The 56,586-nt window shown below is 69.6% G+C and carries 51 protein-coding genes, 5 tRNA genes and 1 pseudogene (2 of these 57 running past the window's edge); 37 read left to right on the top strand and 20 right to left on the bottom strand.

Features of this window, described 5'->3' with window-relative positions; genetic code table 11:
• Window positions 1-914, top strand: the 3' portion of a protein-coding gene (pruA, locus tag OG729_RS11640; protein ID WP_405805871.1) for an L-glutamate gamma-semialdehyde dehydrogenase. Its footprint begins 718 nt before the window's first position; only the last 914 of its 1,632 coding nucleotides appear in the window; the start codon falls outside the window, past its left edge; it ends in the stop codon at window positions 912-914.
• Window positions 915-1,022: 108 nt separating this feature from the next.
• Entirely contained in the window at window positions 1,023-1,262 is a 240-nt protein-coding gene (locus OG729_RS11635) for a hypothetical protein (protein WP_405805870.1), read from the top strand.
• A gap of 28 nt (window positions 1,263-1,290) precedes the next feature.
• Here the strand turns inward: OG729_RS11635 and OG729_RS11630 are convergent, their stop codons facing one another.
• From OG729_RS11630 to OG729_RS11610, 5 genes are all read right to left on the bottom strand, one after another.
• Window positions 1,291-1,641 (bottom strand): ArsR/SmtB family transcription factor, encoded by a 351-nt coding sequence (locus OG729_RS11630; protein ID WP_405805868.1) that lies wholly within the window; start codon window positions 1,639-1,641, stop codon window positions 1,291-1,293.
• Entirely contained in the window at window positions 1,638-2,093 is a 456-nt protein-coding gene (locus tag OG729_RS11625; RefSeq protein WP_360877687.1) for an SRPBCC family protein, read from the bottom strand. The genes OG729_RS11630 and OG729_RS11625 overlap by 4 nt, the downstream gene beginning before the upstream one ends.
• Before the next feature lie 154 nt (window positions 2,094-2,247).
• On the bottom strand, window positions 2,248-2,436 hold the full coding sequence (locus tag OG729_RS11620; protein WP_405805867.1) for a YbdD/YjiX family protein: 189 nt from the start codon (window positions 2,434-2,436) through the stop codon (window positions 2,248-2,250).
• Window positions 2,433-4,553, bottom strand: coding sequence for a carbon starvation CstA family protein (locus tag OG729_RS11615; protein ID WP_405805866.1), 2,121 nt, complete (start codon window positions 4,551-4,553; stop codon window positions 2,433-2,435). Before OG729_RS11615 ends, OG729_RS11620 begins: the two co-directional genes overlap by 4 nt.
• Before the next feature lie 84 nt (window positions 4,554-4,637).
• Window positions 4,638-4,862 (bottom strand): DUF3311 domain-containing protein, encoded by a 225-nt coding sequence (locus tag OG729_RS11610; protein ID WP_405805864.1) that lies wholly within the window; start codon window positions 4,860-4,862, stop codon window positions 4,638-4,640.
• A gap of 171 nt (window positions 4,863-5,033) precedes the next feature.
• Between OG729_RS11610 and OG729_RS11605 the strand changes: the two genes are divergently transcribed.
• The 5 genes and pseudogenes from OG729_RS11605 to OG729_RS11585 all read left to right on the top strand — a co-directional run.
• Complete coding sequence (locus OG729_RS11605; RefSeq protein WP_405805863.1) at window positions 5,034-6,596, top strand: sodium:solute symporter; 1,563 nt, start codon at window positions 5,034-5,036, stop codon at window positions 6,594-6,596.
• Complete coding sequence (locus OG729_RS11600) at window positions 6,593-7,210, top strand: sigma-70 family RNA polymerase sigma factor (RefSeq protein WP_405805862.1); 618 nt, start codon at window positions 6,593-6,595, stop codon at window positions 7,208-7,210. Before OG729_RS11605 ends, OG729_RS11600 begins: the two co-directional genes overlap by 4 nt.
• Window positions 7,207-7,500, top strand: a complete 294-nt coding sequence (locus tag OG729_RS11595) for a hypothetical protein (RefSeq protein ID WP_360877667.1) — start codon at window positions 7,207-7,209, stop codon at window positions 7,498-7,500. Before OG729_RS11600 ends, OG729_RS11595 begins: the two co-directional genes overlap by 4 nt.
• 50 nt (window positions 7,501-7,550) lie before the next feature.
• Window positions 7,551-8,093 (top strand): GNAT family N-acetyltransferase, encoded by a 543-nt coding sequence (locus OG729_RS11590; RefSeq protein ID WP_360877664.1) that lies wholly within the window; start codon window positions 7,551-7,553, stop codon window positions 8,091-8,093.
• A 157-nt stretch (window positions 8,094-8,250) separates the two neighbouring features.
• Window positions 8,251-8,610: pseudogene (locus OG729_RS11585) on the top strand (transcriptional regulator); the annotation flags it as partial.
• Here the strand turns inward: OG729_RS11585 and OG729_RS11580 are convergent.
• A complete protein-coding gene (locus tag OG729_RS11580; protein ID WP_405805859.1) occupies window positions 8,600-10,642 on the bottom strand; it encodes a phosphocholine-specific phospholipase C in 2,043 nt (680 codons plus the stop codon). The pseudogene OG729_RS11585 and the gene OG729_RS11580 overlap by 11 nt on opposite strands.
• Window positions 10,643-10,910: 268 nt before the next feature.
• Between OG729_RS11580 and OG729_RS11575 the strand changes: the two genes are divergently transcribed.
• The 4 genes from OG729_RS11575 to OG729_RS11560 all read left to right on the top strand — a co-directional run bounded on the left by OG729_RS11575 (window position 10,911) and on the right by OG729_RS11560 (window position 14,963).
• A complete protein-coding gene (locus tag OG729_RS11575; RefSeq protein ID WP_360877658.1) occupies window positions 10,911-12,008 on the top strand; it encodes a calcium-binding protein in 1,098 nt (365 codons plus the stop codon).
• A gap of 375 nt (window positions 12,009-12,383) precedes the next feature.
• Complete coding sequence (locus OG729_RS11570) at window positions 12,384-12,512, top strand: hypothetical protein (protein WP_326652808.1); 129 nt, start codon at window positions 12,384-12,386, stop codon at window positions 12,510-12,512.
• Window positions 12,513-12,600: 88 nt separating this feature from the next.
• Window positions 12,601-13,644, top strand: a complete 1,044-nt coding sequence (locus OG729_RS11565; RefSeq protein ID WP_360877654.1) for a 3-isopropylmalate dehydrogenase — start codon at window positions 12,601-12,603, stop codon at window positions 13,642-13,644.
• Window positions 13,645-13,874: 230 nt separating this feature from the next.
• Window positions 13,875-14,963, top strand: coding sequence for a branched-chain amino acid aminotransferase (locus tag OG729_RS11560; protein WP_360877651.1), 1,089 nt, complete (start codon window positions 13,875-13,877; stop codon window positions 14,961-14,963).
• 65 nt (window positions 14,964-15,028) lie between these two features.
• On the opposite strand, the gene OG729_RS11555 is transcribed toward OG729_RS11560, so the two are convergent.
• Window positions 15,029-16,450: a cytosine permease gene (locus OG729_RS11555; protein ID WP_405805857.1), complete on the bottom strand. Its 1,422-nt coding sequence runs from the start codon at window positions 16,448-16,450 to the stop codon at window positions 15,029-15,031.
• A 126-nt stretch (window positions 16,451-16,576) separates the two neighbouring features.
• Between OG729_RS11555 and ureA the strand changes: the two genes are divergently transcribed.
• The 7 genes from ureA (at window position 16,577) to cimA (ending at window position 24,442) form a co-directional block, all read left to right on the top strand.
• On the top strand, window positions 16,577-17,260 hold the full coding sequence (ureA, locus tag OG729_RS11550; RefSeq protein WP_405805855.1) for an urease subunit gamma: 684 nt from the start codon (window positions 16,577-16,579) through the stop codon (window positions 17,258-17,260).
• Window positions 17,257-17,658, top strand: coding sequence for a hypothetical protein (locus OG729_RS11545; RefSeq protein ID WP_405805853.1), 402 nt, complete (start codon window positions 17,257-17,259; stop codon window positions 17,656-17,658). The genes ureA and OG729_RS11545 overlap by 4 nt, the downstream gene beginning before the upstream one ends.
• Complete coding sequence (locus OG729_RS11540; protein WP_405805852.1) at window positions 17,655-19,346, top strand: urease subunit alpha; 1,692 nt, start codon at window positions 17,655-17,657, stop codon at window positions 19,344-19,346. The genes OG729_RS11545 and OG729_RS11540 overlap by 4 nt, the downstream gene beginning before the upstream one ends.
• Before the next feature lie 10 nt (window positions 19,347-19,356).
• On the top strand, window positions 19,357-20,376 hold the full coding sequence (locus tag OG729_RS11535) for an agmatine/peptidylarginine deiminase (RefSeq protein ID WP_405805851.1): 1,020 nt from the start codon (window positions 19,357-19,359) through the stop codon (window positions 20,374-20,376).
• 102 nt (window positions 20,377-20,478) lie between these two features.
• On the top strand, window positions 20,479-21,081 hold the full coding sequence (locus OG729_RS11530) for a TetR/AcrR family transcriptional regulator (RefSeq protein WP_405805849.1): 603 nt from the start codon (window positions 20,479-20,481) through the stop codon (window positions 21,079-21,081).
• Between the two features lie 79 nt (window positions 21,082-21,160).
• Window positions 21,161-22,483 (top strand): MFS transporter, encoded by a 1,323-nt coding sequence (locus OG729_RS11525; RefSeq protein WP_405805848.1) that lies wholly within the window; start codon window positions 21,161-21,163, stop codon window positions 22,481-22,483.
• A 360-nt stretch (window positions 22,484-22,843) separates the two neighbouring features.
• The gene (gene cimA / locus OG729_RS11520; RefSeq protein WP_360877625.1) at window positions 22,844-24,442 is read left to right on the top strand and encodes a citramalate synthase; all 1,599 of its coding nucleotides are present in this window, start codon (window positions 22,844-22,846) and stop codon (window positions 24,440-24,442) included.
• A 25-nt stretch (window positions 24,443-24,467) separates the two neighbouring features.
• Here the strand turns inward: cimA and OG729_RS11515 are convergent, their stop codons facing one another.
• Window positions 24,468-24,659: an RICIN domain-containing protein gene (locus OG729_RS11515; RefSeq protein WP_405811111.1), complete on the bottom strand. Its 192-nt coding sequence runs from the start codon at window positions 24,657-24,659 to the stop codon at window positions 24,468-24,470.
• A gap of 14 nt (window positions 24,660-24,673) precedes the next feature.
• Between OG729_RS11515 and OG729_RS11510 the strand changes: the two genes are divergently transcribed.
• Window positions 24,674-26,005, top strand: coding sequence for a hypothetical protein (locus OG729_RS11510; protein ID WP_405805846.1), 1,332 nt, complete (start codon window positions 24,674-24,676; stop codon window positions 26,003-26,005).
• Window positions 26,006-26,012: 7 nt separating this feature from the next.
• On the opposite strand, the gene OG729_RS11505 is transcribed toward OG729_RS11510, so the two are convergent.
• The 3 genes from OG729_RS11505 to OG729_RS11495 all read right to left on the bottom strand — a co-directional run bounded on the left by OG729_RS11505 (window position 26,013) and on the right by OG729_RS11495 (window position 27,817).
• Entirely contained in the window at window positions 26,013-26,234 is a 222-nt protein-coding gene (locus OG729_RS11505; protein ID WP_405805845.1) for a DUF397 domain-containing protein, read from the bottom strand.
• Complete coding sequence (locus OG729_RS11500) at window positions 26,231-27,052, bottom strand: Scr1 family TA system antitoxin-like transcriptional regulator (protein WP_405805843.1); 822 nt, start codon at window positions 27,050-27,052, stop codon at window positions 26,231-26,233. Before OG729_RS11500 ends, OG729_RS11505 begins: the two co-directional genes overlap by 4 nt.
• A 144-nt stretch (window positions 27,053-27,196) precedes the next feature.
• A complete protein-coding gene (locus tag OG729_RS11495) occupies window positions 27,197-27,817 on the bottom strand; it encodes a YceI family protein (protein WP_405805841.1) in 621 nt (206 codons plus the stop codon).
• A 237-nt stretch (window positions 27,818-28,054) separates the two neighbouring features.
• On the opposite strand from OG729_RS11495, the gene OG729_RS11490 reads away from it, so the two are divergent.
• Window positions 28,055-28,567 carry a hypothetical protein gene (locus tag OG729_RS11490; protein WP_360877612.1) on the top strand — a complete coding sequence of 171 codons (513 nt, stop codon included), beginning with the start codon at window positions 28,055-28,057 and terminating at the stop codon, window positions 28,565-28,567.
• Between the two features lie 148 nt (window positions 28,568-28,715).
• Window positions 28,716-30,386, top strand: coding sequence for an FAD-dependent monooxygenase (locus OG729_RS11485; RefSeq protein WP_405805840.1), 1,671 nt, complete (start codon window positions 28,716-28,718; stop codon window positions 30,384-30,386).
• A gap of 99 nt (window positions 30,387-30,485) precedes the next feature.
• Here OG729_RS11485 and OG729_RS11480 read toward each other — a convergent pair whose 3' ends face one another.
• The gene (locus tag OG729_RS11480; protein ID WP_405811110.1) at window positions 30,486-31,697 is read right to left on the bottom strand and encodes a glycoside hydrolase family 64 protein; all 1,212 of its coding nucleotides are present in this window, start codon (window positions 31,695-31,697) and stop codon (window positions 30,486-30,488) included.
• 233 nt (window positions 31,698-31,930) lie between these two features.
• Between OG729_RS11480 and OG729_RS11475 the strand changes: the two genes are divergently transcribed.
• The 5 genes from OG729_RS11475 to OG729_RS11455 all read left to right on the top strand — a co-directional run bounded on the left by OG729_RS11475 (window position 31,931) and on the right by OG729_RS11455 (window position 40,585).
• The gene (locus tag OG729_RS11475) at window positions 31,931-35,782 is read left to right on the top strand and encodes an endo-alpha-N-acetylgalactosaminidase family protein (RefSeq protein ID WP_405805838.1); all 3,852 of its coding nucleotides are present in this window, start codon (window positions 31,931-31,933) and stop codon (window positions 35,780-35,782) included.
• Window positions 35,783-35,978: 196 nt separating this feature from the next.
• On the top strand, window positions 35,979-38,309 hold the full coding sequence (locus OG729_RS11470; protein ID WP_405811108.1) for a polysaccharide lyase 8 family protein: 2,331 nt from the start codon (window positions 35,979-35,981) through the stop codon (window positions 38,307-38,309).
• Between the two features lie 154 nt (window positions 38,310-38,463).
• Complete coding sequence (locus OG729_RS11465) at window positions 38,464-40,083, top strand: acyl-CoA carboxylase subunit beta (protein WP_360877604.1); 1,620 nt, start codon at window positions 38,464-38,466, stop codon at window positions 40,081-40,083.
• Between the two features lie 27 nt (window positions 40,084-40,110).
• On the top strand, window positions 40,111-40,320 hold the full coding sequence (locus OG729_RS11460) for an acyl-CoA carboxylase subunit epsilon (protein ID WP_360877601.1): 210 nt from the start codon (window positions 40,111-40,113) through the stop codon (window positions 40,318-40,320).
• 91 nt (window positions 40,321-40,411) lie between these two features.
• Window positions 40,412-40,585, top strand: a complete 174-nt coding sequence (locus OG729_RS11455; protein WP_405805836.1) for a hypothetical protein — start codon at window positions 40,412-40,414, stop codon at window positions 40,583-40,585.
• Between the two features lie 132 nt (window positions 40,586-40,717).
• On the opposite strand, the gene OG729_RS11450 is transcribed toward OG729_RS11455, so the two are convergent.
• From OG729_RS11450 to OG729_RS11415, 8 genes are all read right to left on the bottom strand, one after another.
• The gene (locus tag OG729_RS11450) at window positions 40,718-41,299 is read right to left on the bottom strand and encodes an ATP/GTP-binding protein (RefSeq protein ID WP_050791473.1); all 582 of its coding nucleotides are present in this window, start codon (window positions 41,297-41,299) and stop codon (window positions 40,718-40,720) included.
• Window positions 41,280-41,840, bottom strand: coding sequence for a DUF742 domain-containing protein (locus OG729_RS11445; protein WP_360877594.1), 561 nt, complete (start codon window positions 41,838-41,840; stop codon window positions 41,280-41,282). Before OG729_RS11445 ends, OG729_RS11450 begins: the two co-directional genes overlap by 20 nt.
• A gap of 96 nt (window positions 41,841-41,936) precedes the next feature.
• The gene (locus OG729_RS11440) at window positions 41,937-42,350 is read right to left on the bottom strand and encodes a roadblock/LC7 domain-containing protein (RefSeq protein ID WP_005311461.1); all 414 of its coding nucleotides are present in this window, start codon (window positions 42,348-42,350) and stop codon (window positions 41,937-41,939) included.
• A gap of 10 nt (window positions 42,351-42,360) precedes the next feature.
• Window positions 42,361-45,618, bottom strand: a complete 3,258-nt coding sequence (locus OG729_RS11435; protein WP_405805834.1) for a nitrate- and nitrite sensing domain-containing protein — start codon at window positions 45,616-45,618, stop codon at window positions 42,361-42,363.
• Window positions 45,619-45,954: 336 nt separating this feature from the next.
• Window positions 45,955-46,536 carry an ATP/GTP-binding protein gene (locus OG729_RS11430; RefSeq protein ID WP_137993156.1) on the bottom strand — a complete coding sequence of 194 codons (582 nt, stop codon included), beginning with the start codon at window positions 46,534-46,536 and terminating at the stop codon, window positions 45,955-45,957.
• Window positions 46,517-46,924, bottom strand: coding sequence for a DUF742 domain-containing protein (locus OG729_RS11425; protein ID WP_360877586.1), 408 nt, complete (start codon window positions 46,922-46,924; stop codon window positions 46,517-46,519). Before OG729_RS11425 ends, OG729_RS11430 begins: the two co-directional genes overlap by 20 nt.
• A gap of 127 nt (window positions 46,925-47,051) precedes the next feature.
• Window positions 47,052-47,465 (bottom strand): roadblock/LC7 domain-containing protein, encoded by a 414-nt coding sequence (locus OG729_RS11420; RefSeq protein ID WP_030496942.1) that lies wholly within the window; start codon window positions 47,463-47,465, stop codon window positions 47,052-47,054.
• Window positions 47,466-47,474: 9 nt separating this feature from the next.
• Window positions 47,475-51,023 (bottom strand): nitrate- and nitrite sensing domain-containing protein, encoded by a 3,549-nt coding sequence (locus tag OG729_RS11415; RefSeq protein WP_405805833.1) that lies wholly within the window; start codon window positions 51,021-51,023, stop codon window positions 47,475-47,477.
• Between the two features lie 580 nt (window positions 51,024-51,603).
• On the opposite strand from OG729_RS11415, the gene OG729_RS11410 reads away from it, so the two are divergent.
• From OG729_RS11410 to OG729_RS11360, 11 genes are all read left to right on the top strand, one after another.
• Entirely contained in the window at window positions 51,604-51,774 is a 171-nt protein-coding gene (locus OG729_RS11410) for a hypothetical protein (RefSeq protein WP_360877580.1), read from the top strand.
• A gap of 209 nt (window positions 51,775-51,983) precedes the next feature.
• Window positions 51,984-52,760, top strand: coding sequence for a fumarylacetoacetate hydrolase family protein (locus tag OG729_RS11405; protein WP_360877577.1), 777 nt, complete (start codon window positions 51,984-51,986; stop codon window positions 52,758-52,760).
• Complete coding sequence (gltX, locus tag OG729_RS11400; protein WP_405805831.1) at window positions 52,753-54,228, top strand: glutamate--tRNA ligase; 1,476 nt, start codon at window positions 52,753-52,755, stop codon at window positions 54,226-54,228. Before OG729_RS11405 ends, gltX begins: the two co-directional genes overlap by 8 nt.
• Before the next feature lie 292 nt (window positions 54,229-54,520).
• Window positions 54,521-55,240 carry an HAD family hydrolase gene (locus OG729_RS11395; protein WP_360877571.1) on the top strand — a complete coding sequence of 240 codons (720 nt, stop codon included), beginning with the start codon at window positions 54,521-54,523 and terminating at the stop codon, window positions 55,238-55,240.
• 87 nt (window positions 55,241-55,327) lie between these two features.
• Window positions 55,328-55,399: transfer RNA gene (locus tag OG729_RS11390), tRNA-Gln, on the top strand.
• Between the two features lie 24 nt (window positions 55,400-55,423).
• Window positions 55,424-55,496 (top strand) — tRNA-Glu (locus tag OG729_RS11385).
• Between the two features lie 61 nt (window positions 55,497-55,557).
• A tRNA-Glu gene (locus OG729_RS11380) sits at window positions 55,558-55,630 on the top strand.
• A 16-nt stretch (window positions 55,631-55,646) separates the two neighbouring features.
• Window positions 55,647-55,718, top strand: a tRNA-Gln gene (locus OG729_RS11375).
• Window positions 55,719-55,739: 21 nt separating this feature from the next.
• Window positions 55,740-55,812, top strand: a tRNA-Glu gene (locus tag OG729_RS11370).
• Window positions 55,813-55,912: 100 nt separating this feature from the next.
• Window positions 55,913-56,266: an STAS domain-containing protein gene (locus OG729_RS11365; RefSeq protein ID WP_405805829.1), complete on the top strand. Its 354-nt coding sequence runs from the start codon at window positions 55,913-55,915 to the stop codon at window positions 56,264-56,266.
• Window positions 56,256-56,586, top strand: partial view of an anti-sigma factor RsbA family regulatory protein gene (locus tag OG729_RS11360; protein ID WP_405805828.1) — the 5' portion only. Its footprint extends 644 nt past the window's final position; 331 of the gene's 975 nt are visible here — the first part of the coding sequence; its start codon is at window positions 56,256-56,258; the stop codon falls past the right edge of the window. The genes OG729_RS11365 and OG729_RS11360 overlap by 11 nt, the downstream gene beginning before the upstream one ends.

The raw sequence follows: 56,586 nt of genomic DNA, 5'->3' as shown, positions 1-56,586 counted from the left end.
ACCTGGTGACGGGCGACGGCATCGCCGTCTCCGAAGTGGCGCTGAACCACCCCGACCTGGCCGGCATCCACTTCACCGGCTCGACCAAGACCTTCCAGCACCTGTGGAAGACGGTCGGCAACAACATCGAGAAGTACCGCTCCTACCCGCGCATCGTCGGCGAGACGGGCGGCAAGGACTTCGTCGTCGCCCACCCGAGCGCCGACCGCGCCGTGCTGAAGACCGCGCTGACCCGTGGCTCCTTCGAGTTCCAGGGCCAGAAGTGTTCGGCGTCCTCGCGTGCGTACGTCCCCGCCTCGATCTGGAACTCCGGCTTCAAGGAGGAGTTCGCGGCCGAGGTCGACGGGATCAAGATGGGTGACGTCACGGACCTGTCGAACTTCATCGGCGCCGTCATCGACGAGCGCGCCTTCGCCAAGAACAAGGCGGCGATCGACCGTGCGAAGCAGGACCCGACCTGCACGATCGTCGCGGGCGGAAGCTACGACGACTCGGTCGGCTACTTCGTCCGCCCGACCGTCGTCGAGTGCTCGGACCCTTCGAACGAGGTCTTCACGACCGAGTACTTCGGCCCCTTCCTCGCCATCCACGTCTACGAGGACGACCAGTACGACGCCATGCTGGAGCAGATGGAGTCGGCGTCGGCGTACGCCCTGACCGGCGCGGTCGTCGCGAACGACCGTGCGGCGGCGGCGTACACGATGGAGAAGCTGCGCTACGCCGCGGGCAACTTCTACATCAACGACAAGTCGACCGGCGCGGTGGTCGGCCAGCAGCCCTTCGGCGGTGGCCGCGCCTCCGGCACGAACGACAAGGCGGGCGCCCCGCAGAACCTGATGCGCTGGACGCTGACCCGCGCGATCAAGGAGACGCTGGTTCCGCCGACGGACTACTCCTACCCGCACATGGGCTGACGCTTCGGCCCTCACAGGCTCCGCCCCCGTCCGGCCCCCAAGCCGGACGGGGGCGGACTCCATTCGGCGGGTCTACGCTGCAAAGAGGGATGCCGAAAGGAGATCGTGATGCCTGGTTCCACGACGATCGGCGGCGGGCACGGGGCCGACGCGATCGAGCACAACGACGCCGTCCGGCTGGCGGGCGTCCTGCGGGAGATGAGCGAACTGCTGACGGTGGACGGGCCGAATCGGCTCACCGATGCGCAGGTCAGCGCGTTGTGCGGGGGACAGGTGCACCACCGCCAGGAGTTCGGCGAGTGGATTGCGCGGGTGGCGCGAGAGCTGCACCGGAGGGTGTCGGCGTAACCCCGCCCGGAGATCGGCTGGACAGGGTCTAGCTGTCGCTGTCGTCCGGGTCGGCCTCGGCGAGGTTCTTGATCGCCGCGAGCCTGGTGTCCCACTCCGACGCGACCCGTTCCATCCACCGCGCGGTGACGCCGAGACGTGCGGGCAGCACCCTGTAGCGCGCCTCGCGGCCCTCCCGGCGACCGGCCACAAGGCCGGCCCGGGTGAGAACCGCGAGGTGCTTGACGATTGCCTGCCGGCTCACCGGCAGCTCCGTGGCCAGGACCGTGGCTGTCGCCTCGCCGTGCGCGGCGAGGGCGTCGAGCAGCCGGCGGCGGGTCGGGTCCGCGAGCGCGGACAGGACCTCCGTCACGGCCTCCTGGTCTGCGTCCGCCGTCATGCCGCGAGTTGCTCCGCGTACTTCTGGAAGTTGCCGACCACTTCGGTCCAGCCCGCCGAGTGGCTGTCGTACCCGGCGGTGTCGATCCTGTCCTCGGGGATGGCGAGTGCGGCGAAGCCGGTCTCCACCACGCGCAGGTGCGTGCTGTCGCCGTCCGGGGTGAGGGTGAACTCCACCAGGGTGGAATTTCCCTCGACCGCCTGCTCCCCGGGGAAGGCGCTCGCCCAGCGGTACGAGAAGTGGTGCGGCGGGTCGACCTTCACGATCGTGGTGGGGAACTGGCCGTACTGGCCGTGATCCAGCTCCATGGTTCCGCCCGGGCGCAGGTCGACCGGGGTCGGCTTGCCCTGTCCGAACCAGGAGCCGACGTGCTCCGGCTCGGTGAGCACCGCCCAGACGCGCTCCACAGGCGCGGCGATGGTGATTTCCCGTTCGATGCGGTCCTTGCTCATGAGGTTGAGCCTCCTGTTCGACGAGGACGTGCAACGTGCTACTCAATGGTTGCACGTCCCGGCCGAAATGCGCAACCATTCGGTTGCGCCAGCTGTCGCGGGGCCGTCCGGCGGGGGTGCCGTGCCGGTACGGCGGCACGGCACCCCTGTTCGGTCAGCAGCAGCGGCTGCTCGGGTTGGCCTCGCGGTGCCGGGTGCGCATGTGCTCGTACTCCCGGCGGGTCGGGACAGGGGCGTGCGGATGGTGGCGGCGGTGCCGCTCGCAGTAGCGGTCGTATGCCGCCTCGCCGCTGAACTCCCGTACGTACAGGCGCAGTCCGTTCAGTAGCTGACGGAGCGTCATTCGCGGGCTCCGGCCAGCGCCTTACGGGGTGCTGGCACCGTTGCGTCGATCTGCGAGGCGACGTACGGCGCTTCCGTCGTGGGCAGCGGGGCCGACGAGTGCAGAGCGCGGGCGCACACCACGGCCGCGTTGGCGATCACGGTCACGACCAGCAGGAGGAAGACGACGATGAGAACGCCGTCGACCGTGGAGTTGGTGACCACGGTGTGCATGTCGTCCATGGTCTTGGCGGGCGGGAGGACGGTGCCGGCGTCGATGCCGTCGGCGTAGCGGGCCCGCTGGGCGAAGAAGCCGACGCGAGGGTCGTCGGAGAAGATCTTCTGCCAGCCCGCGGTGAAGGTGACCGCGACCACCCAGGCCAGCGGGACGGCGGTGACCCAGGCCCGGCGCAGCCGTCCGGACTTGACGAGGACGGTGGTGCAGACGGTGAGGGCGACGGCGGCGAGCAGCTGGTTGGCGATGCCGAAGAGCGGGAAGAGCTGGTTGATCCCGCCGAGCGGGTCGGTGGCGCCGGTGTAGAGGAAGTAGCCCCAGGCGGCCACGACCAGCGCGCTGCTGACCCAGATGCCCGGCTTCCAGTTGACGCGGCCGATCGGCTTGTAGACGTTGCCGAGCATGTCCTGAAGCATGAAGCGGCCCACCCGGGTGCCCGCGTCGACCGTGGTGAGGATGAACAGCGCCTCGAACATGATCGCGAAGTGGTACCAGAAGGCCTTCATCGCATGGCCGCCGAAGACCCCGGAGAAGATCTCCGACATGCCGACCGCCAGTGTGGGCGCCCCGCCGGAGCGGGCGATCAGAGTCTGTTCCTCCACCGCCTTGGCGGCGGCGGTCAGCTGGTCGGGGGAGATCGTGAAGCCGAGGCCGGCCACCGCCTGGGAGGCGGAATCGACGGTGGTGCCGAGCAGTCCCGCGGGGGCGTTCATCGCGTAGTACAGCCCCGGGTCGAGGACGGCGGCGGCGATCAGGGCCATGACGGCGACGAAGGACTCCATGAGCATCGCGCCGTAGCCGATCATCCGGACCTGGGACTCCTTCTGGATCAGCTTCGGGGTGGTCCCGGAGGCGACCAGGGAGTGGAAGCCGGACAGTGCGCCGCAGGCGATGGTGATGAACAGGAACGGGAAGAGGGAGCCGGCGAAGACCGGCCCGGTGCCGGAGCCGGCGAAGTCGCTCACCGCATCGGCCCGCAGCTTCGGCGCGGCCACCAGTACACCGGCCGCGAGCAGCGTGATGGTGCCGATCTTCATGAAGGTGGAGAGGTAGTCGCGCGGCGCCAGCAGCATCCACACCGGCAGGACGGAGGCCACGAATCCATAGCCGGCCAAGCAGAAGACGAGGGTCGTGGGGCTCCAGGTGAAGGCGTCCGCGAGCGAGGAGTTCTCGATCCAGCCGCCGCCGACGATGGCGAGGAGCAGCAGTGCGACACCGATCAGGCTGGTCTCACTCACCCGCCCCGGGCGCAGGATGTGCAGGTAGAAGCCCATGAAGAGGGCGATGGGGATGGTCATGGCGACCGAGAAGGTGCCCCACGGGGAGTGGGCGAGGGCGTTGACCACGACCAGTGCCAGTACGCCCAGCAGGATGATCATGATGACGAAGACGGCGATCAGGGCGGCTGCCCCGCCCACCTTGCCGATCTCCTCGCGGGCCATCTGGCCCAGGCTCTTGCCGTCCCGGCGCATGGACAGGAACAGCACCACCATGTCCTGCACCGCCCCGGCGAAGATCACCCCGACGACGATCCAGATGGTCCCGGGCAGATACCCCATCTGGGCCGCCAGCACCGGCCCGACCAGCGGCCCGGCCCCGGCGATCGCCGCGAAGTGATGTCCCAGCAGGACCCGGCGGTCGGTCGGCTGGAAGTCGACGTCGTCCTCGAGCCGCTCGGCGGGGGTGGCCCGGCTGTCGTCGAGCTTCAGCACGCGCCGGGCGATGAAGCGTGAGTAGAAGCGGTACGCGATGGCATACGAACCCAGGGCCGCGACCACCAGCCACACGGCGGAGATCTCCTCGCCCCGGGCCAGGGCCACCACGCCCCAGGCGCCGGCGCCCAGGAGGGCGATACAGGTCCACAAAGCAATGGATTTCGGGCGTACACGGGTGGTTCTGGGCATGGCGGATCCTCGGCTCGGCGGATCAGGAGTGACTCGGCGGATCAGGAGTGAAAGGTGAGGGGTGCAGGGTGAAGCGCTGAGAGCTCAGGGTTTGGGCGGACGCCGGATCAGCGCATACGCCGCGAGAACGGCGAGACTGCACCCCGGCACCCAGGCCAGCTGGTACCAGTAGAAGAACGGCACCCCGGCCAGCTGTGGCCGGTCCTGCGCGTACCAGGGCACCCAGAGCAGGGCGACGACGGGAGCGACGAGGCAGACACCGGCCGCGACCCGGCGCCAGACGTGGTGAGGGAGCGCGATCCGTACCACAGTGCCCTCCTCGTTCCTGTCGGTCTGTGCAAGAGTTGCTCGCGTCCGCGATTGGGTTGACAGCAAATTTCGATGAGATTTCCCTGGATTTCCTGTCATCGCACCCGGCCCTCTGCGCAACTCGTATGCGACAGGGCTCGCGCACTCCCAGGACACCAAGGACGGTGACCGATGACTGAAGGCCCCATGGCCGCGGCGTTCCTCGCCGTCATCGGCGGTGCGTCCCTGCTCGCAGTCACCGCCCGCCGTCTGCACGCCACCGACGACCTGCCCTCCCTGGAAGGCTGGGCGCTGGCCGACCGGAGTCTGGGCACCGTCTGGACCTGGTTGCTGCTCGGCGGCACCATCTTCACCGCGTACACCTTCGCCGCCGTACCCGGCCTGGTGTACGGCAACGGGGCACCCGCCTTCTTCGCCCTCCCCTACACCGTGATCGTCTGCCCGCTCGCCTTCGTACTGCTGCCCCGGATGTGGAGCGTGGCGCGGGACCACGGATATGTGACCGCCGCCGACTTCGTGCGCGGACGCTACGGTTCGGCGCCGCTGGCCCTGGTGGTCGCGCTCACCGGCATCCTCGCCACCATGCCCTACCTCGCCCTGCAGCTCCTGGGCATCCGCGCCGTGCTCACCGCGGGCGGCCTCTATCCGAGTGCCGCCACCGGTGATCTGGCGATGGCCGCGATCTTCGCCGGTCTCGCGGTCGCGACCTACCGGCACGGTCTGCGTGCGCCCACCGTCATCTCGGCGCTCAAGGGCGTGGCGGTCTTCGGCTCGGTACTCGCCGTCAGCTGGCTCGTCCTGGCCAGGCTGGGCGGACCCGGGGCGGTCTTCGAGGAGGCCGCCCGCCGGCTCACCGGTCCGGACGCGGGCAGCGCCTCCCTCGTCCTCAGCCCCGACCAGCAGCCGGCCTTCGCCACGCTGGCCCTGGGCTCGGCGCTGGCCCTGCTGATGTACCCGCACGTTCTCACGGCCGCCTTCGCCGCCTCCGGTCCGCGCGTCCTGCGCCGGGTCGCAGTGGCCCTGCCGGCCTGGACCGCCGTGCTTGCCCTCTTCGGGTTCCTCGGCATCGCGGCGCTCGCCTCGGGCGTACGGGCGCCCGAGGGTGGCGCCGAGGCCGCGGTTCCCATCCTGGTGGACCGCATCATGCCGGCGCCGCTGGCAGGTCTGGTCTTCGGCGCGATCACCGTGGGGGCGCTGGTACCGGCCGCCGTCATGTCGATCGCGGCAGCGACCTCGTTCGTACGCAATGTGTATGCCGAGTACTTCCACCCCACCGCAACCCCCAAGCGTCAGGTCCGAATAGCCAAGGCCGTCTCGCTCACCGCGAAGGCGGGTGCGGTCGCGTTCGTCTTCGGGCTGCGGGACCAGGACGCCATCAATCTCCAGCTCCTCGGCGGCGTCTGGATTCTCCAGATCTTCCCCGCGGTGGCCATCGGGCTGTTCACCCGCCGGTTGCACCATCGGGCGCTGCTCGCCGGATGGGCCGCCGGGATGGTGTTCGGCACTGTCATGGTCGTACGAGAGGGTTTCTCGCCCGTCGTACCGCTCGGCCCGCCCGGTCATTCCCCGGAGATCTACGCGGGGCTGGCCGCCCTGATCCTCAACCTCGTGGTCGCGCTGGCCGGTACCGCGGTACTGGACCGGATCGGCACCCCCCGAGGTACGGACTCCACCACACTGCCCCCTGGCCCGACGGTCAGGAACCGGCCCGGCACGGGAGCGAGCAGCGCATGAGACGCACCATCAGACCCACTGCTGTCCCGGCGCCCGCGGGGCAGCCGGCCGCTCCGGCCGCAGCCCCGGCGCCCGCTCCTGTGCCGGTTTCGGCTCCCGCATCGGTTTCGGCCGATCCGGTGGAACGGGAGCGGGAGGCGGCCGTCGCCCGGCTCTTCGACCAGCACTATGCCTCGATGCTCCGCCTCGCCGCGCTGCTGGGCGCCGACGACCCCGAGAACATCGTGGCCGAGGCCTACTACCAGATCTACCGGAAGTGGCGGAAGCTCCGCGACGCCGAGTCCGCGGAGGCGTATCTGCGCTCCACCGTCTGCAATCTGACCCGGATGCGGATACGCCATCTCCAGGTCGCCCGCCGGCACGCCGAGGCCCCGCCGACCGACCTGGTCGCCTCGGCAGAGAACTCGGCCCTGCTCCATGACGACCAGCGGGTGCTGGTGGGCGCCCTCCAGCAACTGCCCGCCCGGCAGCGCGAAGCCCTTGTGCTGCGCCACTGGCTCGGTCTCAAGGAAAGCGAGATAGCCGCGGCGATGGGCATTTCGGCAGGCTCGGTCAAGACCCACACCGCGCGCGGCCTCGCCGCTCTCACCCAGGCGATGGAGGCACGGCGATGAGCAGCACCCCAGGCACCCCCGGTGCCGAGAAGCAGCTTCGTGAGGCCCTCGAAGCCCTCGCCGTCCAGGTGCAACCCGCCCCTGACGCCTATCGCACCGCTCGCGGCGGCTGGCTCCGCCGGGAACGCAGGCGCCGTCTCGTTCTCGCGGTCCTCATCACGGTCGTCTTCGCTCTCGCCGTACTGATCGGCCTCTGGGTCCTGAACCAGACGCCCTCCGGCACCGGCGCGATCTTCAGCGGCGCCCACAGCCCGGTCGCCTCCGCGGACGGATACGCCGGGCAGCCATGAGTACGTGATACGGACGGACGAGCAGCGACGGGCCTGGGAGGATGCCGAGCATGACCGAGTCGGCCCGCACCGCCCACACCTTCGAGCTCAGCCCCGCCGAACTCCTCCAGATCCGCACGCTGCTGACGGACGCGTTCGACGGCGACTTCGGCGACGAGGACTGGGACCACGGGCTCGGCGGCGTCCATGCGCTGGTGTACGAGGACGGGGAGCCCGTCGCGCACGGCAGCGTGATCCAGCGCCGGGTGATCCACCGGGGCCGCTCGCTGCGCATCGGATACGTCGAGGCCGTGGCCGTACGCGCCGACCGGCGACGGCGCGGACTGGGCAGCCGGGTGCTGGACTCGTTGGAGCAAGTGATCGACGGGGCGTACGAGTTCGGCGCGCTCTCCGCGTCCGACGACGGGGTCGAGTTGTACCGGGCTCGCGGCTGGCAGCTGTGGCGGGGCCGGATCGAGGGGCTCGGACCGAACGGGGTCGTGCATCTTCCGGACGAGGAGGACTCCACCTATCTGCGGTCCGCCGCCGCCCGCCCGCTCCCCAAGCCACCCGCCGCGCTGCTCTTCGACTGGCGCGACGGCGACGTTCTCTAGCCCTCTAGCCCTCTAGTCCGGTAGCCCGGCAGCGGCTCAGAGCGCTCCCGCGTCCCGCGCCGCCCACACCGACGGATACAGCGGCCGGAAGCCGAGCTCGTCGCGGATCCGTACGGTCGACACCACCCCGTGCCACGGATCGGGATCGGTCCGATCCCCCGAGGACCGCGAGGCGCACGCGCGCTCCCATGTGGCCCAGCTGCGGGCAGTGCTCGGGGCCCGCCCCGACGATCCCGGACCGGCCGCTCTCGTCGCCGAACTCCGCTTTGCCAGCGCGGAGTTCGCCGCGCTGTGGGACGAGCATGAGGTGGCGGTCCGGCGTTCGGCGGTCAAGCGGTTCGTCCACCCGGTGGTCGGCCTGCTGGAACTGGACTGCGAGGTGCTGGCCGTCCCCGAGCAGGGCCAGGTCCTGGTGGTGCACTCGGCAAGGCCGGGGACCGAGGCCCACGAGCGGCTGGAGCTGCTCCGCGTCGTGGGCCTCCAGGACCTGACCTCCGGCGCGAGCCTCAGCCGCTGACGCTGGGGGAGCCGGTCTCGATGTGGCCGGTGTACCGCCGTGACCAGGTCGGGTCCACGTCCGCCGTGACGGTGAAGTCGTACCAGCCGTTCTGGTACGCCACCGCGTTGAAGTAGTCCTCGGTGGAACCGCCTGCCGGGACGGTGTACGTCCAGGGGCCGTCCGTACGGTAGTTGTCGGCCTTGATGGTGAACTTCACCGCCGCCGCGGAGGTGTTGGTCAGCTTGAACCAGATCGCCTGCTTGCCACTGCCGCTCTCCACGGCGAAGCGCGCCACCACCTCGATGGACTTGCCCGCCTTCGTCGCGTCGCCGGTGAAGCGCCGCAGGAAGCGGTTCGGTCCGGCCATGCTGATCTCGTACTTTCCGGCGCCGAACCCCGTGCCGATGTTGAAGTAGTCGGACGCCGTGCCGCCCGCGTCGACGGTGTACTGCCACGGCTCGGTGCTGCGGTACGCGTTGGGGTGGATGGAGAAGTGCGCGGCACTCCTGGCCGAAGCGCCCTGATTGGCCATGGAGAACCAGGCCAGGATCTTGCCGGCCGTACCGAACTCCAGCCGGTCGAGATTGCCGTTCGGCTGGTAGGGCAGGGCGCGCGCCGGGCGGGTGCCGGCTTCCTGCCCGGGCAGGGCGTTGTTCGTCGGGACGGGGTTGGGCAGCGGTCCGCACGTGCTCTGGCCGATGACCTTCGCCGTGCCGGGCAGCGACGGCACTCCGTACACGGGGTTGGCGAAGTCGAAGACTCCGGTGAGGTCGCCCGTCACCTTGCGGCGCCAGGCGCTGATGTTCGGGCAGCTCGCCGGCTTGCCGATGGCGGAGGTCCAGGTCTCCAGGAAGCGCAGCACCGAGGTGTGGTCGAAGACCTCGGAGCTGACCCAGCCGCCGCGGGTCCACGGGGACATCACGAGCATGGGGACACGGAAGCCCAGTCCGTACGGGACGCCGTTCAGGAACTCGCCCGGCGTGCCCGCGGGCGGCGCCGGCGGCGGGACATGGTCGAAGAAGCCGTCGTTCTCGTCGTAGTTGAGGAAGAGAACGGTCGAGTTGAAGACCTCGGGGCTGGCGGCGAGGGCCCGGTACACGAGGTCGACGAAGTGCGCGCCGTCGCCGGGCGGTGCGTACGGGTGCTCGGAGAAGGCCTCGTTCGCCACCACCCAGGAGACCTGAGGCAGCGTCCCGGCCAGCGCGTCGGCCTTGATCGCGGCGGCGATGTCGTCGGGGGTGGACCCGGTGACCTTCGGGACGGACGCCATGCCGCGGTCGTACAGGGCGCTGCCGGGCTTGGCCGTCTCGAACTGATTGAAGTACGCGAGCCCGTTGTCGCCGTAGTTGTCCTGGGCGTTCTGGTAGACCTTCCAGGTCACTCCGGCGCGCTGCAGCGCCTCCGCGTACGTCTCCCAGGTGAGCCCCGACTCGTCGCCGCCGTCCGAGCTGGAGGCATCGACCTTGCCGCTCCACAGGTAGGTGCGGTTGGGCCCGGTGGCGCTCAGTGTGGAGCAGAAGTAGGCGTCGCAGATGGTGTAGTTGTCGGCAAGCGCGTAGTGGAACGGTATGTCCGCGCGCTCCAGACAGCCCATCGTGCGTACGTTGCCGACGCCCCACACCCAGCTGTCGAGGCGGCCCTTGTTCCAGGCGGTGTGCTGAGAGGTCCAGCTGTGCGGCAGATCGCCGTTGCACTGGGCGAGCGTCTCGCCGTCCACGCCCCCGGCGTCGGGCGTGGCGCTCAGCTTCCACGGGTACTGGCGGCCCAGGCCGTTGGGCTGGTTGAAGACGCTGTGCCCGCCGGCGAGGCTGATGCCGCTCCGGTCGGCAAAGCCGCGCACACCCTTGAGCCTGCCGAAGTAGTGGTCGAAGCTGCGGTTCTCCTGCATCAGGACGACCACGTGCTTCACATCGCTGATGGTCCCGGTCGCCGCCTCGGAGGTGACCGCGCCCGTGGCCGCCTCGGCGGACCCGGCGGCCGGCGGTATGGCGGCTGCTGCCACCGCGCCCGCGCCGAGAGCCACGAAACCCCTACGACTGATCGGTGTCATGCGTCCGCCCCTGCTCTTTGTGTGCCCCTGCGGCACATCGAGCGCAAGAGTGCAGTCGGCGGTCGCAATGGTCCACAGCCGTACCGGGAGAGATCCGTGAATTGCTGTTGAACTGCGAAGGATGCGGAAGCTGAGACCGCTACGCAGGCCGTGGCCGATCCGAAAGCCGTGACTGAACGGATGAAAACGCGAGCGGCGGCGCTGCTCGGGCGCCCGGGGCTGGAAGTGATCACGCGCCAGTGCTCACGACCAGACCCATGGAGCAGCCATGCAGCACAAGCACCTTCGACGGAGACCTGGCCACCGGGTCCTCCTGATCTGTTGCGCCAACGTCCTTGCGGCGGCCGCCCTCGTCGGCCTGGGAACGGGCGAAGCCGACGCGCAGACGCCGCTCTGCTTCGGCGCCCCGGCCACGACCACGACCGGAACGCCGGGACCTGACGTGATCATCGGCACTCCGGGCGATGACGTCATCGAGGGTCTGGGCGGCATCGACCTGATCTGCGGTCTCGGCGGCAACGACCGTCTGATCGGCGGGCCGGGCGATGATGCGATCGACGGCGGTGACGGCGACGACGAGGTGATCGGCGACGGTTACAGCGGCACCGGAGACGCGACCGGAGCCGCGGGAGAGGACCATCTCATCGGCGGCGTCGGCAACGACAGTCTGGTGGGCGACAACTACGCCGTGCAGGGCACGGCCGACGGGGCGGCCGCTGACGCGCTCTACGGCGGGCCCGGGGACGACGGCCTGGTCGGCGACAGCAGAGGCGACTACGCCTCCGGTGGTGCCAGGGACCGTCTCGAAGGCGGCGACGGAAACGACGGTCTCTACGGAGACGCGCTCGGCTTCTACGAGGCCTCGGGAGCCGGCGACGACGTACTGCTGGAAGGCCTTGGGGAACTCGGCGATGCGACGGGCGACAGCACCGCCATCATCGGCAACGCGAGCGGGAGCGGCGGTGACGACATCATCGACCTCGGCCCGGACGGCGGAACGATCGCGGTCGGCGACCACAGCGCCTCCGGGGGCACGGCGATCGGCTCCGGCAACGATCGGATCGTGGGTGGCAGCGGGGGCGAGTTCCTCATCGTCGGCGACAGTGCCCTGGGGAATGCCACCGGAGCGACCGCCGGGAACGACCTGATCTTCGGGCGCGGCGGGAACGACGTCCTGTTCGGTGACAACGTCGACCAGAACTCTCAGACCGTCGGCGCCGCGGGCGGGAGGGACGCGATCGACGGCGGAACCGGCGACGACGTCCTCAGGGGCGGTCCCATGGGAGATTTCCTCGACGGCAAAGCCGATACGAACGACTGCGACGGTGAAGCGGGCCCCGACTTGGTGATCAACTGCGCGGTCTGACCGCCCGAGCCGACGGGTACGCCCTGGTCCACCCGGCCGGATCACTGATCTCGGACCGGAGCGCCCCACGCGCCCCGTCGGCTGTGTCACCAACCCCTGAGCCGGCCCGCACGGTAGCCGTCCGGGCCCTGATCCGCGAGCTCAGAGCCCTCTCCCGGTGACATTGAGGTGATCGCCGTCTCAGATAGTAGGAAGTCCGAGTAACTGTGGAGACAGAAGCGCGTACCTGTCCTAACTTTGTAGAAGCCGAACGTCTCGCTCGATCCAGCGAATGGCGGCCGTGAGCCAGTGCACCTTCGCAGGCAACCCCTGCGGCACCGCTCCCCGCCCCTCCGGCGCCTTCGAAATCTCTGTGATCTCAAGGAGTCGATCACCATGCCCGCTGAGACCGCCCGCCGCGTCCGCCACTCGTCCCGTACGAGTGAGTCCGACCGCAAGAACGCCGCCGCCGCCCTGCAGCGAGCCCTCGACCGCAGGGACAACGGCGGCTCGACCGGCCACTAGGACCTTCAGGACCTTCAGGACCGGTCTGCGCTCGTCCAGATCGTGGACGTCCCGTGTCATGGGGTGGGACGCAGCGTAGAGTGCCGACATGTCTCGCAGCATCAATCTCGCAGTGATCCCCGGTGACGGCATCGGCCAGGAGGTCGTGGCCCAGGGCCTCAAAGTCCTCTCCGCCGTCCTCCCTCAGGACGTGAAGCTGGAGACCAAGGAGTACGACCTCGGCGCCCAGCGCTGGCACCGCACCGGAGAGACCCTTCCCGACGCGGAGCTCGACTCCCTCAAGAACCACGACGCCATCCTGCTCGGCGCGATCGGCGACCCGTCCGTGCCGGCCGGCGTGCTGGAGCGCGGGCTGCTGCTCAAGCTCCGCTTCGCCTTCGACCACTACGTCAACCTGCGTCCGTCGAAGCTCTTCGCCAACACCGCGACGCCGCTGGCCGGCCGCCCCGACATCGACTTCGTCGTCGTCCGCGAGGGCACCGAGGGCCCGTACACCGGCAACGGCGGCTCGCTCCGTACGGGTACGGAGCACGAGATCGCCACCGAGGTCAGCGTCAACACCGCGTACGGCGTCGAACGGGTTGTCCGCGACGCGTACGAGCGGGCCAACTCCCGCCCGCGCAAGAAGCTGACGCTGGTCCACAAGAACAACGTCCTCGTCTACGCCGGTCACATGTGGAAGAACATCTTCGACCGGGTCGGCCAGGAGTACCCCGAGGTCACCACCGACTATCTGCACGTCGACGCCGCGACGATCTTCTTCGTCACCCAGCCCGAGCGCTTCGACGTCATCGTCACCGACAACCTTTTCGGTGACATCCTCACCGACCTCGCCGCTGCCGTGACCGGCGGCATCGGCCTGGCCGCGTCCGGAAACATCAACCCGACGGGCGCGTTCCCGTCGATGTTCGAGCCCGTCCACGGCTCGGCGCCCGACATTGCGGGCACCGGCAAGGCGGACCCGACGGCCACGATCCTCTCCGTCGCCCTCCTGCTGCGCCACCTCGGCTACGAGGCCGAGGCCGCGCGCATCGAGGAGGCCGTCTCCGCCGACCTCGCGGAGCGCGACGGTTCCACGGTCCGTACGACGGACGAAATCGGCGACGCGCTCGCGGTACGAGTAGCGAGCTGACCCGTCGGATTGACAGAGCCGCCGGGTCGCATCCGCACCCGGCGGCTTCTCTTGTGCGGCCTCCGGGTGCCACCATCATCCCTGGACCGCATTCACCCCGTTTCTAGCACGGTGCCACGCGAGCGATAATCGGACGTGGGCCGCGGCATGCGGGAAAGCTCGGACGTCCTAGCACCAGTAGCGGCGTGAGCGCGGTCCGTCACAAACAACCGGTGAAGGACATTGCACTCATGACGACGCCCACGATCGAGCTCAAGCCCTCCTCACACCCGCTGTCCGACGCGGAGCGCGAGGCGATCCTGGCCAACCCCGGATTCGGCCGCCACTTCACCGATCACATGGTGACGATCAAGTGGACGGAGGGGCGTGGCTGGCACGATGCTCAGCTCGTCCCGTACGCGCCGTTGTCGATCGACCCGGCCAATATGACCCTGCACTACGCGCAGGAGATCTTCGAGGGCCTGAAGGCCTACCGCCGCCCCGACGGCTCGATCACCTCCTTCCGCCCCGAGGCCAATGCCGAGCGCTTCCAGCGGTCCGCCCGTCGGCTCGCGATGCCGGAGCTGCCGGTCGAGACGTTCATCGCGGCGTGTGACGCGCTGGTCCAGCAGGACAAGGCGTGGGTGCCCCCGCACGGCGGCGAGGAGTCGCTCTACCTGCGCCCGTTCATGATCGCGACCGAGGTCGGCCTGGGCGTGCGGCCTTCCAACGAGTACCTCTTCATCGTCATCGCCTCGCCCGCGGGCGCCTACTTCCCCGGTGGCGTCAAGCCGGTCTCGATCTGGCTGTCCGAGGACCGGGTGCGCGCCGTCCCCGGCGGCATGGGCGACGCCAAGACCGGCGGCAACTACGCCGCGTCCCTGCTCGCCCAGGCCGAGGCCGCCGCGAAGGGCTGCGACCAGGTCGCCTACCTCGACGCCGTGGAGCACAAGTGGGTCGAGGAACTGGGCGGGATGAACCTCTACTTCGTGTACGAGGACAAGATCGTCACGCCCGAGCTCACCGGTTCGCTGCTCGCCGGAATCACCCGTGACTCGCTCCTCAAGCTCGCCAAGGACCTCGGCTACGAGGCCGAAGAGACCCGGATCTCCATCGACCAGTGGCGGGGCGACACCGAGAACGGCACGCTCAAGGAGGTCTTCGCCTGTGGTACGGCCGCGGTGATCACCCCGGTCGGCCTGGTCAAGTCCGCGGGCGGCGACTGGAAGCAGTCCGGTGGTGAGCCGGGCGAGGTCACGATGAGGCTGCGCAAGGCGCTGCTGGACATCCAGACGGGCAAGGCGGAGGACGTCCACGGCTGGACCCACCAGCTGGGCTGAGTTACCTCCAACAAACGGGCCCGCCCTCTGCACGCCAGGGGCGGGCCCGGCTGTTGGCGGAGCGGTCAGGAAACGGCCACTTCGGCCTCGGGCTCACGCTCCGGCACCCGGGCAGGCCCCAGCCCCAGCAGCAGGCAACTCGCGCCGCCCACCAGGCCCGACAGTACGAAACTGCAGTCCACGCCGCCCGTAAGACCCAGCAGCGGGCCCTCGTACAGCGGGGTCGAGACCGCGGTCAGGCCGACTGCCGCTCCCAGCGCCCAGGAAAGTGTCGCGCGCGGGTTCCAGCCCGAGCGGAACCAGTAGATGCCGCCCCGCGCACGGCGGTTGTAGACCTGGAGGGCCTGCGCGTCGTACGTCCCGGCGCAGCGGGCGTGGCCGATCATCGTGATCACCGCCCAGGGTGTGCCGATCGCCGTGAGCAGCAGTACGAACGACGTCATCGCGGACTGCGCGTCCCAGGCGAAGTGGCCGAGGAAGACGAAGAACGTCGCGACGGCCGCCACGACCAGCGTCGCCCGCGTCCGGGTCGCGCGCGGCAGGATCGCGTCCAGGTCGAGGCCCATGGAGTAGAGCATCAGGCCCGCGTTGCCGACCGAGCCCGCCGTGGCCGCCAGGAGCAGCGGGACCAGGTACCAGACGGGGGCCGTGGCGACCAGCGGGCCCGCGTAGTCGAGCGCCGCACGGGCCGCGAGCGCCGTGTACGTGCCGAAGAGCTGCGGGACCAGCAGACCCGCGACCAGGCCCAGCCAGGTGGCCCGCAGCACCCGGCGCGGGGTGTGCCGCAGCGGCGAGATGTAGCGCGTGTAGTCGCCGAGCAGGGTGATGAAGGCGATGGGGCCGCTGAGGCCGGCGGCCACCGCGGAGAGCAGCCAGGTCGGCCAGAAGGAGCCCAGCAGGTACGGGGTGTCCGGCGGCGCGGCCGTGGTGAGGTCCGGGGCGTAGGCGATCAGTCCGAGCAGCAGCAGCGCGGTCATGCCGATGGCGAGGACCTTGCTGAGGCGGAGCAGAAGACGATAGCCGTACACGGCGCCGACGACGGTACACGCGGCGAGCAGTGCGTACACCAGGGTGTGCGCGACGCCGCCCGTCGGCAGCCCGGCGATCCGCGCCAGGGTACCGATCATCACGTCCCCGCCGATCCACAGGGTCAGCGCGGTGTACCCGAGGGAGAGCAGCAGGCCGACGACGGAGCCGACGAGCCGGCCGCGTACGCCGAAGGCCGCGCCGCTGGACGTGGAGAGATTGGTGGCGGTGCGAAGAGACACCAGGGCGAGCGGCGCGGTGACCGCGACTCCGATGATCGTGCCCGCGACGATCGACGTGACCGATGCCCACAGACCGAGCCCGAAGGAGACCGGCAGCCAGCCGAAGACGATCACGCCGAGGCACAGGTTCGAGCCCAGCAGGATCGAGATGAGGTCCCGGGGAGTGCTGGTGCGCTCCGCCTCCGGGATGGTGTCCACCCCGCGCTGTTCTATCGGCATTGGCCGCCCCTAACGCTCGACTGTTTGAGTGCCGCTCAATGTGGCTCAAGCAATGCTCACCCGTCAATGCTTCCGTGAAAAGAAACTCGTGGTTAGAGTGTCGTTCGAAACAGGAGGTGTGGTGACGTGCGACTGACCCCGACCGAGCGCGACCGGCTGCTGCTCTTCGGCGCGGCCGAACTGGCGCGGGCGCGCCGGGCCCGCGGCCTGCGGCTCAATGTCCCGGAGGCGACCGCGCTCATCGCGGACACCGTCTGCGAGACCGCCCGCGACGGGCGCCGGCTCGCCGAGGCGATCGAGGCGGCGCGGAGTGTGCTCGGCCCCGACGACGTCCTGCCCGGCGTGGCGGACGTGGTCACCGAGGTGCATGTGGAGGCCGTCTTCGACGACGGGTCACGGCTCGCGGTCGTCTCCGACCCGATCGGGGGCGGCGGCCTGGGGGATCGGGCTCCCGGCGCGGTCGTGCCCGGGCCCGCGCACCCCGAGCCGGAGCCCGCGGTGCGGCTGACCGTACGCAACACCGCGACCGTGCCGGTCAGCGTCACCTCGCACTTCCACTTCTTCGAGGCGAACCCGCGCCTCGACTTCGACAGGTCCGCGGCGTACGGCATGCGTCTGTGCGTCCCGGCGGGCTCCTCGGTCCGCTTCGACCCCGGTGGTCAGGCGGAGGTCGGACTGCTGCCCATCGGCGGCGACCGGATCGCGATCGGCTTCGCGGGCCTGGTCGACGGCCCGCTGGACTCGCCGGGCGCAAAGGAGGAGGCCCTGCGGCGCGCGGCGGCCTGCGGTTATCTGGGGGCGGCCCGATGAGCGCCGCCCCCCTCGGCCCGGTCAGCGCGGAGGCCGCGGCGTCCCGCCCGGAGAACGCCCGGCCGCGTGGCCCGATGACCGGCGCTCCCGGCGTGACCCCGGCGAACGCCGTCCCTGACGTGACCCTGGCGAACAGCGCCCGTGACATGACGACCGGCGCCCCTGAAGTGACCCCGACGACCGGCGCTCGCGGTCGGACGGCTGCCGTGCCCGAGGGCGGCTCCGCCCTCGGCCCGGTGAGCACGGCCCCCGGCGTGGCGGCTGCCGTGCCCGCAGCCGGCTCCTCCCTCGGCCCGGTGAGCACCGCTCCCGGAGTGGTCGCCACCCACGACCGCACCGCCGCCCCGGCGGGGCGCCCCGCGCCCGACTCGCACTACCGACTGGAGGTCCGCCGATGACCGGCATCGATCCGTACGAGTACGCATCCGTGCACGGCCCCCGTGCGGGCGACCGCGTCGTCCTCGGCGACTCCGGCCTGGTCGTCCGCGTCGAGTCCGACTCCCAGAAGCGCGGTGACGAATTCCTCGCCGGCTTCGGCAAGACCGCCCGCGACGGACTCCACCTCAAGGCCGCATCCGTCCGCGAGACTTGCGACGTCGTCATCAGCAACGTCCTCGTCATCGACGCCGTTCAGGGCATTCGCAAGGTGTCCATCGGTATTCGCGAGGGCCGGATCGCCGGCATCGGACGAGCGGGGAACCCGGACACCCTCGACGGCGTGGACGTCGTCGTCGGCACCGGCACGTCCATCGTCTCCGGCGAGGGCCTCATCGCCACCGCCGGTGCCGTCGACACCCACGTACATCTGCTGTCGCCGCGGATCATGGAAGCCTCCCTCGCGTCCGGCGTCACCACAATCATCGGTCAGGAGTTCGGTCCTGTCTGGGGTGTTGGCGTCAACTCGCCATGGGCCCTCAAGCACGCCTTCAACGCCTTCGACGCCTGGCCCGTCAACATCGGCTTCCTCGCCCGCGGTTCGTCCTCCGACGACGCGCCGCTGGTCGAGGCGCTCGCCGAGGGCGGCGCCTCGGGCTTCAAGGTGCACGAGGACATGGGCGCGCACACCCGCGCCCTCGACACCGCGCTGCGGGTCGCCGAGGAGCACGACGTGCAGGTCGCCCTGCACAGTGACGGCCTCAACGAATGTCTGTCGGTCGAGGACACCCTCAGGGTCCTGGACGGCAGGACCATCCACGCCTTCCACATCGAGGGCTGCGGCGGCGGACACGTACCCAACGTGCTGAAGATGGCGGGCGTGCCGAATGTCATCGGCTCCTCCACCAACCCGACCCTGCCCTTCGGCCGGGACGCGGTCGCCGAGCACTACGGAATGATCGTCTCCGTACACGACCTCAAGACCGACCTGCCCGGCGACGCCGCGATGGCGCGCGACCGGATCAGGGCCGGGACGATGGGTGCGGAGGACGTACTGCACGACCTCGGCGCGATCGGCATCACCTCGTCGGACGCGCAGGGCATGGGGCGCGCGGGCGAGACCGTACGCCGCACCTTTGCGATGGCCGGGAAGATGAAGGCCGAGCTGGGCCCGATGGAGGGCGACGGCGCGCACGACGACAATGCGCGCGTGCTGCGCTACACGGCGAAGCTGACCATCAATCCGGCGATCGCGCACGGTCTCGCGCACGAGATCGGCTCGATCGAAGTGGGCAAGCTCGCGGACATCGTGCTGTGGCAGCCGCAGTACTTCGGGGCGAAGCCGCAGCTCGTCCTCAAGTCGGGCTTCCCCGCCTACGGTGTCGTGGGCGACCCGAACGCCGCGACCGACACCTGCGAACCGCTCGTCCTCGGGCCGCAGTTCGGTGCCCACGGCGCCACGCCGGCGGACATCTCGGTCGCCTTCGTGGCCAGGGCGGCCACCGAACTCGGCTCCGACCTGATGCCGACGCGCCGCAGAAGGGTCGCCGTGCGCGGCACCCGTGGCATCGGACCGGCCGATCTGCGCCTCAACTCCCGGATCGGTGACGTCGGTGTCGACGGCCGCACGGGCCTGGTCACCCTCGACGGCGATCCGCTGCGCTCGGAGCCCGCCGACTCGATCTCCCTCAACCGCCTCTACTTCCTGTAAGGGATCTCCGATGACCTTCCGTATGCCGCCCGAGTGGGCCCCGCACGAGCGCACCTGGATGGCCTGGCCGGGCCCCAACATCACCTTCACCGGCGACGACCTCGCCGCGTCCCGGCGGGCATGGGCATCGGTCGCCCAGGCCGTACGCCGCTTCGAGCCGGTCACCATGGTCGTCGGCCCGGGGCAGGCGGAGGGCGCCCGTGCCCTGCTCGGCCCGGACATCGACGTCGTCGAGCACGAGCTGGACGACGCCTGGATGCGCGACATCGGCCCGACGTTCGTCACGAACGGAGAGCAACTGGCGGCGGTGGACTGGGTGTTCAACGGCTGGGGCGCGCAGGAGTGGGCCAGCTGGGAGCACGACTCGAAGATCGCCCGCCATGTGTCCGATCTGGCCGGAGTGAAGGTCCACTCCTCACCCCTGGTGAACGAGGGCGGCGGCCTCCATGTCGACGGCGAGGGCACGGTGCTGCTCACCGAGACGGTGCAGCTCGGCCCGGAGCGCAACCCGGGCTGGTCGAAGGAGGAGGTCGAGGCCGAGATCCATGCCCAACTCGGCACCACCAAGGCGATCTGGCTGAAGCGCGGCCTGACCGCGGACTACCCGCCGCACGGCTACGGAACCCTGGGCCATGTCGACATCGTGGCCGCCTTCGCGGGCCCGGGCGTCATAGTCGCCCACACCCAGCCCGACCCGGCCCACCCGGACCACGAGCTGTGCAAGGCGAACGTCGAGTTCCTCAAGACCCAGAAGGATGCGAAGGGCCGCCGTATCGAGGTCGTCGAGATCGAGGCGCCGACGGTGGTGCGGGAGGAGGACGGTGGCTGGGTCGACTACTCATACATCAACCACTACGTCTGCAACGGCGGTGTGGTCCTGTGCGCCTTCGACGACCCGCGTGACGAGATCGCGGCGGGCATCTTCCGCCGCCTGTACCCGGGCCGGACGGTGACGCTGGTCGACGCGAGGACGATCTTCGCGGGCGGGGGCGGCATTCACTGCATCACGCAGCAGCAGCCGAAGGTCTGAGGCTCTGCGAAGGGGCGGCGCAGTGCCAGGGCCGATCAGGTAGAACAGACAAGTGCACGAAGTGTCCCCCGATCAGGCGGTCGTCGCCGAGGAGATCGCCGTATGACCCCCGCCCAGCGCCGTCGCAATATCGCGCCGCCCCGTGAGTCCGTCCTCGCCGCCGCCATGGCCACCATCGCCGAGCGCGGCCTCGACGGACTCACCATGGCGGGGCTCGGGCGCGAGGTCGGGATGAGCAGTGGGCACCTCCTCTACTACTTCCGCACCAAGGACGAGCTCCTGCTCCAGACCTTGGAGTGGAGCGAGGGACGCCTCGGCGCGGAGCGCAGTGCGCTGCTCTCCCAGCAGGTCCCGGCCCGCGAACGGCTCGACGCCTACGTCGATCTGTACATCCCCGACGGGCCCCGCGACCCCCACTGGACCCTCTGGCTCGAGGTCTGGAACCGCTCGCAGAACGCCGACGACGACGCCCGCGCCCGCCAGGGCGCCATCGAGGGGGCCTGGCACCGGGACCTCGTGGCCCTCATCGCGGAGGGCATCTCCCGGGGGGAGTTCCGCTCCGTCGACGCGGACCGCTTCGCCGCCCGGCTGCGCGCCCTGCTCGACGGGTTCAGCGTGCACGTCGCGGTCGGCCTCCCCGGTACCGGACGACCCCAAGTCCTTGCCCACGTGCGGGAATTCATTGCGGAAGCCCTGCTTCCCTGAACGCAACGCACGCAAGTACTCCCGATCGTTGCCTTCGGCGCCCTTGCCCGTTCAAGATCATTCCGGCACGGTCTCGATCATGGGACGAGAGCACTGGAAGAAGATCTGGGTCGGCTCGGCCGGCAACATGGTGGAGTGGTTCGACTGGTTCGTGTACGCCAGTTTCGCCACGTATTTCGCAGGCGCGTTCTTCCCCGAGGGGGACGACACCGCCAAGCTCATGAACACCGCGGGCATCTTCGCCGTCGGCTTCTTCATGCGCCCGGTCGGCGGCTGGCTGCTCGGCCGGGTCGGTGACCGCAAGGGCCGCAAAGCCGCGCTGACCCTCACCGTCAGTCTGATGTCCGCCTCCGCCGTCCTCATCGCGATCGCGCCGACGTACGGGGTCGCGGGCTACGGCGGAGCCGCCGTCCTGCTGGTCGCCCGGCTGCTCCAGGGTCTGTCCGTGGGCGGCGAGTACGCGGCCAGCGCGACGTACCTCACCGAGGCCTCCGCGCCCGAGCGCCGCGGCTTCGCCTCCAGCTTCCAGTACGTCTCGATGACGGCGGGCCAGATCATCGGTCTCGGCCTCCAGATCATCCTGCAGCGCACGATGTCCTCGGACGCGCTGCACAGCTGGGGCTGGCGCATCCCGTTCATCATCGGCGCGTTCGGCGCTGCCGTCGTCTTCTATCTGCGCCGGAACATGCTCGAGACGGAGGTGTACGAGGAGTCCGGCGATGACACCCCCGCGGGCGAGAAGGGCACGATCAAGGCGCTGTGGGCGCACAAGCGGGAGGCGTTCCTGGTCATTGCGCTGACGATGGGCGGGACCGTCGCGTACTACACGTACACGACCTACCTGACGAAGTACCTGTCCAACTCCGCGGGCCTGCCGAAGCAGACCGCGACCCTGGTGTCCTTCTGCGCGCTGATCGTCTTCGCCTGCCTGCAGCCGCTTGCGGGCAAGCTCTCCGACCGGATCGGCCGCCGCCCGCTGCTGATCACCTTCGCGGTCGGCTCGACCTTCCTGACCGTGCCGATCATGACGATGCTCAAGCACGCGGGCTCCTTCTGGCCGGCGCTGGGTCTCTCGCTGCTCGCACTCGTTGTGATCACCGGCTACACGTCGATCAACGCGTGTGTGAAGGCGGAACTGTTCCCGACGGGGGTGCGGGCGCTGGGCGTGGCCCTTCCGTACGCCATCGCCAACGCGCTGTTCGGTGGGACTGCGGAGTATGTGGCGCTGTGGTTCAAGAACGCGGGGGTGGAGTCGGGGTTCTACTGGTACGTGGCGGGATGCGCGGCGGTGTCGCTGGTGGTGTACCTGTCGATGCGGGAGACGCGGGACATCGACCTGAACCGGGTGGCGGAGACGGCGCCAGGGGTGACCCCGTCCCCGGCGGCGTCCCGGGTCCCCTGACAGGTGCTTTTTCCCAACGTCCGCCGCAGGCGCAGCCCGGTCGCCCGCCCCGCCCCGCGCACCCCGGGCGCCCGCATTGTGAGACCCCGGTCCACCGCACCCCCCGGCTGTGGCAAACTGCCACCGTGCTTACGTTCGCCATGATTATGGGCAGCAAGCGCGCCGGTCCTCAGTGACCGCCTCGTACCACCACATACGACGGCGGACACCGTGCCCCAGACCCGCGCGCAGACCTCTCGCACCCGCGAGAGGTTTTTTCGTTTTACGGCCTCACCCTGGCCGGGAACGAGCCGCGCGAAGATGGGGGCAAGTGGATCCAGTACTTCAGGAGCCACGAATCCGACAGGAGTCAATTCAGCCATGACCACGGATACCGACGACAGCTTTCATGTCTTCGACACCACGCTGCGCGACGGCGCGCAGCGCGAGGGCATCAACCTCACCGTCGCGGACAAGCTGACCATCGCCCGGCACCTGGACGACTTCGGCGTGGGGTTCATCGAGGGCGGCTGGCCCGGCGCCAACCCGCGTGACACGGAGTTCTTCTCGCGCGCCCAGCAGGAGATCACCTTCAAGCACGCCCAGCTCGTCGCCTTCGGCGCCACCCGCCGCCCGGGCGCCAAAGCCGCCGAGGACCCGCAGGTCAGGGCGCTCCTGGAGTCCGGCGCGCCGGTGATCACGCTGGTCGCCAAGTCGCACGACCGGCATGTGGAGCTGGCCCTGCGGACCACTCTCGAAGAGAACCTGGAGATGGTCCGCGACACCGTCTCCTACCTGCGCGAACAGGGCCGCCGCGTGTTCGTGGACTGTGAGCACTTCTTCGACGGCTACCGCGCCAACCCGGAGTACGCCAAGTCCGTCGTCCGCACCGCCTCCGACGCGGGCGCCGACGTCGTCGTGCTCTGCGACACCAACGGCGGCATGCTCCCGGCCCAGATCCAGGCCGTCGTCTCCACCGTCATCGCCGACACCGGCGCACGCCTCGGCATCCACGCCCAGGACGACACCGGCTGCGCCGTCGCCAACACCCTGGCCGCGGTTGACGCGGGCGCGACCCATGTCCAGTGCACCGCCAACGGTTACGGCGAGCGGGTCGGCAACGCCAACCTCTTCCCGGTCGTCGCCGCCCTGGAGCTCAAGTACGCCAAGAAGGTCCTCCCCGAGGGCGCCCTGGCCGACATGACCCGCGTCTCGCACGCCATCGCCGAGGTCGTCAACCTCACGCCCTCCACCCACCAGCCCTACGTCGGTGTCTCGGCCTTCGCCCACAAGGCCGGACTGCACGCCTCGGCCATCAAGGTCGACCCGGACCTGTACCAGCACATCGACCCCGAGCTGGTCGGCAACACCATGCGGATGCTCGTCTCCGACATGGCCGGGCGTGCTTCGATCGAGCTCAAGGGCAAAGAGCTCGGCATCGACCTCGGCGGCGACCGTGAGCTCGTCGGCCGGGTCGTCGAGCGGGTCAAGGAGCGCGAGCTCAAGGGCTACACCTACGAGGCCGCGGACGCCTCCTTCGAGTTGCTGCTGCGCGAGGAGGCGGAGGGCCGGGCCCGCCGTTACTTCCGGATCGAGTCCTGGCGGGCCATCGTCGAGGACCGCCCCGACGGCACCCACGCCAACGAGGCCACCGTGAAGCTGTGGGCCAAGGGCGAGCGCATCGTCGCCACCGCCGAGGGCAACGGCCCGGTCAACGCACTCGACCGGGCGCTGCGCGTCGGCCTGGAGAAGATCTATCCGCAGCTCGCCAAGCTGGAGCTGATCGACTACAAGGTCCGCATCCTCGAAGGCCGCCACGGCACCGAGTCCACCACCCGCGTACTGATCACGACGGGCGACGGAAGCGGCGAATGGGCCACGGTCGGCGTCGCCGAGAACGTCATCGCCGCCTCCTGGCAGGCCCTGGAGGACGCGTACACCTACGGTCTGCTGCGCGCCGGCGTCGAACCGGCCGAGTAGCCCTCGCAGACATGGCCCGCGCAGGTCAGAACTGGAGCCGCCACTTCTGGTTGGCGGCTCCGGTGCACGTCCAGATCTGTGCGCGGGCCCCGTTCGCCGACGAGTTGTCCGAGACGTCCAGGCACTTGTCGGCCGGGACGATCGCCAGATCCCGGCTCGGCACCGTGAGCCGCTCCGCGCAGTGATCGGTACAATCTCCGCTTTTGACCGGTTTCAGGTAGCGTCAGAGACATGAGGACGAGGCCGTTTTCCCTGCTGTCGGCCCTCGCGGCGCTGACACTGTTCCTACTGGTGCTCCTGGCTCCCGGAGCGAGCGCCGCTGGGGTGCCGGACGCGGCCCAGGCGCTGAAGCAGAGTCCCGTCTATGTGGACCCCGGCGCGGCCGGCCAGCTCTCCAAGGCCGACGCCGACGCCCTCGCGAAGAAAATCAAGGACGCGGACAAGCCCCTCTTCGTGGCCGTGCTGCCCACGGGCCCCCAGTTCCCCGCGGATACGGTCCTGCGGAACCTCCGCACCGAGACCGGCATCACCGGCCTGTACGCCATCCGCCTCGGCAACGGCTTCAACGCGGGCGCGGACCGCAGCGTCATGTCGCACCAGGCCGTACAGAATCTGGTCACCGCGGTCAAGACGCCCCCCGGCGCCGACGCCGCGACCCAGCTGAACAACTTCGTCGACCAGGCACTGCCCCAGCTGCGCGGCAGCGCCCCCTCCTCTTGGGGCACGGGCTCCGACAACGGCGCGAACGCCGGTTCCCTGATCACGCTCGGCGTGGTCCTGGCCGCCGGCGGCGCGGGCGCGTACATCGTCATCAACCGCAAGCGCCAGAAGAAGGCTGCGGAGGAACGGGCCGCACTCGACAAGCTCCGGGTCGTCGTCGACGAGGACATCACGGCCTTCGGCGAGGAGCTCGACCGGCTCGACTTCCACCCCTCGGAGAAGGGCGCGGACGACGCCATGCGCGCCGACTACGAACGCGCACTCGACTCGTACGACAGGGCGAAGTCCCTGATGGGATCGGCCCAACACCCCAGTGACGTACGTGGGGTCACCCAGGCCCTGGAGGACGGCCGGTTCTCGCTGGCGGTCCTGGACGCGCGCCGCACGGGCCGGCCCGTGCCGGACCGCCGGGCGCCCTGCTTCTTCGACCCGCGCCACGGTCCTTCCGTCGCCGACGTCTCCTGGTCCCCGGTGGCCGGCACCTCCCGCGAGGTCCCGGTCTGCGCCGCGGACGCGGCCCGTATCGAGGACGGCCAGGACCCGATGGCCCGCACCGTCGAGACGGAATCCGGCCGCCGCCCGTACTGGGAGGCGGGACCGGCGTACGGACCCTGGGCGGGCGGCTACTTCGGCGGCGGCCTGCTGCCGGGCCTGCTGGTGGGCACGCTGCTGGGCACCATGCTCTCGACCCCTGCGTACGCGGCGGACTACGGCGGCGGTGACTTCAGCGGCGGCGACTACTCCGGCGCGGACTTCAACTCGTCCGACTTCAGCGGCGGCGACTGGGGCGGCGGTGGGGGCTTCGACGGCGGTGGTGGCTTCGACGGGGGCGGCGGGTTCTAGGCCCCGGTCACCGCTCGGCGAGGAAGGCGGCCCATGCGTCCGGGGTGACGGTGAGGACGGGGCCGGTGGGGTTCTTGGAGTCGCGGATGTGGACGGCGAGGGGGTGGGCGGCGATCTCTACGCAGTCGCCGCCTTCGTCGCTGCTGTAGCTCGACTTCCGCCAGTCGTAAGCGACTTCGACGCACGCGCCGCCTTGGTCGCTGCTGTAACTGGACTTGAACCAGTTCATGAGTCTCCTAGCAGATCGTCCAGCAGACCCATGCTCTCCTCGGGGGTGAGGGCCTGCGATCGCAGCATCCCATATTTCTGTGCGAGGACACTCACCTTGTCTGGATCATCATGGAGGAAGCTGACCAGCTGGCCTTCGATATAAGCCAGTTGATCGTGATCAGGAGTCTCAAGCAGCACCATTGGGCCCGCTAGTCCGGCGTGCGACTCCCGCGAGGTGGGCATGATCTGCAGCCCTAGAAAGGGGAGCTCGGCGCAATGCCGCAGGTGTTGGATCTGGTTACGCAGCACGCGGCGCCCCCCGATGGGCCGGCGCAGAATGGTCTCCTCCAGCAGGAAACTGGCCATTGGTCGAGGCTTGCGCTCGAAGACTCTCTGCCGGTCGAGGCGGGCTGACACCCACTCCTCCAGCACCTCCTCTTCGAGGGGCGGATAGAGGCAGCCGAAGACCGCGCGGGCGTACTCCTCGGTTTGAAGCAGCCCCGGCACCACATGATTCTCGTACCAGAGCAGGGTCAGCGCCTCCTGCTCGTGTTCGACCAGGTCCTGCGCGAACAACGGGAACCGCTCCCGCTGCGGCACCTTCTCCACCGCGGTCTGCAACGCCTTCTTCGTGTCGAGCAGTTCGTCGACTTTCAGCGCGAGGTCCAGCTTCAGCGCTCTGCGCCCCTGCTCGATCGAGGCGATCGTCTCCTCGACGACACCCAGCTGCCTCGCGAGCTCGCCCTGTGTCATACAGGCCGCTCTGCGGAAGACGCCGAGCTGCGCGCCGATCAGATGCCATGAGGTGACCCGCTTGGGCCGCTTTGCCGAGTGCATGAGGTCCCCCTTTCCCGCCACGCACCGCACTTGACCCGTCACCACCCGTACAAAACCTCTGTACGGGTGCGTATGACAGAGCGCCCGCCCCGGCCGCGGGGGACGGCAGGGCGGGCGCGCTCGTGGGATCTAAAGCAAGCAGCCTCAGGCGGCCTGCTTGATCGCGGAGATGTCGAAGTTCAGCTTGACCTTGTCGCTGACCATCACGCCGCCGGTCTCCAGCGCCGCGTTCCAGGTCAGGCCCCAGTCGGAGCGCAGGATCTCGGCACTGCCCTCGAAGCCGACGCGCTCGTTGCCGTACACATCGGTGGCGGAGCCGTTGAACTCCAGGTCGATGGCGAGCGGGCGTGTGACGTCCTTGATCGTCAGGTCGCCGGTGATGCGGTACGAGTCGCCGCCGAGCTGCTCGGCGTGGGTCGAGCGGAACGTCATCAGCGGGTACTGCTCGGTCTCGAAGAAGTCACCACTGCGCAGGTGTCCGTCGCGGTCGGCGATGCCGGTGTCGATGCTGGAGATCTTGACGTCGATCTCGGCGGTGGAGTGGTGGGGGTCGGTGCCGTTCAGGTGCAGGCTGCCGGAGAAGTCGCCGAAGGAGCCGCGGACGTTGGTGACCATGGCGTGACGGACGGTGAAGCCGATGCTGCTGTGGGCCGGGTCGATGTTGTAGTCGCCGGTCAGGGCGGCCAGCGCCGGGTCGACGGCGACTGCGGTGGCGGTGGCGGCAGTGGCGGTTGCGGTGTCGGACTTGCGGTTGAAGAGACCCATGACGCGCTCCTTTGGGGGGACGGGGTGGCGTGTTGTTTAAGCTTCAACGACATCGACAGTAAACCCATTCCCTTCAAAGTTCAACAACTTCTCGAAGGGTTCACCCGGAGGACGCAGCCGCACTCTTTCGGACGCGCGTAGAACTCGGGCACCATCTCCCTGCTCCACCTGCACGGCCGTCCCACAGGAATCCACCGGTCCTCAAGGGTCATCAGTCATCAGCAGGAGGGATCCCCCATGAAAATCCGCTCCGTATCAACCGCGTTGGCGCTCGTCACCGGCGCGCTCTTCGCGCCCGGATTCGGTGTCATCAGCGGCGCGACCGACGCACACGCGGTCACCAAGATCAGCCATGCCACCGCGACCTCGATGTTCCGCTCGTCCGGGATCACCTGGTCCTCGTCGGGCGGCTGCTCCGACCGGAACAACCCGTCGTGTACGTCCTTCGAGCAGCTGAACCTCGCCACCGCCAAGGGAGCGCAGACCCTCAAGAGCGCGAGCGGCTGCGCGCTCAACATCACCGGCGGCACCGAGGCGGGGCACGCGGGCGGCACGTACTCGCACTGGAACGGCTACAAGCTCGACTACAGCAAGTACACGTGCGTCGGGAACTACATCAAGAACACCTTCACCTATATAGGGGCGCGCCCCGGCGACGGCGCCCCGCAGTGGAAGTCCGGCTCCGGGAACATCTACGCGGACGAGGGCAGCCACTGGGACGTGACGTACTACAACTGCGGCGGCTGCTGAGCCCCACCCCGCCCTTACGGCACCCGCCGCCCGGGCACGGACTCGCGCCCGGGCGGCGGGTACGGCCGGACGGGATGCCGACCGCCGGACGACCGGCGACCATGGAGGTGCACCGCCTCGTACGGGGCCGCACGCCAGGGAGGCGCCAGTGGCGCACACCTACGCAACGGACGTACTGGTCGCGGGCGCCGGTCCGGTCGGCCTGACCGCGGCCGCGGAGCTGCGCCGGCGCGGAGTCTCGTGCAGGATCGTCGACCGGCTGCCCGCCCGGCTGCCGTTCGCGAAGGCCGTGGGCATCCAGCCGCGCACCCTGGAGATCTGGGACCGGATGGGCCTGGTCCGCACCGCCCTGGACGCGGCCGTCCCGATGCGCGGGCAGCTGATGTACGTCAACGGCGCCGAGCAGCCCCGCATCGACCTCGTCCTGCCGCCCGAGGTGCCGTACGGCTTCGCCGCGCTGCCGCAGTACGAGACCGAGCGCATCCTCGACGAGTTCCTGACGCGGTACGGGACCGGGATCGAGCGCGGCACGGAACTGGTGTCGTTCGCCCAGGACGCCGATGGGGTGACCAGCCGCCTGCGTACCCCCTCCGGCGCGGAGGAAGAGCTACGGACCCGGTTCCTGGTGGGCTGCGACGGCGCGCACAGCATCGTCCGCAAGGGGCTCGGGCTCACCTTCGAGGGCGGCGCCTTCCCTGAGGAGTACATGCTCGCCGACGTGGAGGTCGACTGGGACCTCCCGCACGGGTACGGCGTACGCGCCATGCACCGGAACGGCGACGGCGCGATCGACGACCTGCTGGTCTGCATCCCGCTGCCCGGCTCGGGCCGTTACCGGATGTCGATGCTGGTACCGCCCGAGCTCTCGACCGCACGGCAGGCCGAGGCCGCGGGGGCGCCCGACGGGGTGGCGCACGGTCTGGAGGGCGGCCGGGCCCCCGCGCTTCCCGACATCCAGGCCGTCCTGGACCGGCTGTCGCCACGGCCGACGACCGCCTCCGCCATCCGCTGGGCCTCGGTGTTCCGCATCAGCCACCGGCTCGTGGACCGGTATGCCGACGGGCGCGTCTTCGTTGCCGGGGATGCGGCGCACATCCACCCGCCGACGGGCGCCCAGGGCATGAACACAGGTATCCAGGACGCCTGGAACCTGGCATGGAAGCTCGCCCTGGCGGTCGAGGGGGCGGCCCACCCCGATCTGCTCGCGAGCTACGACGCCGAACGCCGGCCGGTCGGCGAGGAGGTTGTCGGCCGCACCGTGCGGCATGCTTCGGAGGGAATCCAGGCCGACCCCGCCGATCCGGCGACCTTGATGCTGCGCGAGGCGCAACTGCTCGTCTCCTACCGGGGCAGCCCGATCGCGGACCCTTCCGGCGACGGCCCGGGACCGCGGCCGGGCGACCGGGCCCCGGACTGCGGCGGTCTCACCGGCGAGATCGCCACCTACCCGATGCGCCTGTACGACCTCCTACGGGACCGCGGCGGACACGTACTGCTGCTGTACGGGCACGGGCACGGGAATGGGCACGGGAATGGGCACGGGAATGGGCTCGACGAACTCGCCGAGGCGGCGCGGGAGTCCTCCGGCGGCCGGGTGGAGACCTGTGTGGTCCTGGAGGCCGACGCCCCGGCCGACGCGACCCTCCTGCCGGCCTACCGCGACAGCCGCGGCGAGTTCGCCCGCCTCTATGCGGCGGAGCAGCCGACGGCCTTCGTGATCCGCCCGGACGGCTACCTCGGCGCCCGTCTCTGCCCGCCGGCCCCGAAGCCGTTGGCCGCCCATCTGGCGGCCACCTTCGCCGAGACCGCCCAGCGCTGATCCCGCTCAGGCGGACCGGCTGTTGCCGTCCGCGCGGGTGGCGTCCTGTGCGTGCGGGTGACCTGCCGCCCCCTGGTACGGCCGGGCACCCGCACGCCGTCAGCTCCCGACGGTCAGCGTGAAGCGCCGCGGGTTGCCGTCGTACGCCGCGCCCGAGACGTCCGGCTGGCCGTCCGGACGGACGTCGTCGTACGGGAAGGCGTAGCCGATCGGGGTGTTGGCGTGGACTACGCGCGACCAGTGGTTGGTGGCCGGGTCGCGGTAGTAGTCGGCCGCGGTCGCGCTGTTCGGCTGGTCGGGATGGGTCAGCAGGGTCGTCCGGTTGAACGCGGCGGCGAGCCTGGCCAGCAGGCCCTTCTTGTCGTCGGAGTCGCCGGGGTTGTTGGTGAACGGCCCGTGGTTGCAGGTGAAGATGTCCTTCGAGGTCGGCTTGGCGAAGGTGTGGCCGCCGGTGAAGGTCAGCACGTCACCATTGACGCGTCCGGTGCGTATCCCGCGGCCGCCCTGCAGGTCGATCCGCAGATCCGTGGTGCGGTATTTCTGCCAGACCTGGTTGATGTAGCCGTCGAAGACGTTGCGGAAGGGCATCTCTGCGGGCCGGTCGAAGTAGGGAGCCATCAGGTTCTGCGGTGAGATCACCCGCAGGACCTGGCCGCCGGAGCCGCGGACGACGAGCTTGTCCCAGGGCTGTCCGTCGCGGCCCTTCTGGGCGACCAGGCCGTCGGCGATCTTCTGGAGCGCGCCGCCGGGCAGCGGCGCGACCCGGTGCGTGGCGTCGCCGGTCAGCGTGAGGCCGATGGGGAGGGCGGTCACCAGGTCGACATAGCTGATGTTGGCGTACAGCTGCGACGGGTTGAAGGTGAACTCCGCGAAGGACCAGGTGCGGCCGTAGTTGGCGTCGGCGGGGGTCGCGAAGGCCGGCTCGACCAGGGCGGGGCCGGGGTTGACGAAGAAGTCGAGCTTGTTGTCGCGTACGAAGTACACGCGGGCGCCGAACATCTGAGGCAGCGTCAGTACAACCGGCCCGGCGCCGGCCGCGCGGAGCGGGATGGCGCAGTCGACGGGGAGCGGGGTGTGGGGGGCGGACGGGGACTGGGGGTAGTAGACGCCGCCGCCCGGGCGGAGCAGCACCCAGCGGCCGGTGCCCTGCTCGTGGCCGGTGACGTACGCGTTGACCTGGCCCGGCAACGACTTGTTCTCCAGGGCCAGTTCACAGGTGGGGGGTGCGGCCTTGGCGCGCGGGCTGAGAGCGCTTCCCCAGAGGGGGTAGCTGAGCGCGGTGGCGGCCGCGGCGGTGCCGGACAGGAACATTCTGCGGGATATCACGGGTGAACTCCTGTGCTCGTGGGGGTGTCCACCACTCTCACGACGACGGCAGCGGGCGTCAATAGTTGTGACTGAGAGCGCTCTCAGAATTTTTCCCGCTTCATAAGTTGACGACCCGACAGACGACTTGGACTATCGCGCGGCGGTTGTTGGACTGCTGCTCGCCTCGGCGTACGACTTCGTTGACGGTGGCGAGAGGGGCGGGCTACTCAGTCCCCATGCCACCAAGACTCCGTGCGGCGTGCGCGCTTGCAGCCGCCTCATCCGCCGTGTTCGCCCTGGCCGGACCGGGTACCGCCGCTGCCGCGCCCCCGTCCGGACCCGGTGCCGTTGCTGCCGCGCCCTCCTCCGGGGCCACCGCCGTCATCCGCTCCGGTCAGCTCTCCGTCGCCGTCGCCAAGGACTTCCCGAGGGTTGTTTCGTACACCGACCGGGCCGGCGGGGCAGTGCTCCTCGGCAGCACGGCCCCGGTGACCGCGGTGACCCTCAACGGCAAGGCGTATGCCGTGCAGTTGAAGGGCGAGCCCGTCGTCACGGCGTCGAGCGCCGCGTACACCCTCGCTTTCGCCGAGCTGCCCGGCGTCGAGATCGACGCGACGATCTCGGTCTCCGGCCGGACCACCGCCTTCAAGGTCACCGCGGTCCGCGACACCGATGCCTTCCGCGTCGGCACCCTCGACATCCCCGGCCACGACCTCGTCTCGGTCGGCAGTACGGACGCGGGGGCAGCGACCGCCTTCACCCGCCTCGACCCGGACTCGACGAAGACCGCGGATGTCTTCGGGCAGGTCACGGCGGCGACGCCCGCGGACGCGGCCCCGGTCGGCGCCTCGTACGCCATCGTCAACACGGGCCGGCTGGCGGCCGCCGTCGAGTCCAACTCCTCGTACGACAAGCCGAGCGGCCCGACGGGCGGCGACGACGCGCGCCTGTGGCGCCAGGCGCGCAAGGCGGCCGACGGCAGCACCCGCGTCGGCGTCTGGTCGGGCCAGTGGACCTACCGGGGGAGCGGCGCGCCGAAGCCCGAGACCGGCAAGGACCTCCCCTGGGCGAAGGTCGTCGTCACGCCCGACGCCAACGGCGACAAGTTGGTCGACTGGCAGGACGGCGCGGTCGCCTTCCGCACCATCGGCGTCAGGGCCCCGGGCAGCGAGCAGACGCCCGACCGCGTGATCACCCATATCCCGTTCAACTTCGCCAGCCAGGCCACCCACCCCTTCCTGCGCACCCTCGACGACGTCAAGCGGATCTCGCTGGCCACGGACGGTCTCGGGCAGCTGGCAGTGCTCAAGGGGTACGGCTCCGAGGGCCACGACTCCGCACACCCCGACTACGGCGGCAACTACAACAAGCGGGCAGGGGGCCTCGGGGATCTCAACACGCTGCTGAAAGACGGCAAGAAGTGGGGAGCGACCTTCGGCGTGCACGTCAACGCCACCGAGTCGTACCCGGAGGCGCACCACTTCGACGAGACCCTCGTCGACAGGACCAAGCCCGGCTGGAACTGGCTGAACCAGAGCTACTACATCGACCAGCGGCGCGACATCAACAGCGGTGATCTGGCCCGCAGATTCCAGCAGCTGAGGGACGAGACCGACCGCAACCTCTCCTTCCTCTACATCGATGTGTACTACACGCACGGCTGGATCGCCGACAAGACGATGCAGGCCGTGCAGGCGCAGGGCTGGAACGTCGGCACCGAGTGGGCCGACAAATTCGAGCGTGCCTCGCTCTGGTCGCACTGGGCCAATGACCTGGACTACGGAGGGCCCACCAACAAGGGCCTCAACTCCCGGATCATCCGGTTCATCCGCAACAGCGAGAAGGACGTCTGGAACAGCCACCCCGTCCTCGGCCAGAGTGCCCTGCAGGACTTCGAGGGCTGGACCGGCGAGAACGACTGGAACGCCTTCTACGCGAATGTCTGGCAGCGCGATCTGCCCGCCAAATACCTCCAGCAGGAGCGGATCACCCGCTGGAACGGCAATGACGTGACCTTCACCGGCGGCGTGCGCGGCACGGTCGAGGACGGCCGCCGCACCTTCTACGACCACGGGCGCAAGGTGCTGGACGGGGACGCGTATCTGCTCCCGTGGGACGGCGGCAAGAAGCTCTACCACTACAACAAGGCCGGTGGTACGAGCAGTTGGGCGGTGACCGGGGCCTCCTCGTACACCGTGTACAAGCTGACCGACAACGGGCGGGTGAAGACCGGCACGGTACGGCCCGCGGACGGCCGGATCACGCTGAAAGCGACCGCCGGGCAGCCGTACGTCCTGTATCCCGACCGGGCGCCGTCGCCGCAGGACCCCGAGTGGGGCGAAGGCGGCCCGGTCGCCGACCCCGGGTTCAACGACGCGCGGCTCGGTGACTGGTCCAAGCAGGGCACGGTCGCGCGCGACACCGACGACCACGGCCGCAACAGCGCCGCACTCAGCGGGACGGCCGCCGCCTCGCTCTCCCAGCGGCTCGACGGACTTCAGGCGGGCAAGCGCTACACCGCGTCCGCCTGGATCGAGGTCCAGCCGGGCAAGGAGCGCCGTACGACCCTGACCGCCGGGGGCTCGTCCGTGACGGTCGAGCGCTCGAGCGCCGAGGACCAGGTCGCAGCCTCGGACCGGCACGGCACCTCCTTCCAGCGGGCCAAGGTGAACTTCACCGCGCCGGCCGACGGCACCACGTTCAGGATCGAGGCGGCGGGCGGCAGCGGGGCGAGGGTGCGCGTCGATGACGTACGCGTCGTCGAGAACGCACCCGCGACAAAGCCGGGCACGGTCGCGTACGAGGACTTCGAGGCCGTCGACCAGGGCTGGGGGCCCTTCCTCAAGGGCGACGCCGGCGGTGTCACCGACCCCCGCACCCACATCGCGCAGAAGCACGCCCCGTACACCCAGGCGGGCTGGAACGGGAAGCTGATCGACGATGTGCTGGGCGGCGGCGAGTCCCTCAAGTCGCACGAGGAGAACGCCGGACTCGTCTACCGCACCGCGCCCTGGTCCGTGCCGATGAAGAACGGGCACAGCTACCGGGTCGAGTACGACTACCAGTCGAGCCACGCGGGCGCGTACGAATGGGTCACGGGCTACGACCGGGCCACCGGCGGATCCGTCGAGACCCGCCGTACGCCCATCGGGCAGCAACGCGCCACCGCCCACTTCGACGAGAGTGTCACGGCGGGCTGCGGGGACACCTGGACCGGGCTGCGCAAGCGCGGGGACGCCCCGGACGGCGCGGACTTCGTGCTCGACGGATTCACGGTCACCGACCTCGGCCCGGCCGCCGAGCAGTCGGCGTGCGCGACGCTGGCCGTCACCGCGGGAGGGACCCTGGAGCCGGGCCGGAAGAACGAGGTCAAGGCCGCTTTCACCAATGATGAGACGAGCGCGGTGAGCGATGTCTCGGTCGGGCTCACGCTCCCCGAGGGCTGGACGGCGGAGCCTGCGGGCCCGGTGGCCTTCGCTTCGGTCGCGCCGGGTGCGAGTGCGAGCGGGACTTGGCAGGTGACGCCGCCCGCGGACGCCAAGTACCAGACGTACACGCTCGGTTCGCAGGCGTCGTACACGGTGGGCGGGTCCGCGCGGAAGCTCGCCGCCTCGACCTCCGTACGCACTCTTCCGCCACCGCCCACCACCGATGCCTGGGCCAGTGACATCGACTGGACGTCGGCCGAGAACGGCTGGGGGCCCGTCGAGCGCGATGTCTCCAACGGCGAGACGGGGACGGGCGACGGCAGTCCGCTGAGGATCGGGGGAGTGGCGTACGCCAAGGGGCTCGGCGCCCACGCCCCTGCGAAGATCCGCTACTACCTGGGCGGGAAGTGCACGTCCTTCACCGCCGAGGTGGGCGTGGACGACGTCCAGACCTCGCGCGGCAGTGTGCAGTTCAGCGTGGTGGCCGACGGCGGAGAGAAGGTGAAGTCGCCTGTTCTGAGGGCCGCCGACGCCGCCTGGCAGCTCACGGCGGACGTCACCGGTGCTTCGTATGCCGACCTGGTCGTCGGCGACGGCGGTGACGGCAACGGCAATGACCACGCCGACTGGGGGAGCGCCCGCTTCCACTGCGCCGGCTGACCGGAACTGCCTGACCGGCACTGCCTGAACAGCACTGCCCCACTGAACGGCGCTTGCCCCTCGTGCAGATGCGGAAACCGAGGGGCAAGCGCTTTCCATTCCTCATCTGTCATGCCCATTGAAAGCCTTGTGAAGGGCGTGCTAGACCAACAGGCAAGCGGTCTGAACCACTTCAGTTCCGGAGGCTCTCGTGCCGATGTCGTCCGCGTGGTCCCGCCGCACCTTTCTCGCCACCTTCGGAGTCACCGTCGGAGCGAGCGCTTTCACCCTCGCCTCTCCCGGTCCGGCGAGGGCCGACGACGAGTACGAGAGTCTGCGGCTGCGCTGGCTGGAGATCAGCCTCGGCACCGGCTACGACCCGGCCACCGAGCCGTATGCGTCACGCCTCGCCGAGACCGGCAGGCTGGCCGACCGGTTCCGCGCCTCCATGGCCCCCACCGACACCTCCCTGTGGCCCGGCTACGCCTTCAATCCGCCCTCCGGGATCACCCAGAGCTACAGCCGCCTGTGGACCATGACGCAGGCGTACGCGCAGGAGGGCACCGGCCTCACGGGCGACGCCGGGCTGCTCGCCGACATCGTCCGCGGCCTCGACCACCTCGCAGCCAAGATCTACAACCCCTCCACCACCCGCTACGGCAACTGGTGGGAGTGGCAGATAGGCAGCCCCCGTCTCCTCATGGACACCGTCGCGGTCCTCCACGACAAGCTCACCCCGGACCGCCGGGACGCCGCCTTCGCCGCCGTCGACCACTTCATCCCCGACGCGATGCTCGGCGACTACAGCGGGACCTCCACCGGCGCCAACCGGGTCGACCTCTGCCGCTCCGTCGCCCTGCGCGGCGTCCTCGGCCGGGGCCCCGCCAAGATCGCACTCGCCCGGGACGCCCTGTCGCCCGTCTTCCCGTACGTCACCAAGGGCGACGGCCTCTACGCCGACGGATCGTTCGTCCAGCACACCTGGGTCGCCTACTCCGGTACGTACGGACAGGTCATGCTCGACGGGCTCGGCCGCCTCTTCGCGCTGCTCGCGGGCTCGGCCTGGGCCGTGACCGACCCCGACCGGCAGATCATCCTGGACAGTGTCGAGCACGCCTACGCGCCGCTGATCTACAACGGGCTGATGATGGACAGCGTCAACGGCCGTGCCATCAGCCGGGGTTACCTGAGGAACGACGAGCGCAAGGTCATGCGCAGCGACCACTTCCACGGGCAGGGGCTCATCGCCGCGATCGCGCTGCTCGCGGGCGGGGCGTCGGCCGCGGAACGCGAGCGCTGGCAGGCGCGGATCAAGGGCTGGATCGAGCGGGACACCGTCACCCCGATCCTCACCGGCAAGCAGTTCGGCGTCGCCGATCTGTCCCGGCTGCACGCGGTCGCCGCCGCACCCGGCCCCGCCGCGCCGGAGCCCGTCGGCCATCAGCTCTTCTCCTCGATGGACCGGGCCGTGCACCGCCGGCCCGGCTGGGCGGCCAACATCTCCATGGCGTCGGAGCGGATCGCGTACTACGAGTGCGGCAACGGCGAGAATCCGCGCGGCTGGCACACCGGCGCCGGGATGCTCTACTGGTGGACCCCGGACAACGGCGGCCAGTACACCGACTGGTTCTGGCCCACCGTCGACCTCTACCGGCTGCCCGGAACGACCGTGTCGGCCAAGCGACTTGCCGACCGGGCGGGCGGCGAATGGGGCGAGCCCAAGCCGGCCGCGAAGTGGGTGGGCGGTGCGAGCGACGGAGAGTACGCGGCCGTGGGCCAGCAGCTGCTCGGCCTCGGCTCGACCCTCACGGCCCGTAAGTCGTGGTTCTGCGTCGCGGACACCGTCATCTGCCTCGGCGCCTGCATTGCGAGCACCGACGGAGTGCCCGTCGAGACGGTCGTCGACAACCGCAACCTCGGCGAGGGCGGTACGAACGAGCTCAGCGTCGGCCACGGCTGGGCGCACCTCGAGGGCCACGGCGGCTGGGTCTTCCCGGGCGGCACGCAGCAGCTGCGCACGCTGCGCGAGGACCGCACCGGCGCATGGAGCGACATCAACACCACCAGCTCCACGGAGCGGGTCACCCGTCGCTATCAGACCCTCTGGCTGGACCACGGCACCGATCCGGCAGGCGCGTCGTACGTGTATCTGCTGATGCCGGGGGCCTCGCGCCGCACTCTCGCGGCGCGAGCGCGCGACCACCGCTGGCTGGACATCCTCGACAACAGCGCCGCCTGTCAGGCTGTCGCCGTCCGCTCCCTGGGACTGACCGCGGCGAACTTCTGGCAGCCCGGTACGGTGGGCCCGTTCACTGCAACGGCCCCCTTGAGTGCCCTCGTACGGAGCAATCGCCGCACGGCCCGTCTCCACATCAGCGAGCCGCCGCGCACCGGAGCACCGCTGGAGTTCGTCTGGAGCCACCCGGTGTGCAGGGTGACCAGCAAGGATGCGTCGATCGACGTGCTCGCCACCGGACGGTCGCTACGGCTGCGGATCACCGGCGGCACCGTTGGAGGCACCCACCACTGTGAGGTGGCTCTTGGGTGAACGCCTTGTTGAACCTCCACAAAGCTTCGGGGTCCTGAGCTGGCGGTTGGGCTGCAGTGCGAAGTGGTTCTGTTCGATGGCGACAGGAGAACGGTCCCGAGACTGTACAGAGTCGACGGCAGGGTTTTCTTGGTCGGATCCGTAGCCTCGATGCATGACCGTTTTGGACGAGACCACCAGCGAGGCCGACGGCGAGGCCACCAGCGAAGCCATCAGTGAGCCGACGGATGCGCGCGGACGTGTGGCCGAGCTGCACGCCCTGCGTGAGGAGGCCCGTCGTGGGCCGAGTGAGCGGGCGACCGAGGCGCAGCACGCCAAGGGCAAGCTGACCGCTCGCGAACGCATCGCGCTGCTGCTGGACGAGGGTTCGTTCAAGGAGGTCGAGCAGCTGCGCAGGCACCGGGCCAGCGGCTTCGGCCTGGAGGCCAAGAAGCCGTACACCGACGGTGTCATCACCGGGTGGGGCACGGTCGAGGGCCGCACGGTCTTTGTGTACGCGCACGACTTCCGGATCTTCGGCGGTGCGCTGGGCGAGGCCCACGCCACCAAGATCCACAAGATCATGGACATGGCCATCTCGGCCGGTGCGCCGCTGGTCTCGCTGAACGACGGCGCGGGCGCCCGTATCCAGGAGGGCGTCTCGGCCCTCGCCGGGTACGGCGGCATCTTCCAGCGCAACACCCGCGCCTCCGGTGTCATCCCGCAGATCTCCGTGATGCTCGGCCCGTGCGCGGGCGGTGCGGCGTACTCGCCGGCGCTGACCGACTTCGTCTTCATGGTCCGCGAGACCTCGCAGATGTTCATCACCGGACCGGACGTCGTCAAGGCGGTCACCGGCGAGGAGATCACGCAGAACGGGCTCGGCGGCGCGGACGTCCACGCGGAGACCTCGGGTGTCGCGCACTTCGCGTACGACGACGAGGAGACCTGCATCGCGGAGGTCCGCTACCTGCTGTCGATGCTGCCGTCCAACAACCGCGAGAACCCGCCCTCCGTCTCGGCCGAGGACCCCGCGGACCGACGCTCCGACATGCTCCTCGACCTGGTCCCCGCGGACGGGAACCGCCCGTACGACATGCACAAGGTCATCGAGGAGCTCGTCGACGAGGGCGACTACCTCGAGATCCACGAGCGCTGGGCCCGCAACATCATCTGCGCGCTCGCCCGTCTCGACGGCCAGGTGGTGGGCATCGTCGCCAACCAGCCGCAGTCCCTGGCCGGTGTTCTGGACATCGAAGCCTCCGAGAAGGCAGCGCGCTTCGTACAGATGTGCGATGCTTTCAATATCCCCATCATCACTCTTCTGGACGTACCCGGCTTCCTGCCCGGCGTCGACCAGGAGCATGGTGGGATCATCCGGCACGGCGCGAAGCTGCTGTACGCGTACTGCAACGCGACAGTGCCGAGGATCTCGCTGATCCTGCGCAAGGCGTACGGCGGTGCGTACATCGTCATGGACTCCCAGTCCATCGGTGCGGACCTCACCTACGCCTGGCCGACCAACGAGATCGCGGTGATGGGCGCCGAAGGTGCCGCCAATGTCATCTTCCGCAGGCAGATCGCGGAGGCCGAGGACCCCGAGGCGATGCGCGTGCGCATGGTCAAGGAGTACAAGGCCGAGCTGATGCACCCCTACTACGCCGCGGAGCGCGGCCTGGTCGACGACGTCATCGACCCTGCCGAGACACGCGAGGTGCTGATCGCATCTCTCGCCATGCTCCGTACCAAGCACGCCGACCTGCCGTCGCGCAAGCACGGCAACCCCCCGCAGTAACCCTGCGAAGACTGGAGCCTTTGAGCCATGAGCACTCCTGCCGAGTTCTCCTCCGTGCTGCGCGTCGAGAAGGGTCACGCCGACCCTGAGGAGCTGGCCGCGATCACCGCGGTGCTGCTCGCCCGCGCCGCGTCCCAGCCCGACCCGTCCGCTGCGCACCGCGGCCGCTCCACGGCCGGCTGGCGCCGCCTGGAGCGCCAGCGCGGCTTCCGCACGGCCCACAGCTGGCAGGGCTGACCCAGCCTCGCGCCCGACGAAAGGCCCCCGTACTCATCGCGAGTACGGGGGCCCTTCGGGTTCAGGCGGGTCCGGTCCTGCCGCGCCTGCTGTGCAGCAGCAGACCGACGAGCATCGCGGCGCCGCCGATGACGTCACCGTCAAACGCTTCCTCTCGCTCGGCATGATGCTCAACGACATGGCCGCGATGGACCTTTGGAATCTCGAGGAGCCCTGGGCGAAGGCATGTGTGACCTCGCTGCCCGTGGAGAGCTGGTCCAGCTGATCCGCCGGGCGTAGGGGGAGTACCGGTACCGGTCTGGGGGCTTGCCCCCAGTTACTCCGCACACGCGGGAAGCCCCCGCAACTCCCATAGGAGTGCGGGGGCTTCCGCAGAGACATGCGACCGCGGTACCGGCTACCGCAGGCGAGCCATCAGGGCGTGTTCGACCAGCGTGATCAGCGCACTCTTCGCGTCCGCACGGTGGCGCGCGTCCGTCGTGATGATCGGGGTGTCGGGGCCGATCTGCAGCGCCTCGCGCACTTCCTCGGGGTTGTAGGGCTGGTGCCCGTCGAAGCCGTTGAGTGCGATGACGAACGGCAGACCGCTGTTCTCGAAGTAGTCGACCGCCGGGAAGCAGTCGGCAAGACGCCGGGTGTCGACGAGGACGACCGCGCCGATGGCGCCGCGGACCAGGTCGTCCCACATGAACCAGAACCGGTCCTGGCCGGGCGTACCGAACAGGTACAGGATCAGGTCCTGGTCCAGGGTGATACGGCCGAAGTCCATGGCCACCGTCGTGGTGGTCTTGTCGCCGGTGTGCGTCAGGTCGTCGATGCCCGCCGACGCAGACGTCATCACGGCCTCGGTACGCAGCGGGTTGATCTCCGAGACGGCGCCGACGAACGTGGTCTTGCCCACGCCGAAGCCGCCCGCCACCACGATCTTCGCGCTGGTGGTTGAGCGGGCTGCACCGCCGCTAGAGCTTGCGAAGTCCACTGAGCACCCTTTCGAGCAGTGTCACGGCTGGCTGGCCGCCGGCGGACTCGTCGCCGCCGGGCTGGTGAATGGCGACAAGTCCGGCCTCCGCCAGGTCGGCGACGAGGATCCGGGCAACGCCGAGGGGAATGGTGAGAAGCGCCGAGATCTCCGCGACCGACTTGATCTCGATGCACAGCCGGCAGATCCGCTGGTGCTCGGGCAACTGCCCTTGCAGCCTGGACGGATCGGCCGTGGTGGAAACCAGCGCCTCGATGGCGAGCTGGTAGCGCGGCCGGGTCCGGCCGCCGGTCATGGCGTACGGGCGCACCAAGGGGTTGTGCGCCGCGGGAGCGGCCTCCGGCGCCCGACGCGGCTGCACCGGCGAAATGCGCGGCGGCGGCTGGTCGTACCCAGGGCCGTACGGCGACTGCGGCTGCTGGTAGGGCTGCTGGGCGCCCTGTCTGCTCGGCGTGGAGGGAAAGTTGAAGCGGTTCTGAGAGGGATCACCCGGCGTTTGGTGACCACTGTCGTAAGGGCGTCCGCCCGGGGGTGTTGCCACGTTTCCTCCTCCGACTGCCGGTCGCCGGTCCATGTCCCTGTGGAGCCGCGCCACCGCACCCTACGATGCGGTGGCGTGAAACGCACTGTCTGCCTGTTAGTTGAGAAGACTGCCCTGGAGCTCTGCACGGAGGTCCGGGGTCAGGACGCTGCCTGCCCGGTCCACCAGCAGAGCCATCTCGTAACCCACCAGGCCGATGTCGGCCTCCGGGTGCGCGAGAACGGCCAGCGAGGAGCCGTCAGAGATGGACATGATGAAGAGGAAGCCGCGCTCCATCTCCACAACAGTCTGGTTGACCGCGCCGCCTTCGAAAATCCTGGACGCACCCGCGGTCAGCGAGGTCAGCCCGGAGGCAACCGCCGCCAGCTGATCGGCTCGGTCCCTCGGGAAACCTTCGGACATCGCCAGCAGGAGTCCGTCGGCGGAGACCACCACGGTGTGGGACACCCCAGGGGTGTTGTCCACGAAGTTGGTGATCAACCAGTTCAGATTCTGCGCCGCCTGGCTCATCGGGCTCACACTAACGCTCCTGGTTGTAGGTACTGCCCGGGCCGAAGCCCGATCCGTTCGTGTCCGTTCCCGCGCTGCGTCCCTGCTGGACGCCGCGACGCAGGTTGCTCAACCTGCCACGTACGTCCTCAGGGGCGCGGGAGACCTGGGGGCCGCCCTGCGGCGTCGACTCCGCCGTGCCTTCGACCAGATTGGCCTTGGGCACCCGCCGCGGAAGGCCCGACGAGGTGACCCCGCCCGCCTTCGGCTCGCGGAGCTTCTCGGCACGCTGCCAGCGCTCGTCGTTGGTCGAGCGCCAGTCCTCGGAGCCGGCGCCATTGCCGGCTGCCTCGACCTGAGCGCTCTGCGGAGCTTTCTGGGCCTGCTCGGCGGGCTGCTGCCACTGCTGCTGGGCCTGCTGCGGCTGCTGGTTGCTGCCGCGCCGCGGCAGACCGGAGTTGGTCAGCTCGTGGCTGCTGCTCGGAGTGGGCCCCGGACGGTCGAAGCCTACGCGCTCGGGGGCGTTCGCGGGAGCGCCGGGGGAAGATTCCGATTCCGCTCGGTATTCCGGCTCGAAGCCACCCTGGTACGTACCTTGATCCGGCCACTCTGCCTGGTGGGACTGCGTGTCGTACTGGCCGTCGTACTGCGGCTCGGACCCCTGCGAAGCCTGGTAATTGGCTTCCGCATATGCACCGGCTTGGTGCTCCTGGGGCTCCTGCTGCTCCGGGTAACCAGTGGGCTGCCCGTAGCCGTCGAAGCCGTCGTACGACTGCTGCTGGTCCTGTCCGGCGTACCCCTGGTCCTGTCCGGCGTACCCCTGGTCCTGTCCGGCGTACCCCTGGTCCTGGCCCGCGTACCCCTGGTCCTGGAACTCCTGGCCGTACTCGGGGGCGTACTGCTGCTCCTGGGCCGCGTACTCCGTCTCGTCCCGGTAGAGCGGGCGCTCTGTGCCGTGTGCCTGCGCCTCAAGCGCCGCACGGCGCTCCTCGCGCATCAGCGAACGGCCCACCGGGTCGAGCTGCGCAGAGCCGTCCGAGGCGTCCTCGTAGCGCGAGTCGTCGAAGCCGAGCTCCGCGGCCGTACGCATCGGCGGTGTCTGGACCGGGGCGGGCTCGAACGACTGCTGCTCCGGAATGATCTGGGAGACCGTGAAGTCGTCCTCGGGCAGTGCCTCGCCACCGCCGCCGTGCGTGATGGCGTCGGGCAGCATGACCAGCGAGGTGGTGCCGGCCTGCTCGCCCGAGGGGCGCAGCTGGACGCGGACGCCGTGCCGGTCGGCGAGGCGGCCGACCACGAACAGGCCCATGCGCTGCGAGACGGCGGCGTCCACCGTCGGCGGGTTGGCCAGCTTGTGGTTGATGTCGGCGAAGTCCTCGGCGGTCAGGCCGATGCCCTTGTCGTGGATCTCGATCATGACCCGGCCGTCGGGCAGCCTGGTGGCCGTCACCCGGACCTTCGTCTGCGGCGAGGAGAACGTCGTGGCGTTCTCCAGCAGCTCGGCGAGCAGGTGCACAAGGTCGGTCACGGCCTGGCCGTGGATGTCCGTCTCGGGGACACCGGTCAGCTCGATGCGCTCGTACGACTCCACCTCGGAGGAGGCGGCACGGAGCACGTCGACCAGCGGCACCGGCTGGTTCCAGCGGCGGCCCGGCTCCTCACCGGCGAGGACCAGAAGGTTCTCGCCGTTGCGGCGCATACGGGTCGCGAGGTGGTCCAGCTTGAAGAGGTTCTCCAGCTGGTCCGGGTCGGCCTCGTTGTTCTCCAGGTCGGTGATCAGGGTCAGCTGGCCCTCGATCAGCGACTGGTTGCGGCGCGAGAGGTTGGTGAAGATCGCGTTGACGTTGCCACGGAGCATGGCCTGCTCGGCGGCGAGCCGCACGGCCTCGCGGTGGACCTGGTCGAAGGCCCGGGCGACCTCGCCGATCTCGTCCTGGCTGTCGATCGGGATCGGCTGCACGCGGGTGTCGACGCGGCCCGGCTCCGTACGCGAAAGCTGGTCGACCAGCATCGGCAGGCGCTGCTCGGCGATGCCGAAGGCGGCGGTGCGCAGCTGGCGCATCGAGCGGCTCATCTGGCGGGCCATGAGGCCGGCCAGGATGAACGCGACGAGCAGGGCGACCACGACGATGGCGCCGTTGACGATGGCGTCGCGCTTGGCGTCGTCGGAGATCTGGGCGGCCTCGGTCACGGCCTTGTCGACGAGGTCGGTCTCGGCCTCGGTGTAGCCGTCGAACTTGGCGGTGGTGGCGCCCATCCAGGTCTGGGGCGTGACGTCGAGCCGCTTCAGCTGCTTGGGGTCGAGCCCCTCACCGATCTTGGCGGCCATGCCCGTGAGGACCGAGTTGTCGGTGCCGCGCGGCGGGTCGAGGTTGGCGGCCTTCAGCCGCTTCTCGCCCTCGGCGGCCTTGGTCGCCATGATCTGCTTGAGGTTGTCCGTGTCCGCCTGGGTACCGCCGGAGACGTACTCGCCGATCGCGATCTGCTCGAGGTAGTTGTACGAGTTGAAGGCCACCCTCTGCCGGGCGAGGATCGCCTCGTTCTCGCTCGGGCGGATCAGCAGGTGCATACCAATGGAGCGCTGGAGCGACTGGGCGGCCTTGGCGAGCTGGATGGCGTACACCGTACGGCCGTAGCTCGTGATGTTGCCGGTGCCGAGGCCGAGCTCGTTGGAGAACTCCATCAGCGAGTGCTGGACCTTGACGTAGCTCTCTTCGGTACCGACCGCCCCGTTGGGCTTGGACTCGATGCCTTTGGTGTACGCGATCCTGCGGAGCTCGGCGAGGGTGGGCTCCTCGCCGCGGAAGAGGCTCAGACGGCGCTCCAGTCCCTGCTTCTGGGGCATGTTCTGGACGGCCTGGTCGAACTTCTTCTTGGCGTCGTCCGTGGTGGCGTACGCCTTGGTGACGACGGGGTTCTCGCGGTCCGTCGGGCTGGCGGCGGTGAGCAGCGGCGCCGCGGTGAGGTCGCGCTCGTTGAGCAGCGCCTGACCGTACTCGGAGGCGGCACGCACGATCAGCGCGGTCTTCTCCGCGTCCTGTGCCTCGTTCCACGTGTCGATGGAGGACTTCACCTGGAAGCCGCCCATGACCAGGCCGACGAGCACGGGTATGAGGAGGATCGCGTTCAGACGGGTGGGCACCCGCCAGTTGCGCGGGGACAGCCGGCTGGTGCTTCCGGCGGCCGGGGACGGACCGGGCGCATCCGCAGGCGACGCCGCTGTGCGCGGCGGCGGGGTGAAGTTGCCCCGCGCCTGCTGCCCTGCGGAGCTCGTGATGCTTCGCCTCACTCGACCAACAACCTCTCGGCGTCGGCACCTACGTTGTGCCGTGTTTCGTTCAGAGCTCTACTACTCGGGAGTTCGTCGAATTCCAGCATGTCGAGCGGCCCCCTTCCAAACAGTTGGAATCAGCCATTCCGAGTGCGAAGGCCGTGGATAAAACGGGCATAAAGAGCAAGCCCCGTCAAATGGCGGGGCAAATATCAGCGCAGTGACACCGGCCGTATGCACCGGGTGTTCGGACCACGTTAATTCTCTGTCGAAACGTTATGAACACGCGGGCGGGCCGTGTCAAAGGACACGGCCCGCCCGCGCATAAGTACGACAACTGCGGTATGCCCGCGTCTACTTGAGCCGTGCCATCAGGGCGTGCTCGACCAGCGTGATCAGCGCACTCTTCGCATCCGCACGGTGACGCGCGTCCGTCGTGATGATCGGAGCGTCGGGGCCGATCTGCAGCGCCTCGCGCACTTCCTCGGGGTTGTAGGGCTGGTGCCCGTCGAAGCCGTTGAGTGCGATGACGAACGGCAGACCGCTGTTCTCGAAGTAGTCGACCGCCGGGAAGCAGTCGGCAAGACGCCGGGTGTCGACCAGCACGACCGCGCCGATGGCGCCGCGGACCAGGTCGTCCCACATGAACCAGAACCGGTCCTGGCCGGGCGTACCGAACAGGTACAGGATCAGGTCCTGGTCCAGCGTGATACGGCCGAAGTCCATGGCCACCGTCGTGGTGGTCTTGTCGCCGGTGTGCGTCAGGTCGTCGATGCCCGCCGACGCAGACGTCATGACAGCCTCGGTACGCAGCGGGTTGATCTCCGAGACGGCGCCGACGAACGTGGTCTTGCCCACGCCGAAGCCGCCCGCCACCACGATCTTCGCGCTGGTGGTTGAGCGGGCTGCACCGCCGCTAGAGCTTGCGAAGTCCACTGAGCACCCTTTCGAGCAGTGTCACATCCGGCGTGCCGCCGGCCTCTCCGTTGCCCGGCTGATGGATCGCCACCATGCCCGCCTCCGCCAGGTCGGCCACCAGGATCCGGGCGACCCCGAGCGGCATCGACAGCAGCGCCGACACCTCGGCCACGGACTTGACCTCACGGCACAGGTGACAGATCCGCTGGTGCTCGGGGAGCAGTGTCCCGAGGTGCGCCGGGTCGGCCGTGGTGCTGACCAGCGCCTCGATGGCGAGCTGGTAGCGCGGCCGGGTCCGGCCGCCGGTCATGGCGTACGGACGGACCAGCGGCTGGTCGCCCTCGAGTCCGTACGACGCGTCGACTGAGGCGCCGTACGGATCGTGAGAGGCGGGTGGCGGGGTCATGAATCCTCCGGGCGTGACAGCAAGTGGTCTGCGTGCCGTCTGAGTGGGCCGGTGGGGGGCCGTTCGGCGACCTGACGGTTACTGTGCGGTGGCGGGTAACTGGTGCGCCCCCGTGGGGAAGGCGCTTTCAGTGCAACAGGCTTCCCTGGAGCTCGGCGCGCAGGTCCGGCGTGAGGACACTGCCCGCGCGGTCCACCAGGAGTGCCATCTCGTAGCCCACCAGGCCGATGTCGCACTCGGGGTGTGCGAGCACTGCCAGCGATGAGCCGTCGGAGACGGACATCAAGAACAGAAAACCGCGCTCCATCTCGACCACGGTCTGGGCGACCGGACCGCCTTCGAAGATACGGGAGGCCCCCGCTGTCAGCGAGGTCAGCCCGGATGCCACGGCGGCCAGCTGGTCGGCGCGGTCGCGGGGGAATCCTTCGGACATTGCCAGCAGAAGACCGTCGGCGGAGACCACTACCGTGTGGGACACCCCAGGGGTGTTGTCCACAAAGTTGGTGATCAACCAGTTCAGATTCTGCGCCGCCTGGCTCATCGGGCTCAACTAACGCTCCTGCTGGTGAGTGGGGCCGAGGTTGAAGCTGCCCGTCGTCGAGCCGTTTTGCTCACGGCCCTGCTGAATGCCCCGACGGAGATTGGTCAGCCGGCCGCGCACGTCATCCGGCGCACGCGAGACCTGCGGACCTGACTGGTGGTTCTGCTCCTGCGCGGTGCCCGGCACAAGGTTGGCGCGCGGGACCCGGCGGGGCAGACCGGAGGTGGTGACGCCGCCGGCCGCGGGCTTTCTGACCCGCTCGGCCTGACGTACCAACTCGTCATTGGGCGAAGTGCGCCAAGTGGCACCGTTCGCGTTGGACGCATTGCCCGGGGTCGCCGGGGTCTGCGCGGGGGAGCGCTGCGGCATCGGCGGAACCGGACGGTCCGACGACTGCTGCGGGACGGCGGGCGGCTGGGACGGCGGCTGCTGCGCCGACTGCCCGTTCTGCCCACCGTGGAACCAGTTCGTCTCCAGCGTGTCATACAAAGGTGTACGGCCGTCGCCGGGTCCCGCCGGCGGCAGTGCCTCCGGCTGCGGCTGCGGCGGCAGTGCGTTCGAGGGACGGCGCGGGGCCGGCGGCTGCGGCGGGTTGTAGTCCGGCCGTGCGAACTGCGCCGTGGACGCCGGGTCCTGGGAGGGCGCTGCCGGGCGGGCGAACTGGCCGTTGGACGAGGGGTCCGGGGAGCCGTACACATCGGGGCGTACGAACTGGCCGGTGGCACCCGGACGCGAGCCGGAGCCCGCGCGGGGCTGCGGTCCGTTGAAGTCCGGCCGTGCGAACTCCGCCGTCGAACCGGAGCCGCGCATGCTGTCGCTGTCCTCGTGGCCGCGCGGCGCGTCCGCGGCCGGCCGCTGCGGGGCGGCCGACTGCTCATTGCCCCAGCTGGTGGTCTGCGGCCGCTGGGGGCGCTGCGGCTCCTCGCGGCGCGGGTTGCCACCGGGCAGCTCGGCGCGCGGGCCACCGGAGGGCGGCAGCTGGCGGCCGCGGTCGCCCGGGGCGCCCGGCTGGAAGCCGCTCTGCTGTGCCTCGTTGCGGGAAGGAGCGTTCTGCGCGCCACGGCCGCCGGCCGAGCCGAAGGCACCGGCCAGACCGCCGCCCTGACCCTGGCCGGCGTGGCGCGGAGCCCCGTCCCGGCCCGGAAGTGCGGCACGCGCACCGGAGCCCGCGCCGACCTGGCCGCGCGGCGCACCTGCGCCGAGCCGCCCGCCCGAGGGAGCACCGCCGAGACCGGCGCCGGACCCGCCGCCGAGACCGGGACGGTTGCCGCCGCCGGACCCGCCGGGGCCGCCGTTCGGACGTCCGCCGCCAAGTCCCGCGGGACCGCCCTGCCCCGGGGGCACGGCGCCCTGGCCGCCCGCACCGGGCATGCCGGCCGACGGCTTCTTGCCGCCGTGGGCGACATCGACGGGGAGCATGACCAGCGCGGTCGTACCGCCGGAGTCGGAGGGGCGCAGCTGGATGCGGATGCCGTGTCGCAGGGACAGGCGGCCGACCACGAACAGACCCATGCGGCGCGAGACCGAGACGTCCACGGTGGGCGGCGACGCCAGCCGCTCGTTGATCGCGGCGAGGTCCTCGGGGGAGAGGCCGATGCCGGTGTCGTGGATCTCGACCAGGACGCGGCCGTCGGGCAGCGCGTGACCGGTGACGCGGACCTTGGTCTGCGGCGAGGAGAACGACGTCGCGTTCTCCAGCAGCTCGGCGAGGAGGTGCACAAGGTCGTTGACGACGCGGCCGGCGACCTCGGTCGTGGGGACCGCGGCCAGTTCGATGCGCTCGTACTGCTCCACCTCGGAGGCGGCGGCACGGAGCACGTCGACCAGCGGAACCGGGCGGGTCCACCGGCGGCCCGGCTCCTCGCCCGCGAGGACGAGAAGGTTCTCGCCGTTCCGGCGCATACGGGTCGCCAGGTGGTCCAGCTTGAAGAGGGAGGACAGCTGGTCCGGGTCGGCCTCGCGGGACTCCAGCTCGGAGATGAGCGAGAGCTGACGCTGGATGAGGCCCTGGCTGCGGCGCGAGAGGTTGGTGAACATCGCGTTGACGTTGCCTCGCAGCAGGGCCTGCTCGGCGGCGAGGCGGACCGCCTCGCGGTGCACGTCGTCGAAGGCCGCGGCCACCTGGCCGATCTCGTCCTTGGAGTGGACACCGACCGACTCGACGGAGGTGTCGACGTCCTGCGGGTCCGACTCGGAGAGCTGCTTGACCAGCTCGGGCAGACGGTCCTGGGCGACCCTGGTCGCGGTGTCCTGCAGTCGGCGCAGCGAGCGGATCATGGAGCGGGCCACGACGAAGGCGCCGACGAGCGAGACACCGAGGACGACCAGGATCAGCGCACCGTTGATGATCGCGTCACGCTGCGACTGGTCGCGCAGTTCACGGGCCTTGCCCTCCATCTGGCCGAGCAGGGTGGCCTCGATGGTCTTCATGGCGTTGATGCGGACCGAGTAGTCGTCGGTCCAGTCGAGGTGCGAGCGCTTCTCCTGGGAGCCAAGCCCGTTCTTGTTGTCCAGCGAACGCTTGGCGTATTCCTCGGCCGCCGTGATGGTCGGGTTGCCGCTGTCGAGCGGGGCGGTCAGCTCGGTGGCAGAGCCGCCCGTGGACTCGTAGATCGACTTGAACGCCGTGAGCTCGGTCTCGCCGTTGTCGCGGGCGGCCTTGCCGTAGAGCCGGTCGTTCTCGCTCAGGCCGGGGCCGTCCTCCGAGCCGCCGCCCGGCAGCGCGGCGGCGATGATCGCGCGCTGTACGGAGGCGTACTCCTTCGCGGAGGAGAACGCCGCCAGCGCACGAGTCCGCTTGATCATCTCCGGGTTGCTGGTCGCCTGAGCCATGTCCTGCGAGAGGCTCAGCAGGGACTCGATCAGCCGGTGGTAGCCCTCCACCGTCAGGGAGTTGCTGCGGGATCCCGAGGGGTCCTGGGCGTATGCGTCCTTGCGGATGGTGCTGAGCCTGTTGACCTGGACGGCGATCTGGTTCGCGTTGGCGCGGATGGACTCCAGCGCCTCGTCGTTGTCCGAGTTGGGGATGTCACGGGTGGCCTCGAGGAAGGCCTTCCTGGCCCGGTCGGTTGCCGCCCGGGGACCGGTGACCTTGAAGTCCGTCTCGGGCTTGGCACCGTTGGACAGCGGACCGGCAGACAGGTCCCGCTCCGACTGGAGCGCCTGTGCCAGCTCGGTCGCCTGCTTGGTCATCTTGGTGAGCAGCTGCATGTGATCCAGCTGCCGCATGTCGTCCATGGAGTCGTTGATGCGGAGTCCGCCCAACGTGGTCGCTGCGACGACCGGCAGGGTCAGCAGGGAGACCAGACGCGTGCTGATGCGCCAGTTGCGCAGCGCTATTCGCGACCCCGGGTCCGTGGGCCCCTTCGACTTCGGCGGGGCGCCGGGCCCGTCGCCACCGGGTGCCGCCGCGCCGGGGCGCGCGGCACGCTCGCCGCTGTCGCCGGGCGCCGTCGGCCCCTGGTTGTGGGTGTGCTGGGGCGAGGAGCCGCGGTCGGTCCCGCCGCGCGGCTCCTGTTCCGCCGCAGCGCTGCCATCCCTCTTGAAACGTCCCTGCACTAGCGTCGCAACCTCTGGACCAGGCGTCCCTCCGCTTGCACAGCGGGACGGTGTCGGCGTCGTGGGGCGAAGAACGCGCCCCAGTGGTGGTCGTGAGTGACCGGCGCTGCTCCCCCTTCCCCGCCGCCACTCGGCGCTGCGTTGCGCCTAATTGCGCGCCGGCCTGAAACCGCGGCGGTGCGTGGAATTCCAGCACAGTGCAGGATCTCCAACAAGAGCCGTGTACCGGGCTGTGACCTGGATGACACGGTGTGAGCGTCGCGTCACAAGACGTAGAAACGGTTCACGGAGGAAACGGACTTTTCCTCTCGAGTTACTTAGGTGCGGAGGGTGTCCCAGTCGCCATGATCAGGAGCGGAATGCTGCCTTCAGTAGCGCAATGTCCGTTTTCGTAGGGATGGTTGGCTGTCGGAAATGACCGAATTGGCCATCAAGTCGTGAGGAAACTCACACATAGATCGGCGTCTCTCTCAGGCTTCCCCGGGGAATTTGATGTTTAGCCTGTCGCTTTACAGTGATGGGAAATCCGTCAACCGCGCTCGCCGCAGCGCCCGTAGCCCGACAAGGTCTGAAGCCACAGATGAAGACGATGATGTTCCGCAACATAGCCAACCCCCGGCGCACCACGCTCGCGCACCTGACGGACGCCGACGAGTTGCAGACGCCGGAGCAGCAGGAGCACACGCTCGATCTTCCCACCCAGACGGCCAACCCCCGCCGCACGATCCTCGTGGATGCTCCCACTTCCTGAGGCTCGGTTCTCCCCCAGACTTCGTCCGGGGGACCCCCATGTTCCTCACGACCTCCGCGCTCCCCCAGCTACCGCTGGGAGGTGCCCCCATCCCTTTCGGCAGCCACGCGCCCCTTCGGCTCACTCGCCGAAGGCGGTGCCCGGCCGCGTTAGCCTGGAGCGTCAGACTCCAGCCAGCGCAATCAGTAGCAGAGGGGCACCCGCATCCCGTGCGCATCGCCAGGTTCTCCATCGACGGCAATGTCGCCTTCGGCGCGGTCGAGGGCAGCAGCCCCGACGAGCTCGTCCTCGACATCATCAAGGGCATCCCGTTCGCGGACTTCGAGCTCTCCGGTACGAAGGTCCCCCTGAGCAAGGTACGGCTGCTGCCGCCCGTGCTTCCCAACAAGGTCGTGGCCTTCGGCCGCAACTACGCGGAACACGCGGCGGAACTGGGCAACGAGGTCCCCGACGCACCGTTCGCCTTCTTCAAGCCGTCCACCTCGGTGATCGGCCCCGGAGACCCCATCGCGTACCCCTCCTTCTCGAATGAGCTGCACCACGAGGCCGAACTGGCCGTGGTCATCGGCCGGATGTGCCGCGAGGTCCCGCGCGAGCGGGTCAAGGACGTCATCCTCGGCTACACCTGCGCAAACGACGTCACGGCGCGGGATGTCCAAAGGCGCGAGAAGCAGTGGGCCAGGGCCAAGGGCTTCGACAGCTCCTGCCCGCTCGGCCCCTGGGTGGAGACCGACCTCGACCCGAGCGACCTGACCATCCAGTGCACGGTCAACGGTGAACAACGCCAGCTCGGCCGCACGAGCCAGATGATCCACTCCATCGAGGACCTGATCGTCAACATCACCGAGGCCATGACGCTGCTCCCGGGCGACGTTGTCCTGACCGGCACCCCGGCCGGGGTCGGCCCCCTCAACGTCGGCGACGAGGTCGCCGTCACCATTCAAGGCATCGGCACTCTCACCAACAAGGTGATCAAGCGTGACTAACGGATCCGTCCGCGTACGTTTCTGTCCCTCGCCGACCGGCAACCCGCACGTGGGTCTGGTCCGCACCGCCCTGTTCAACTGGGCCTTCGCCCGGCACAACGGCGGCACCATGGTCTTCCGCATCGAAGACACCGACGCGGCGCGCGACTCCGAGGAGTCGTACAACCAGCTGCTCGACTCGATGCGCTGGCTCGGCCTGGACTGGGACGAGGGCCCCGAGGCCGGCGGCCCGCACGCCCCCTACCGCCAGTCGCAGCGGATGGACATCTACAAGGACGTCGCCGAGAAGCTGATGGCCGGCGGGTATGCGTACGAGTGCTTCTGCACCGCCGTCGAGCTCGAGGCCCGCCGCGACGCCGCGCGCCTTGCCGGCAAGCCCTCGGGCTACGACGGCACGTGCCGCAACCTCTCCGCCGAGCGCATCGCGCGCTACAAGGAGGAGGGCCGCCCGGCCATCGTCCGCTTCAAGATGCCCGACGAGCCGATCACCTTCAACGACCTGGTCCGCGGCGAGCTGACCTTCACCCCGGACAACGTCCCGGACTACGGCATCGTGCGCGCCAACGGCGCACCGCTGTACACGCTCGTCAATCCGGTCGACGACGCGCTGATGGAGATCACGCACGTACTGCGCGGAGAGGACCTGCTGTCCTCCACGCCGCGCCAGATCGCGCTCTACAAGGCGCTGATCGAGCTGGGCGTCGCCAAGGAGATCCCGGAGTTCGGGCATCTGCCGTACGTCATGGGCGAGGGCAACAAGAAGCTCTCCAAGCGCGACCCGCAGGCGTCCCTGAACCTGTACCGCGAGCGGGGCTTCCTCCCTGAGGGCCTGCTGAACTACCTGTCGCTGCTCGGCTGGTCCTTCTCCGCCGACCAGGACATCTTCTCGGTCGCCGAGCTGGTCGAGAAGTTCGACATCGCGGACGTCAATGCCAACCCGGCCCGCTTCGACCTCAAGAAGGCCGAGGCGATCAATGCCGACCACATCCGCCGGCTGGATGTGAAGGCCTTCACCGAGGCGTGCCGTCCCTGGCTGCAGGCCCCGCACGCCAACTGGGCCCCGGAGCAGTTCGACGAAGCCGCCTGGCGGGCGATCGCCCCGTACGCCCAGACCCGGCTGACCGTCCTCTCGGACATCACCGCCAACGTCGACTTCCTCTTCCTGGACGCCCCGGTCGAGGACGAGGCGTCTTGGGCGAAGGCGATGAGGGAGGGCTCGGACGCGCTGCTGCGTACGGCCCGCGAGAAGCTGGAGTCGGCGGACTGGTCCAGCGCGGAGTCGCTGAAGAACGCGGTCCTGGCGGCGGGCGAGGAACACGGCCTGAAGCTGGGCAAGGCGCAGGCTCCGGTCCGCGTCGCGGTCACCGGCCGCACGGTGGGTCTGCCGCTCTTCGAGTCGCTGGAGATCCTGGGCAAGGAGCGGACGCTGTCGCGGATCGACGCGGCACTGGCGAAGCTGGCGGCGTAGGACCCGCCCGGCCGGGGTTCGGGCCCGCGGTTCCGTCGGGGGACCAACCGCCAACCCCCGGCCGGGAGCCGCGCCCGGGGTACGGTCGGATCACGGGCATTCGCGCGGTCCTGTGGGACATCGACGCTGTGTTCATCGGGGGACAACCCCCGAACCCCCGGCCGGGAGCCGCGCCCGGGGTGCGGTCGGATCACGGGCATTCGCGCGGTCCTGTGGGACATCGACGCTGTGTTCATCGGGGGACAACCCCCGAACCCCCGGCCGGGAGCCGCGCCCGGGGTACGGTCGGATCATGGGTATCCGCGCGGTCCTGTGGGACATCGATGACACGATCTTCGACTACGCCCGCGCCGACCGCACCGGTATGCAGCAGCACCTTGAGTCCGAGGGCCTGGTCGACGGATACGCCTCCGTCGACCAGGCCCTCGGCCATTGGCGCAAGATCACCGATCAGCACTGGGCGCGCTTCTCCGCCGGCGAGACCGACTGGCCGGGGCAGCGCCGCGACCGCGTGCGGTCCTTCGTCGGACGTCAGCTGAGCGACGACGACGCCGACGCCTGGTTCGACCGGTACATCGTCCACTACGAGGCCGCCTGGTCGCTCTTCCCCGACGCCGTCCCCGCCCTGGACCTGCTCGCCGCCGACTACCGCCACGCGGTTCTCTCCAACTCCTCCCTCCACAACCAGGAGCGGAAGCTGCGCATCCTAGGCGTGCGCGACCGGTTCGAGGCCGTCCTGTGCGCCGCCGAGCTGGGTGTGTCCAAGCCCGAGGCCGCGGCATTCCACGCCGCCTGCGAGGCACTCGGACTGCCGCCCGAGGAGGTGGCGTACGTGGGTGATCAGCCGGACATCGACGCCCGCGGAGCCGTGGACGCGGGTCTGGCCGGAATCTGGCTGGACCGCACCGGTCTCGGCGGGCGTCCCGAGCTCATTCGGATCACCGGTCTCGACCAGCTCCCTGGCCTGCTGCGCGGGGAATCCCGTTTTGGAGCGCCGGACACCTTCAGGTAATGTTCTTCCTGCGCCGCCCGAGAGGGCCGAGAGGTCCGGCCGGAGAGCGCAAGCCAAACAAACCCCCTCCGGGGGGTTGAGTTTTGGTGGGCTATGGTGTAATTGGCAGCACGACTGATTCTGGTTCAGTTAGTCTAGGTTCGAGTCCTGGTAGCCCAGCTCGCAGAATTGATCTTCTGCAAAGCCCCCGTTGTGTAGCGGCCTAGCACGCTGCCCTCTCAAGGCAGTAGCGCCGGTTCGAATCCGGTCGGGGGTACAGATCCTTCCCGCGAGATCATCAGGGTCGCACCCGATGGCATCGATGCAGGATCGCTAGGGCCCCCGTTGTGTAGCGGCCTAGCACGCCGCCCTCTCAAGGCGGTAGCGCCGGTTCGAATCCGGTCGGGGGTACTGGTCTAAACCACCATGGCCTATGGTGTAATTGGCAACACTACGGTTTCTGGTACCGTCATTCTAGGTTCGAGTCCTGGTAGGCCAGCTCGCGGAGCTCATCCGCAAGGCCCCCGTTGTGTAGCGGCCTAGCACGCCGCCCTCTCAAGGCGGTAGCGCCGGTTCGAATCCGGTCGGGGGTACGCATCGAAGAAGCCCTCCGCGACATCGCGGAGGGCTTCTTCGCGTCTGCGCGCTTCCTCCCGTCTTCCTCCGGGGCCCGCAGCGGCGGATACTCCGCGCATGGATGCTGTCGGCGCGGAACCTCTCGTACGGACCGCGGAGTTACGCATCACACGCATCCGCCGACCGCCGGGGCTGAGGATCGAGGGCGTGGTGGACGTCCACGCGCACCGCCATCTGAGCGGCGCGCTCGAAGTGATCCGGTCGGTAGACGGCGATCTCCAACTGGAGCTCTCGGGTCTGGAGTTCCTCGACCTCGGCGGACTGCGGATACTGATCGGCTTCGCCGGTACGCGAAACCCGGGCCACCACGTGGAGTTGACCGGGCTCGCCCCTCATCTGCGCAATGTGATCGCGCTCGTCGGCTGGGACGAGACACCCGGTCTGCTTCTGGGGGACCACAGTGTCAACTGACCGGGTCTGCCAGGGGTTTGCCCACTACGCCTGTCTGTACGGAGACGAAGAGGAATTCCTGGCGATGGCCGTGCCGTTCGCCGAGGAGGGACTTGCCGCGGGGGAGTCGGTGCTGGCCGCGACGACACCCGAGAACATCCAGCTGCTGCGGGACGCGCTCGGGGCACGGGCGCACGCCCTCGACACCGCGGACACCGGGTACTTCGGCCGGCGTCCGGTGGACCGCGTCGCCGCGTTTCTGCGGTACTGGGAGGACTGCCGCGCTCCCGGGCGCCCGGTGCGGATGATCGCCGAGCCGGTCTGGGCGGGGAAGTGCGCCC

Origin of the sequence: Streptomyces sp. NBC_00210 (assembly GCF_045160975.1) — a bacterium.
Classification (GTDB): Bacteria; Actinomycetota; Actinomycetes; order Streptomycetales; family Streptomycetaceae; genus Streptomyces.
The sequence above is the reverse complement of the archived record's forward strand: the minus strand, read 5'-3'. Positions and strand labels throughout refer to the sequence as shown.

Excerpts from the sequence above, each read along its gene's own strand:
- OG729_RS11635 (WP_405805870.1), top strand. The coding sequence starts at position 1,023 with ATGCCTGGTTCCACGACGATCGGCGGCGGGCACGGGGCCGACGCGATC.
- OG729_RS11630 (WP_405805868.1), bottom strand. The coding sequence starts at position 1,641 with ATGACGGCGGACGCAGACCAGGAGGCCGTGACGGAGGTCCTGTCCGCG.
- OG729_RS11625 (WP_360877687.1), bottom strand. The coding sequence starts at position 2,093 with ATGAGCAAGGACCGCATCGAACGGGAAATCACCATCGCCGCGCCTGTG.
- OG729_RS11620 (WP_405805867.1), bottom strand. The coding sequence starts at position 2,436 with ATGACGCTCCGTCAGCTACTGAACGGACTGCGCCTGTACGTACGGGAG.
- OG729_RS11615 (WP_405805866.1), bottom strand. The coding sequence starts at position 4,553 with ATGCCCAGAACCACCCGTGTACGCCCGAAATCCATTGCTTTGTGGACC.
- OG729_RS11605 (WP_405805863.1), top strand. The coding sequence starts at position 5,034 with ATGACTGAAGGCCCCATGGCCGCGGCGTTCCTCGCCGTCATCGGCGGT.
- OG729_RS11600 (WP_405805862.1), top strand. The coding sequence starts at position 6,593 with ATGAGACGCACCATCAGACCCACTGCTGTCCCGGCGCCCGCGGGGCAG.
- OG729_RS11595 (WP_360877667.1), top strand. The coding sequence starts at position 7,207 with ATGAGCAGCACCCCAGGCACCCCCGGTGCCGAGAAGCAGCTTCGTGAG.
- OG729_RS11590 (WP_360877664.1), top strand. The coding sequence starts at position 7,551 with ATGACCGAGTCGGCCCGCACCGCCCACACCTTCGAGCTCAGCCCCGCC.
- OG729_RS11580 (WP_405805859.1), bottom strand. The coding sequence starts at position 10,642 with ATGACACCGATCAGTCGTAGGGGTTTCGTGGCTCTCGGCGCGGGCGCG.
- OG729_RS11575 (WP_360877658.1), top strand. The coding sequence starts at position 10,911 with ATGCAGCACAAGCACCTTCGACGGAGACCTGGCCACCGGGTCCTCCTG.
- OG729_RS11570 (WP_326652808.1), top strand. The coding sequence starts at position 12,384 with ATGCCCGCTGAGACCGCCCGCCGCGTCCGCCACTCGTCCCGTACGAGT.
- OG729_RS11565 (WP_360877654.1), top strand. The coding sequence starts at position 12,601 with ATGTCTCGCAGCATCAATCTCGCAGTGATCCCCGGTGACGGCATCGGC.
- OG729_RS11560 (WP_360877651.1), top strand. The coding sequence starts at position 13,875 with ATGACGACGCCCACGATCGAGCTCAAGCCCTCCTCACACCCGCTGTCC.
- OG729_RS11555 (WP_405805857.1), bottom strand. The coding sequence starts at position 16,450 with ATGCCGATAGAACAGCGCGGGGTGGACACCATCCCGGAGGCGGAGCGC.
- OG729_RS11545 (WP_405805853.1), top strand. The coding sequence starts at position 17,257 with ATGAGCGCCGCCCCCCTCGGCCCGGTCAGCGCGGAGGCCGCGGCGTCC.
- OG729_RS11540 (WP_405805852.1), top strand. The coding sequence starts at position 17,655 with ATGACCGGCATCGATCCGTACGAGTACGCATCCGTGCACGGCCCCCGT.
- OG729_RS11535 (WP_405805851.1), top strand. The coding sequence starts at position 19,357 with ATGACCTTCCGTATGCCGCCCGAGTGGGCCCCGCACGAGCGCACCTGG.
- OG729_RS11530 (WP_405805849.1), top strand. The coding sequence starts at position 20,479 with ATGACCCCCGCCCAGCGCCGTCGCAATATCGCGCCGCCCCGTGAGTCC.
- OG729_RS11525 (WP_405805848.1), top strand. The coding sequence starts at position 21,161 with ATGGGACGAGAGCACTGGAAGAAGATCTGGGTCGGCTCGGCCGGCAAC.
- cimA (WP_360877625.1), top strand. The coding sequence starts at position 22,844 with ATGACCACGGATACCGACGACAGCTTTCATGTCTTCGACACCACGCTG.
- OG729_RS11510 (WP_405805846.1), top strand. The coding sequence starts at position 24,674 with ATGAGGACGAGGCCGTTTTCCCTGCTGTCGGCCCTCGCGGCGCTGACA.
- OG729_RS11505 (WP_405805845.1), bottom strand. The coding sequence starts at position 26,234 with ATGAACTGGTTCAAGTCCAGTTACAGCAGCGACCAAGGCGGCGCGTGC.
- OG729_RS11500 (WP_405805843.1), bottom strand. The coding sequence starts at position 27,052 with ATGCACTCGGCAAAGCGGCCCAAGCGGGTCACCTCATGGCATCTGATC.
- OG729_RS11495 (WP_405805841.1), bottom strand. The coding sequence starts at position 27,817 with ATGGGTCTCTTCAACCGCAAGTCCGACACCGCAACCGCCACTGCCGCC.
- OG729_RS11490 (WP_360877612.1), top strand. The coding sequence starts at position 28,055 with ATGAAAATCCGCTCCGTATCAACCGCGTTGGCGCTCGTCACCGGCGCG.
- OG729_RS11480 (WP_405811110.1), bottom strand. The coding sequence starts at position 31,697 with ATGTTCCTGTCCGGCACCGCCGCGGCCGCCACCGCGCTCAGCTACCCC.
- OG729_RS11475 (WP_405805838.1), top strand. The coding sequence starts at position 31,931 with ATGCCACCAAGACTCCGTGCGGCGTGCGCGCTTGCAGCCGCCTCATCC.
- OG729_RS11470 (WP_405811108.1), top strand. The coding sequence starts at position 35,979 with ATGTCGTCCGCGTGGTCCCGCCGCACCTTTCTCGCCACCTTCGGAGTC.
- OG729_RS11465 (WP_360877604.1), top strand. The coding sequence starts at position 38,464 with ATGACCGTTTTGGACGAGACCACCAGCGAGGCCGACGGCGAGGCCACC.
- OG729_RS11460 (WP_360877601.1), top strand. The coding sequence starts at position 40,111 with ATGAGCACTCCTGCCGAGTTCTCCTCCGTGCTGCGCGTCGAGAAGGGT.
- OG729_RS11440 (WP_005311461.1), bottom strand. The coding sequence starts at position 42,350 with ATGAGCCAGGCGGCGCAGAATCTGAACTGGTTGATCACCAACTTCGTG.
- OG729_RS11425 (WP_360877586.1), bottom strand. The coding sequence starts at position 46,924 with ATGACCCCGCCACCCGCCTCTCACGATCCGTACGGCGCCTCAGTCGAC.
- OG729_RS11420 (WP_030496942.1), bottom strand. The coding sequence starts at position 47,465 with ATGAGCCAGGCGGCGCAGAATCTGAACTGGTTGATCACCAACTTTGTG.
- OG729_RS11410 (WP_360877580.1), top strand. The coding sequence starts at position 51,604 with ATGAAGACGATGATGTTCCGCAACATAGCCAACCCCCGGCGCACCACG.
- OG729_RS11395 (WP_360877571.1), top strand. The coding sequence starts at position 54,521 with ATGGGTATCCGCGCGGTCCTGTGGGACATCGATGACACGATCTTCGAC.
- OG729_RS11365 (WP_405805829.1), top strand. The coding sequence starts at position 55,913 with ATGGATGCTGTCGGCGCGGAACCTCTCGTACGGACCGCGGAGTTACGC.